This is a genomic window from uncultured Lamprocystis sp. (assembly GCF_903933125.1).
In the GTDB taxonomy this organism is placed as follows: Bacteria; Pseudomonadota; Gammaproteobacteria; order Chromatiales; family Chromatiaceae; genus Thiodictyon.
Map to the genome: position 1 here is coordinate 1 of NZ_CAIZIZ010000444.1, position 41,406 is coordinate 41,406.

General features: G+C 65.2%; 36 protein-coding genes and 2 pseudogenes. 18 read left to right on the forward strand and 20 right to left on the reverse strand.

The genetic code is table 11. The features are described from left to right. Together QZY03_RS23745 and QZY03_RS23750 are read right to left on the reverse strand one after the other, a co-directional pair. On the reverse strand, positions 1-931 hold a 931-nt coding region (locus QZY03_RS23745; protein ID WP_295585226.1), incomplete at its 3' end, for an ABC transporter substrate-binding protein. Between the two features lie 393 nt (positions 932-1,324). After that, a complete protein-coding gene (locus QZY03_RS23750; RefSeq protein ID WP_295585228.1) occupies positions 1,325-1,687 on the reverse strand; it encodes a hypothetical protein in 363 nt (120 codons plus the stop codon). Positions 1,688-2,121: 434 nt separating this feature from the next. Here QZY03_RS23750 and QZY03_RS23755 point away from each other — a divergent pair, with 434 nt between their 5' ends. The 4 genes and pseudogenes from QZY03_RS23755 to QZY03_RS23770 all read left to right on the forward strand — a co-directional run. Next, positions 2,122-2,298 carry a CsbD family protein gene (locus tag QZY03_RS23755; RefSeq protein WP_295585230.1) on the forward strand — a complete coding sequence of 59 codons (177 nt, stop codon included), beginning with the start codon at positions 2,122-2,124 and terminating at the stop codon, positions 2,296-2,298. 379 nt (positions 2,299-2,677) lie between these two features. Continuing rightward, positions 2,678-2,821 carry an entericidin A/B family lipoprotein gene (locus QZY03_RS23760; protein ID WP_295585232.1) on the forward strand — a complete coding sequence of 48 codons (144 nt, stop codon included), beginning with the start codon at positions 2,678-2,680 and terminating at the stop codon, positions 2,819-2,821. Between the two features lie 77 nt (positions 2,822-2,898). Beyond that, entirely contained in the window at positions 2,899-3,384 is a 486-nt protein-coding gene (locus QZY03_RS23765) for a DUF599 domain-containing protein (RefSeq protein ID WP_295585287.1), read from the forward strand. Next, positions 3,323-4,085 (forward strand): annotated as a pseudogene (locus QZY03_RS23770) (HAD-IC family P-type ATPase); the annotation flags it as partial. The gene QZY03_RS23765 and the pseudogene QZY03_RS23770, both read left to right, overlap by 62 nt. Here QZY03_RS23770 and pta read toward each other — a convergent pair. Both pta and QZY03_RS23780 read right to left on the reverse strand, forming a co-directional pair. Beyond that, positions 4,036-6,299 (reverse strand): annotated as a pseudogene (gene pta / locus QZY03_RS23775) (phosphate acetyltransferase). The pseudogenes QZY03_RS23770 and pta sit on opposite strands and share 50 nt — an antisense overlap. A 197-nt stretch (positions 6,300-6,496) precedes the next feature. After that, positions 6,497-6,922, reverse strand: a complete 426-nt coding sequence (locus tag QZY03_RS23780; RefSeq protein ID WP_295585234.1) for a MarR family winged helix-turn-helix transcriptional regulator — start codon at positions 6,920-6,922, stop codon at positions 6,497-6,499. Positions 6,923-7,247: 325 nt separating this feature from the next. Between QZY03_RS23780 and QZY03_RS23785 the strand changes: the two genes are divergently transcribed. After that, the gene (locus QZY03_RS23785; protein WP_295585236.1) at positions 7,248-7,547 is read left to right on the forward strand and encodes a hypothetical protein; all 300 of its coding nucleotides are present in this window, start codon (positions 7,248-7,250) and stop codon (positions 7,545-7,547) included. Positions 7,548-7,867: 320 nt separating this feature from the next. Here QZY03_RS23785 and QZY03_RS23790 read toward each other — a convergent pair whose 3' ends face one another. The 10 genes from QZY03_RS23790 to QZY03_RS23835 all read right to left on the reverse strand — a co-directional run bounded on the left by QZY03_RS23790 (position 7,868) and on the right by QZY03_RS23835 (position 19,964). Then, positions 7,868-9,010 (reverse strand): glycosyltransferase, encoded by a 1,143-nt coding sequence (locus tag QZY03_RS23790; protein ID WP_295585237.1) that lies wholly within the window; start codon positions 9,008-9,010, stop codon positions 7,868-7,870. Further along, positions 9,000-10,139 (reverse strand): glycosyltransferase, encoded by a 1,140-nt coding sequence (locus QZY03_RS23795; RefSeq protein WP_295585239.1) that lies wholly within the window; start codon positions 10,137-10,139, stop codon positions 9,000-9,002. The genes QZY03_RS23790 and QZY03_RS23795 overlap by 11 nt, the downstream gene beginning before the upstream one ends. Further along, positions 10,132-11,469 carry an O-antigen ligase gene (locus tag QZY03_RS23800; protein ID WP_295585241.1) on the reverse strand — a complete coding sequence of 446 codons (1,338 nt, stop codon included), beginning with the start codon at positions 11,467-11,469 and terminating at the stop codon, positions 10,132-10,134. The genes QZY03_RS23795 and QZY03_RS23800 overlap by 8 nt, the downstream gene beginning before the upstream one ends. Further along, positions 11,456-12,418, reverse strand: coding sequence for a glycosyltransferase (locus QZY03_RS23805; RefSeq protein WP_295585242.1), 963 nt, complete (start codon positions 12,416-12,418; stop codon positions 11,456-11,458). Before QZY03_RS23805 ends, QZY03_RS23800 begins: the two co-directional genes overlap by 14 nt. Then, positions 12,406-13,527, reverse strand: coding sequence for a glycosyltransferase (locus tag QZY03_RS23810; protein ID WP_295585244.1), 1,122 nt, complete (start codon positions 13,525-13,527; stop codon positions 12,406-12,408). The genes QZY03_RS23805 and QZY03_RS23810 overlap by 13 nt, the downstream gene beginning before the upstream one ends. A gap of 57 nt (positions 13,528-13,584) precedes the next feature. Further along, positions 13,585-14,556, reverse strand: coding sequence for a site-specific DNA-methyltransferase (locus QZY03_RS23815; RefSeq protein ID WP_295585246.1), 972 nt, complete (start codon positions 14,554-14,556; stop codon positions 13,585-13,587). A gap of 170 nt (positions 14,557-14,726) precedes the next feature. Further along, a complete protein-coding gene (gene asnB / locus QZY03_RS23820) occupies positions 14,727-16,544 on the reverse strand; it encodes an asparagine synthase (glutamine-hydrolyzing) (RefSeq protein WP_295585247.1) in 1,818 nt (605 codons plus the stop codon). A gap of 22 nt (positions 16,545-16,566) precedes the next feature. Then, positions 16,567-17,802 (reverse strand): phosphatase PAP2 family protein, encoded by a 1,236-nt coding sequence (locus QZY03_RS23825; RefSeq protein WP_295585249.1) that lies wholly within the window; start codon positions 17,800-17,802, stop codon positions 16,567-16,569. A gap of 339 nt (positions 17,803-18,141) precedes the next feature. After that, positions 18,142-18,888, reverse strand: coding sequence for a LytTR family DNA-binding domain-containing protein (locus QZY03_RS23830; protein WP_295585251.1), 747 nt, complete (start codon positions 18,886-18,888; stop codon positions 18,142-18,144). After that, positions 18,885-19,964, reverse strand: coding sequence for a histidine kinase (locus QZY03_RS23835; RefSeq protein ID WP_295585253.1), 1,080 nt, complete (start codon positions 19,962-19,964; stop codon positions 18,885-18,887). Before QZY03_RS23835 ends, QZY03_RS23830 begins: the two co-directional genes overlap by 4 nt. Positions 19,965-20,031: 67 nt before the next feature. Between QZY03_RS23835 and argH the strand changes: the two genes are divergently transcribed. The 10 genes from argH to QZY03_RS23885 all read left to right on the forward strand — a co-directional run bounded on the left by argH (position 20,032) and on the right by QZY03_RS23885 (position 29,141). Beyond that, a complete protein-coding gene (gene argH, locus QZY03_RS23840; protein ID WP_295585255.1) occupies positions 20,032-21,444 on the forward strand; it encodes an argininosuccinate lyase in 1,413 nt (470 codons plus the stop codon). A gap of 5 nt (positions 21,445-21,449) precedes the next feature. Further along, positions 21,450-21,803 carry a nucleotide pyrophosphohydrolase gene (locus tag QZY03_RS23845; protein ID WP_295585257.1) on the forward strand — a complete coding sequence of 118 codons (354 nt, stop codon included), beginning with the start codon at positions 21,450-21,452 and terminating at the stop codon, positions 21,801-21,803. A 29-nt stretch (positions 21,804-21,832) separates the two neighbouring features. Next, entirely contained in the window at positions 21,833-22,558 is a 726-nt protein-coding gene (gene creB, locus QZY03_RS23850) for a two-component system response regulator CreB (protein ID WP_295585258.1), read from the forward strand. Next, on the forward strand, positions 22,555-24,021 hold the full coding sequence (gene creC / locus QZY03_RS23855; RefSeq protein WP_295585260.1) for a two-component system sensor histidine kinase CreC: 1,467 nt from the start codon (positions 22,555-22,557) through the stop codon (positions 24,019-24,021). The genes creB and creC overlap by 4 nt, the downstream gene beginning before the upstream one ends. A 123-nt stretch (positions 24,022-24,144) precedes the next feature. Further along, positions 24,145-25,539: a cell envelope integrity protein CreD gene (gene creD / locus QZY03_RS23860; protein WP_295585261.1), complete on the forward strand. Its 1,395-nt coding sequence runs from the start codon at positions 24,145-24,147 to the stop codon at positions 25,537-25,539. Positions 25,540-25,651: 112 nt separating this feature from the next. Then, a complete protein-coding gene (locus tag QZY03_RS23865) occupies positions 25,652-26,017 on the forward strand; it encodes a hypothetical protein (RefSeq protein WP_295585262.1) in 366 nt (121 codons plus the stop codon). Between the two features lie 266 nt (positions 26,018-26,283). Continuing rightward, positions 26,284-27,816: a TonB-dependent receptor gene (locus tag QZY03_RS23870; protein ID WP_295585264.1), complete on the forward strand. Its 1,533-nt coding sequence runs from the start codon at positions 26,284-26,286 to the stop codon at positions 27,814-27,816. Further along, positions 27,816-28,418 carry a hypothetical protein gene (locus QZY03_RS23875; protein ID WP_295585266.1) on the forward strand — a complete coding sequence of 201 codons (603 nt, stop codon included), beginning with the start codon at positions 27,816-27,818 and terminating at the stop codon, positions 28,416-28,418. Before QZY03_RS23870 ends, QZY03_RS23875 begins: the two co-directional genes overlap by 1 nt. After that, entirely contained in the window at positions 28,411-28,767 is a 357-nt protein-coding gene (locus QZY03_RS23880; RefSeq protein ID WP_295585268.1) for a hypothetical protein, read from the forward strand. The genes QZY03_RS23875 and QZY03_RS23880 overlap by 8 nt, the downstream gene beginning before the upstream one ends. Positions 28,768-28,790: 23 nt before the next feature. Further along, complete coding sequence (locus QZY03_RS23885; protein WP_295585289.1) at positions 28,791-29,141, forward strand: GGDEF domain-containing protein; 351 nt, start codon at positions 28,791-28,793, stop codon at positions 29,139-29,141. On the opposite strand, the gene mpl is transcribed toward QZY03_RS23885, so the two are convergent. From mpl to QZY03_RS23910, 5 genes are all read right to left on the reverse strand, one after another. Continuing rightward, positions 29,126-30,502 carry a UDP-N-acetylmuramate:L-alanyl-gamma-D-glutamyl-meso-diaminopimelate ligase gene (gene mpl / locus QZY03_RS23890; protein ID WP_295585270.1) on the reverse strand — a complete coding sequence of 459 codons (1,377 nt, stop codon included), beginning with the start codon at positions 30,500-30,502 and terminating at the stop codon, positions 29,126-29,128. The two genes, QZY03_RS23885 and mpl, sit on opposite strands and share 16 nt — an antisense overlap. Before the next feature lie 272 nt (positions 30,503-30,774). Continuing rightward, a complete protein-coding gene (locus QZY03_RS23895; RefSeq protein ID WP_295585272.1) occupies positions 30,775-31,290 on the reverse strand; it encodes a hypothetical protein in 516 nt (171 codons plus the stop codon). Positions 31,291-31,348: 58 nt separating this feature from the next. Then, a complete protein-coding gene (lnt, locus tag QZY03_RS23900) occupies positions 31,349-32,866 on the reverse strand; it encodes an apolipoprotein N-acyltransferase (RefSeq protein ID WP_295585274.1) in 1,518 nt (505 codons plus the stop codon). A 299-nt stretch (positions 32,867-33,165) separates the two neighbouring features. Next, entirely contained in the window at positions 33,166-34,107 is a 942-nt protein-coding gene (locus QZY03_RS23905) for a bile acid:sodium symporter (RefSeq protein WP_295585276.1), read from the reverse strand. A gap of 38 nt (positions 34,108-34,145) precedes the next feature. Continuing rightward, positions 34,146-35,795, reverse strand: a complete 1,650-nt coding sequence (locus QZY03_RS23910; RefSeq protein WP_295585278.1) for a sigma 54-interacting transcriptional regulator — start codon at positions 35,793-35,795, stop codon at positions 34,146-34,148. A 272-nt stretch (positions 35,796-36,067) separates the two neighbouring features. Between QZY03_RS23910 and QZY03_RS23915 the strand changes: the two genes are divergently transcribed. The 3 genes from QZY03_RS23915 to QZY03_RS23925 all read left to right on the forward strand — a co-directional run bounded on the left by QZY03_RS23915 (position 36,068) and on the right by QZY03_RS23925 (position 38,430). Further along, positions 36,068-37,216 (forward strand): AAA family ATPase, encoded by a 1,149-nt coding sequence (locus tag QZY03_RS23915; protein WP_295585279.1) that lies wholly within the window; start codon positions 36,068-36,070, stop codon positions 37,214-37,216. Continuing rightward, positions 37,213-37,833, forward strand: a complete 621-nt coding sequence (locus tag QZY03_RS23920; RefSeq protein ID WP_295585281.1) for a DUF4276 family protein — start codon at positions 37,213-37,215, stop codon at positions 37,831-37,833. Before QZY03_RS23915 ends, QZY03_RS23920 begins: the two co-directional genes overlap by 4 nt. Positions 37,834-38,097: 264 nt before the next feature. After that, complete coding sequence (locus QZY03_RS23925; protein ID WP_295585283.1) at positions 38,098-38,430, forward strand: transcriptional regulator; 333 nt, start codon at positions 38,098-38,100, stop codon at positions 38,428-38,430. A 174-nt stretch (positions 38,431-38,604) separates the two neighbouring features. On the opposite strand, the gene QZY03_RS23930 is transcribed toward QZY03_RS23925, so the two are convergent. Next, on the reverse strand, positions 38,605-41,145 hold the full coding sequence (locus QZY03_RS23930) for a DEAD/DEAH box helicase (RefSeq protein WP_295585285.1): 2,541 nt from the start codon (positions 41,143-41,145) through the stop codon (positions 38,605-38,607). Positions 41,146-41,406 lie beyond the last annotated feature (261 nt).

The window sequence follows — 41,406 nt, forward strand, 5'->3', positions numbered from 1 at the left end:
CCCGCCGCAGCATGCCCATTTCGGCATAAACTTCGGCGATATTGCGCCACCGGCCCGGATTCATGTGGCCGACTTCGATCAGCGCCGGCTGGAGCAGCGACTCCATCTGCCGGGCCTCGAACCGGAGGTGCTCCAGGCTGTGTCGCCGGCTGTAACGGTCGTAGATAAGCCGTGCCACCTCTTCCTGGTGCTGCATCGCGTAGTCCCACCCCTTGAGACTCGCCTCCCGGAACTTCCTGACCAACTCGGGCCGCCGCCGGAGCAGATCCCCGGTGGTAAAGAGGTTATCGCCGTAGAAATCGATCCCCACCGCCCGGGGGGAATAGAGCAGGTACTCCCGCCCTGCCTCTTTCAGCGCAAAGGGTTCATCGGTGACGTAGACGGAAATGGCGTCTACCGCTCCCGAGAGCAGCGCCTGGACGTCGAAGGTGTGGGGCACCAGCGTGAACTTGTCGGCCGAAATCCCCTCTCTGCGCAGGTAGGCGTGGAGCTCGGCCGACCCCGGCTCGATCATGACCTTGCGGCCAGCCAGGTCATGAATGGTCTGAATACCATCATCCTTCAGGGTCATGAGCGCCAGAGGGGGATGCTGGAAGATGACCGCCAGGACCACGATCGGTATGCCCTGTTCCCGCAGCAGAAGCAGTTCCGTGGAGCCGACGCCGAACTCGGCCTTGCCCTCGATCACCTGCCGTACCGGGTCTTCTCCCGGTCCGGCGGGTAGAATGTCGACCTTCAGCCCCGCGTTCCGGTAGTAGCCCATGGCCTGGGCCGCGTAATATCCGGCGAACTGGAACTGGTGCTGCCACTTCAGTTGCAGCCGCACCGTGTCGTCGCCCGCAGCGGCAAAGGGCGCCAACAGCAGCGCCAGCAGCGCCAGACTGCGACCGATCAGATGCATGGTGGCGTCAGTTTCACGATGATGGCTCATGGATCCCTTACTTGGTCCACGTCGGTAGCGCAGCCGGCGGAGTGAGCACGCGCCCCGGCACCGACTCCCATCGATCCACGGATTGCCGCCGGGAGCCTCAGAATCGCTGGAAACAGCCCGCGGCGCGCGCGTCCGATGGGATCGAAGCATTCATGGTACAGCACACCACGCAACGCTTGCGTGACTTCAGTTCCACACGGGTCGATGAGTGCCCATCGCTTACACTACCGTGAAAGTCGCGCGGCGACGCTGTGGGAGCGGCGTCCCGCCGCGACGGGGCCGGGCGCGCAGCCGCAACTTTCGTCACCGCGGCCCCACACGGGGGACTTTCATCTTCCGGGGTGGCTTGATGTTCCGTTCATGGTCGTCAGCCGGACCAAGGCCGCGCAGCCGTCAGATTGACCGGCTAAAGATTTCCTCATCATTGCCGGATCGGTCATCGCACTTCTCTTTGGCGACGGCGTAATCGGCCTTTGCCTTGGCGACCAACACGTCGTAGCGGTGCTTGACGGTGGGTTCGTAGCTCGCTTCGAGCGTGGCGTCGGCGACCTTTGCTTTCCCTTTGGCCTCGGCGTAGCAGATATCCTTGGCGTTGCCGGACAGCAGGTCGCACTTCGCCTTGTCAGCGGTGTATTCAGCCTCGATACGGGCCTCACCGGCCTTATACGCATCTTTGGTTACCGTTTCAGCCATCACCCCGACGCTGAAGACGAGGCCGATGGCAATCGAAAGGGCGGTCACTTGAATGTTCTTCATAGGGTATTCCAGTTGGTTATGGGTTCGGAGGTGAAAGGGAGCGCGAAGACGTTGGGCCTAACACGCCCAGGCAGCGTCTTGACGATCAGCGGGCTCAGGGCGAATGCGCGTTATCGCGCCGGATCGTAACCTTAGTCAGCAGTCTAATGACGCAGGACGGGGTCGTCGGTACGCTGGCACACAGATGACGAGCGGTGTCCATAAGCGATCAAGGCTAGCCTGCCCAACGTTCGCCGTTAAAGGCAATAACCGGACGTAGGGGCGGGTTTCAAACCCGCCCCTACGCTAAGGCTATGTGTGGAGTCAGTGTGCGGTACCGTACTGAGCCGGCTCAGTCTGTTGTGTAGAGTGTCGCTGTAGCGATGGAATCACACACTCCACGCTCGGGTCATGACCAGCCTGGTCACGGCTCAATACACCAGCAGGAGATTCCCATGAACAAAGAGCAAGTCAAAGGCCGCGTCGAACAGGCAAAAGGCAAGGCTAAGGAAGTCACCGGCCACGCGGTCGGCAATAAGGATCTGGAACGCAAAGGAAAGAACCAAAAGAACTCCGGCAAGGTTGGGGCCGCCCTTGGCGACCTGAAAGAAGATCTTAAGGATACAGCATGAGGTATCAACTACTGTCAGTCGCGGTATTGGCGACGCTCGGGCTGATCGCTTGCACTGGACCGCAAGGACCGTCAGGGGTTCAAGGCCCAACCGGGCGGACCGGTGTTGATCAGGTGATCGTAAGCCCGGCTCATTCGGGAACCAAGACCACTGAAACCGTGATCGTCGCGCCGCTACGGCCGACCAGAACGACCACCGTGACTCAAGACGCCACCTACTACTCCCGTTAATGGGGGGAAGGGTTGGAGGAATCATCGTCAACCGGCAGCGCGTGCCGGCCGAAAGCGGAGTGATGTCGCGTCGTCCGGCGCTTTCCTGAAGATGGCGGACGGCGTGCTCGCGCCAGATGTGAAACTGACTGATAGAATGGGTAAGGGTTATGAGAAAGCTACTCGCTTTGATTTGTCTGATCACGACCGTCGGGTTGCTCGGCTGCAATACCATGGCGGGTGCCGGCAAGGATATCCAACGGGGCGGCCAGGCCGTCAGCAGTTCGGCTGAACACGTCAAGAGCAAGATGTGATACCGCTTTCCGAGTTCGCGAGGTTGCCTTGGATTTGGGGCCTCGACGCCTTGTGCTTGGCGCTTTTGGTCGGCTACATGCTCTATGCGAGCGGTGCCTCCCGCCGCCACCCCGAGTGCACGCATCAGGGCCGATCCAATCGGCTGCGTCGGGCCTGGGTCGAGAGTGTGCGTGCCGGCAGCAAGGACGCGCTGGCGATCGAGACCCTGCGCAATTGGGTGATGTCTACAACGCTGTTTGCGTCGACCTGTATCCTGATCGGCTTGGGGATCATCAGCGTGACGTTCGCGGGGTACGATCTGGCGGATCCGGCGCAGGCGCTGAGCTGGGTGCCGAGCACTGTGGACATCGTGCGGGTCAAGCTGTTGCTGCTCGCGGCACTCTTTTTCGCCGGTTTCATGCAGTTCTTGTTGGCGTTGCGCTATTACAACCAAGCCGGTTTCGTCATCAATTTGCCGGACGGATTCTTTAACGGTCCGCCGGCTCAACCCATTGCCGATCGGCGAGCCGACCGAGGGCGCGCTCTGCACCCTCGCGCGCAAGGCCGGTTTCGCGCCCGGTAAAGCCAGGCGTCTGGCGGTCATTCCCTTCGATTCGACGTCCAAACTCATGGCCACGCTCCATCAGGTGCCGCGGACGGGGTTGCGGATTCTGGTGAAAGGCGCGCCCGGCCCGCTGTTGGAGCGCTGCACCAGCCAGCGTGCCGCCGATGGCGGCGGCGAGCCGCTGGACAGCGACTGCTGGACACCCGAAGCACAAGCTGCGTCTGGTGCAGGCGCTGCAGGCCAACGGCGAGGTCGTGGCCATGACCGGCGACGGGGTGAACGATGCGCCCGCCATCAAGCGTGCCGACGTGGGCGTGGCCATGGGCATCAAGGGCACCGAGGCGACCAAGGAGGCGGCCGCGATCGTGCTGGCCGACGACAACTTCGCCTCGATCGAGCACGCGGTGGAACAGGGTCGCAGCCTGCGGCCGCGTCTGTGGTTTACCAATCCGGCGGTCTGGATTGCGGTCGGGGTGCTCATCCTGCTGCAAGGCCTGTTCGTCTATGTGCCGGTCATGAACCTCTGGTTCCACACCGCTGCGCTGGCCGCGCGTGACTGGCTGCTGCCGATTGGCGTCGGTGTCAGCATCTTCCTGTTGATCGAGAGTGAGAAGGCGGTGGTCCGGTGGCTCAGGCCCAAGCCGAGTCCGCGTCCGAATGGTCGCCCGATCAGTCGTCTGCCCGGTAGCGTGCCTGAATCGCCGTCAAAGCAATCGTGAAGACGATGTCATCCACGAGGGCGCCGCGCGAGAGATCATTGACGGGCTTGCGCAATCCTTGCAGCATCGGGCCGACCGACACGACGTTGGCACTGCGCTGCACCGCTTTATAGGTGGTGTTGCCGGTGTTCAGGTCGGGAAAGATAAAGACGGTCGCCTGCCCGGCCACCGGGCTGTTCGGCGCTTTCTGCCTTCCCACATCGGCCACTGAGGCCGCGTCGTACTGCAACGGGCCATCGAGCACCAGATCCGGGTACTTCGCATGGGCGATTTAGTGGCCATCCGCACCTTGTTCACATCATCGCCGGCTCCCGACAGACCGGTGCTGTAGCTGATCATCGCCACCTTGGGCGTGATGCCGAACGCGGCGGCACTGTCCGCGCTCTGCTTGGCGATCTCGGCCAACTGATCCGCCGTGGGGTCCGGATTGATGGCGCAGTCGCCATACACCAGCACCTGGTCCGGCATGAGCATGAAAAAGACCGATGAGACAATCGACGCACCGGGCGCGGTCTTGATCAACTGCATGGCCGGGCGCACCGTGTTGGCCGTGGTGTGGACGGCGCCTGAAACCAGGCCATCCACCTCGCCGACCGCGAGCATCATCGTGCCCACCACGACGACATCTTCAAGCTGTTCGAGCGCTTGGGTCGGTGTCAGGCCCTTGGCCTTGCGCAACGTCACCATGGCATCGACATAGTTGCCGCGAATGGCGTCGGGGTCCAGGATTTCCAGGCCGGCCGGCAGGGTGATGCCTTGGGCGGCGGCGACCATTTCAATGGCTTCACGCTTGCCCAGGAGCACGCAGTGGGCAATGCCTTTCTCTTCGCAGATCGCGGCGGCGCGCAAGGTGCGGGGCTCTTCCCCCTCCGGCAGGACGACACGTTGTTGCGCGGCACGCGCCTTCTGGATGAGTTGATAACGAAAGGCCGGCGGGGAGAGTTTGGTGTTTTCCCGCAGGTGAAAGGCGGCTGAAATCGTCTCGGCATCCAGATGCTCGGCCACGCAATCGAGCACGGTGTTCATGCGCGCGATGTCATCCTTGGGGACCGTTCGTGGGATATGGCTGACCTGGCGCGCCGTTCCGTAACTGTCGTCATCGGAGCGCAGGATCGGCAGCCCGGATGTCAGCGCGGGGCCGGCGAATTCCATGACCCGCGGGGCAATCGCGCTGGCGTGGGTGAGCAAGATTCCGGCGAGTTCGATGCCGCGGCTGGCCGCCAGCGCGCAGGCCAGAATCACGTCGTCCCGGTCACCGGAGGTGATCACCAGCACGCCCGGACGCAGTCGCGGGATCACTTCGGCGACGGAACGCGCGGCGGTCACGAATTCGGTGACACGGCGGGTGTCGAGTTCGCCCCGCAAGACCACGGCGGCATTCAGGTGCTGCGCGATGTCCAGGGTCCGCGGCGCGCGCAGCGCGGGGTTTTCCGGAATGACGCCCCAGATGCGGGTTTGGCCCAGCTTGCTCTGGGCCGACGTCTGGTCGAAATGCGCGGGCGCTTTGTTGAAGATCACCCCGGCCACGCGGCAATCTTCGTTCGCGAACTGACTGGCAGCCAGGCGTGATTCGGTGACGGCATGCGGCAGTGAGGCGTCGGCGACCAGTACCACCTCGGCCTTGAGGCTGCGCGCCAGATCGACATTCAGTTGAGACGCGAACGGGTGCTCCGCGTCAGTGTGCAATCCCTCCACGATGAGGACGCCGGCACCGGTGCTCGCGTTCATGCACAGGGCCACCACGTCCTCGAGCAGTTGGCTGGTTTGGTTGGCGGCGATCCGTTCGGCCGAGTCCGCCAGCGCAAGCGCCGCGGGCACCGGAATCTGAAAGATCTCCCTGGCGAAGTGATCCGAGTTGTCTTCTTGTTCCTGGGCGATCGGTTTGACGAATCCGACCTCCACGCCGAGTCGCTGCAGGGCGCGCACGATGCCCAGCGCCGCTGACGTCAGCCCCACGCCCTGCCGAACCGGTGTCACAAGGAACGTCTGCGTGAAGCTCGAATTCATAGGATCGAGTCTCGATTGCGGCCAGTGTTGCGGATGCCCTTCTTGCCAGCCTTGAGTGTAGCGAGTCTGCTGCCGTGTGCGACGGTGTTTATCGCCTTCGTACTTGATATCCGGACACGGCCTTGGCGTAAGGTGGGTTTGAAATCCGCCCCTACATCCGTTTAGGCGATTTCCGGGAAAGATTCTACCAACAGGTAGGGGTGACATGTAGGTGCGACTTCAGTCGCACCGATTCGTACTCAGGTGCGACTAAAGTCGCACCTACACAGACCGGTATCCAAATTGTCGGAAATCACCTTATCGCGCTGGACATCCATATCACCCGACCTGGCGTGTTGGTCAGGTTCGGTTGATCGGCACGCTGCCGGCCCAAGGCCCGCGCAGGGTCATTGCGGTCCCCCAGGTCATTGCAGACCAGCGATGACCTTGCGGATCAGTCCGAGGAAGATCACGCGCTCGTCCGCCGCAAGCCCCGCCAGCGCCTGGCTGTTCACCGACTCGGCCGCCGCCGTCGCCACGCCTTCGAGTGCGCGCGCCGGCTCCGTCAGCCAGATGCGCTGCGCGCGCCCGTCTGTGGGGTCCTGGCGACGCTGGATCAGCCCGTCGCGCTCCATGCGCGTCAGGGTGTTGGCCATGGTGGGCTGCTCGATGTCCAGGCGCTCGATCAGCTCGCGCTGGGTCAGGCCGTCGCCTTCCCACAGCACCAAGAGCGCCGGAAAGGTCCCGATGCTCAAACCGAGCGGCTTGATGCGTGCCTGCAGTTCGCGGGCGAACAGCCGTGCCAGATGGTTGACGAGATAGCCCGCCGAGTCGTCTTTGCTGAAGCTCAACTGATCGCCGGTGCCGTCAATATCGCGCTGCTTGGTCTGAATCTGCGCGATGGTCTGCGGGCGTGCTCGCGCGCTTACCAGACCCCCTGAAGAACGCGCCGCCGGAGGCGGGCGACTTGGAGCATCTCCTGCCCGCCGCTTGCTTCATCCTCTGTCGTTTTGACCGGGATCAATGAGGCTATCTGAGTTGTTGTTTTCGCGTCGAACACGATCACCGGATGTAGGGGCGGGTTTCAAACCCGCCCCTACACCAATGGTCTGTCTGGATATCCGGTACGAAGGCTATATATTTGTCACACTGATCTCATTCCTGGAAAAACTGCAAGTGTCAATGAAGCATGTCATCATCACCGTCGCCGCGGCCATGACGCTCTCCCTGTCCAGCGTACTCTGCGCCCAGACCGCCACGGACGATGCGGCCGCCGCCCAAGCATACAAACGCATGAAGATGGACGAAGCCACTGCCGCGGACGATAAATTTCATGCGAATCGCACCCAAGCCAACATGCTTGCCCGCGATAAGGCTGAGGCGGAGGCCGCGGATGCCGTCAAGAAGGCGCACGAAGCCGAGGATCGGGCGAGGGCTGAGAGGGACAGCGCAGTGAAGCCAGCCAGTCCGCAGTAGCCATGATCTCGGTCTGCGGCCGGACCTTGGTCGTGGTTCCGGCCAGCCGAGGCGTCGGCCGGCTGACGGTCATGAAAGGGATATCAAGCCGCCCCGGAAGATGAAAGTCCCCCGGCCGCGATGCGGTGCCGCTGGCGCTGCGCCGTCAGCGTTCCGCTTCAAGCTGGTTCCGGCGCGTCGAGATTGGGCAAGTATTCCTTGTAGGTTGGGCTGAGGAACGAAGCCCAACGAGGAGCCAAACGTAAGGCGCGGAAATGTTGGGGTTCGTTCCTCACCCAACCTACGGCATTGGGCTGTTTTCGGGTTCCGAGCGAATACGTTCACAATCTCGTCGCCAGGGAACGAAAAAACGCCAGATAGGCCCTCGCGGCAGGCACCAGCCCGAAGGGCTCTGCGGCTCGCTGCAATGCAGCGCGATCCAAATCCCCGGCGGCGAGCCGGGTGAGTTCGGCGTCGATTGCGGCGGCCAGTGCCGCGGGGTTGCCGATCGGGACCAGGGGGCCGAGTTGCCCGTTCTGGAGCAGGCCTCGCACGCCCCCGGTGCAGTCGGTGGCGACTACTGGGGTGCCCAGGGCCATGGCCTCGACCAAGGCGTTGGGCAGACCTTCCCGCCGTGAAGATAGCACCAGCAGGTCGGCGCGAGCGAGATAGGGAAATGGATGGGCGATGAATCCAGGCAGATCCAGTCGCGTGTCGATCGCCAGTTGGCGGGCGAGCGCGGTGAGGCGCATGCGTTCCTTGCCCTCGCCAATGATCAGCAGCCGCGCCGACCGCTGCTCCAGGCGCGCGAAGGCGCGCAGCAGGGTCGCAAAGTCCTTGACCTTGCGCAGTCCGCCCAGCGCGATGATGACGGGCGGGCGTCCGGCGCCCCGTGGTGCGGTCAGCCAGGGGTGGGTGCAGGGGGCGGCGGCCAGGGCTTCGAAGTCGTCCGGGCAGATGGGATTGTTCAGCACCGCGATCGGCACGTCCGTCACCCCGAAGGTCCGCCGCAGATCGTCGGCGACTGCCTGCGAGACCGCGGTGAGGCCGTCCAGGCGCCGGTAATAGGTGCGGATGCGGCGGGTCTCGCTCAGGGTCTTGAAGGGGTTCCAGCGGTGTGCGGAGAAGCGCCCGGACATCAGGGTCCCCACCGCGGCCACCAGTCGGGGGCCGCCCCCGGCGGCGGGCGGCAGCGCATCACGGGCGGCCAGGGCCGCCAGGTCGTCCTTGAGCTTGCCGGTGACCAGACAATCGGGGCGCTCACGGGCCATGAAGTCGCGCAGGAACTCAACGCGCGGTCCGGTGACGGGCAGGATGCGGATGGCCGGGTCCAGGCCCTTCAGGTAGGCATGATTCGGATCCCCGACCAGGAACCAGATCTCGACCTCGAGCCGGGCGAGTCCGCGGGCGAGATTGGTGAAGTTGCGCTCGACCCCGCCGTCCTCGAAGTCGCTCGCCACCAGCGCGATGCGATCAATCCCCATGATGGTCGATCACATCGGGGCCGAGCATCAGTCGCAGGTAGAGGTCGGCATTGCGCTGGGCCTCATAGCGCTCACCGCCCTGGCGCAGGGTCGCGGCCGGGAGCGGGTCGGCGAGGGTGGCGGCCAGCGCGGCGGCCAGGGCCTGCGGATCGCCGGGCGGGACCAGGGGGCCGAGGCGGCCGTTTTGGAGGATCTCGCGCGGACCGGCGCCGCATTCGGTGCTGACCACGGGTGTGCCGAGCGCCAGGGCCTCGATCAACACCGTGGGCAGGGCGTCCCAGAACGAGGAAAGGACCACCAGGTCCGCGCGCTGCAGGAAGGGGTAGGGGTTCGACGCCCAGCCGGGCAGGTCGACCGCCGCGGTGAGCCCCAGCGCGGCGCGTGCGGATTCGATCTCGGGGCGCAGTCGACCATCGCCGATGATCAGCAGCCGACAGTCACGCTCTTGGCGTAACCGGGCGAAGGCGTCCAGCAGGGTGGGCACGTCCTTCTCATACTCCAGCCGGCCGGCGAAAACCAGGACCGGGATGTCCCGCTGCGCGCGCTCGTCGCGGAACCAGGGGTGGTCGATCGGTGCCTGCGCCAGTGCCAGCATTTCGGGTGTCACGATCGGGTTGGGGATGGTGGTCACGGGTGCCGCCGCGCCCAGGAGGGTGCGCAGGTCTTGCGCGGTGTCCTCCGAAATGGCGACGATGCCCTGATTGCGGCGGTAGTAGCGCTGGAACTCGGCGCGGCGGCGGTGGCCCTTGATGCCCTTGAGGTGGTCCAGCTTGACACTCATGCGGCCATGCACGGTGACAAAGACCGGAGTGCGGGTGCCGGCCAGGCGGGCGGCTTTGAGCGTGAACACATCCTCGCGGATGCGGTGGGTGAGGATGGCCGCCGGTCGGCGGCTGCGCAGATAGAGGGCCATGGCCGGCACCCGGCTCCAGGGCGTCATGCGCCCCATCGGGACCAGCCGCACTCCGGGGTCGGTGGCCTCGGGGATGGGGTCGGGGGCGGCGGTGATCAACAGGTCCGTCGGGAAGCCGCGCGCGACAAAGCCGTTGGCCAGTCGGGCGGCGATCTTGGCGGTGCTGCCGCCGTCGAAGGGGCCGCAGTAGACGGCGAGCCGGGGGTGCTCAGTCATGCGCCGGCTCCGCGCCGTCAGGCTGCCGCGTCCGTCCCAGTTGGAAGCTGTAGAGCACTCCCAGGAACAGAATGCAGAAGAACCGCAAGTCCAGATTCACGACGCGGAAGTCGTACAGACAATAGAGCAGCAGCATGATCCCGCCCAAGGTCAGGAAGGTGCGCAGATCCGGGGCCGCGCGCGGGTCCGACCAGAGGCCGCGGTAGGCGCGCAACAGCACCCACAGCAGCGATGTCGCGATCAGGACGCCGACCAGACCGAAGCGCGTCAGGATTTCCACCGCGACGCTGTGCAGGTGCGAGGCCGCCGGTGCGTTGGCCCGTTGGTAAGCGTCGACAGCGACCACTCGCTCCGGGACCAGGAACTCGGTGGTACTGGTGCCGGGGCCGAAACCCAGCAGCGGCTGCTGGGCGAAGGTCTGGAGCCCCACCTTGATCAGGTTGAGGCGGATCGTCACGGACCCGGTGTAGCTCAGTTCTTCCTGGCTGCCGATCGTGATGGCCTGCCAGTCCTCGATCTGACGGTGCTTGGTGACCCACAGCAGCGCCCCCGCCAGCGCGATGGCGAGCGCCGCGGCGGCAAGCGCGACACGCAACTGGCGCGGTGATTGTTGGCCGAGGCGCCGCCATTCACGGCGCCGAATGATGACATAAAGCACCCCGGCCATCGCCAGGCTCACCGCCGCACCGCGTGACTGGGTGACCACCAGTACGAATAGCGACAGGGCGATGCCCAGCGACCAGAGAACCCAGCCGACGCCGGGACGTGCCTGCCCGCGGATGCGCAGCCCCGTGATGCGCGCGCGAAACAGCACGAGCCCCAGCAGCACGACCGAGGTAAGAAAGGCCAGCCCCAGCGCGGCAAAGCCGAAGTCGTAGCGCATCCCACCCAGGATTTCGGGCAGCAGTGACCAGTCGCTCTTGCGCAGCACGCCGCAGGCCAGCCCCAGAGCGGCGGCGCCCAGGACCAGCCAGATTTGGTTGGGGTCGCGGCGCAGCCACCAGGCGATGACGAAGAACAACAAGGGTGCGCTCCAGGCCGAGATCGCCCGCCATTGATCGGTCGCGATGGCGGGAAAAATCCAGGCGGCGCGCACGGCCAGCAGGCTGGTCACCAGCACGACGGCGAGCAGCAGCAGGAAGGCCGGGTCCCGGCGCAGGTGGCGCCACTGGCCGGGGATTTCCGTCAGGAATAAGGCGACCAGCAAGGCCAGTGCCACATTCGCCGGTCCGGTGATCGACCAGGCGGTGAAAGCAAAGATCAGGAGCAGACCCCGTGCGATCGAGGGTTTACTCAGGATGGGTTTCAAGGAGCGTTCAGTGGCGTTCATGGGTGGACGACTGCTCTGTTCCGATCGGCGCGGGCCCTGGTTTGCGCGGCACCAGCGCGCGCACCCAGCGGGACCAGGCGCGCGGGGTCCAGGGGCGCAAGGCCAGCGCGCGGGTGTGCCATGATAAGGCGTCACGGCGGCGGCCCTCGCGGGCGAGCAAGAGACCCAGCTCCGAGCAACGGGCGGCAAGTTTCTTGCCGGCGGCCGGCAGGTAGCGGGCCAGGCCGGGATCAGCGGACCAGCGTGGATGGCGGGCGATGCGCGCGAGTGCGGCCTCCTGGACCGCGATGCTCTCCTGCAACAGGGCGATGCGTCCGTGGGAGAGATTAGCCCCATGCCAGCAATAATCGATCAGAACCTCCGGTATCGCCGCGACCGGGAAGGCCTCCACGAGCCGCAGCCACAGATCCCAGTCGCCCGCCAGGTGATAGGCCGGATCGAAGACTCCGATCTGCTCCAGCGCGCAGCGGCGCACGAGCACGGTGGACGCGGCCATCATGTTGACCCGCAGCAGCCGCCCCAGGGCATCGGTGTGGTCGCTGGGGACCTGGAGCGGATTGTGCCGCTCCGCAAGCTCGCGCCCCTGCGCGTCGACCCCGCGGGTGTCGGTGTAACAGAGCCCGAGCCGCGGATCGGCGGCGAAGCAGGCGAGCTGGCGCTCCAGCTTGCCTGGCCGCCAGGCGTCGTCCTGATCCAGCAGGCCGATGAATTCGCTGTCGCAGGCCGCGATGGCCGCATTGCGGGTCGCCTGGGTATTGCCGTTGGCGACCCGGATCAGGCGCACCGGCGGACCGAACGATTCGATGATGGCGGCTGAGGCGTCGCGGCTGCCGTCATCCGCCACCACGATCTCCAGATCGCGTTCGGCTTGGGCAAGCACGCTGTTGATCGCCGTGTGGATGAAGGCTTCACCGTTGTGACAGGGGATGATGGCAGCTACGCGGGGCATCGGGGCAGCCTCATGGCATCCAGATAGGCGTCGGTGGCGGCCTCGATCGCATAGGGCCGGGCGGCCGCGTGCAATTGGGCGGCCGGGAGGGGGGCGTCCAGGGTGCCGAGCATGGCTTGCGCCAGCGCGGCGACATCGTCCACCGGCACCAGCGGGCCGTAACGGCCATCCTGGAGCACTTCCCGCGGGCCGCTCGGGCAATCGGTCGCGACCGCCGGGGTGCCTACGGCCAGCGCCTCGATCAGCACGAAGCCCAGCCCCTCCCACCGCGAGGTGAAGGCAAACAGATCGGCATGCGCCATGAAGGCATAGGGTTCCGGCACGTAGCCCGGCAGCGCGAAGTCCGGGGCGACCCCCAGCTCGGCCGCCAGCGCGAGCAGCGCGGCGCGCTCCCCGCCGCGCCCCAGGATCATCAGCCGGCACGGACGCTGGGACCGGATGCGGGCAAAGGCGCGCAGGAGGGTGTCGAAGCCCTTGCGCCGGCACAGTTCCCCGGCACTCAGGATCAAGGGCATCGCCGGGTCACCGAGCCAGGGATGGTCCGGGCGCGGCAGGTCGGCGGTGAACAGCGAATCCGGCACCACGGGCGAGGGTACGACCCGGATCAGGTCGCGGGCGAGCCCGGTATAGGCCGCCATATCATCGGCGACCCCGGCGCTGGTGACGATCACCTGATCGGCGAATGGATAGAGCCGGCCCATGGAATTGCGCTGCACCCAGCGCTCCAGGCGGCCGCGAGTGGCCAAATCGATGGAGATCGTCGTGCCCGAACTGAAGACCAGCCGGGTCGGCAGCGACGTCCCGATCCGTGCCAGGGTGCGGGCGAACAGGGCGGTCCGATTCACTCGATCCTTATCCGAGAGCAGCACCGCCGGGCGTTCGCGCCGCAGGTAACCGGCAATCGCCGGCAGGCAGGCATAGGTATGACGGGAGCCCAGGTCGATCACCCGCACGCCCGGCGGAATCGCCGAAAGGAGCGGCCCGTGGCGGCGCACTTTGAGCAGATCGACCTGATAACCACGCCGGGCCAGCGCCGGAATCAGGTGCTGCGCCGCCCGATCGACGCCGCTGTGACCGGAGGTGGAGAAGAAGCAGGCGATGCGGGTCATGGTCGCATCCGTGCGTGTGCCATCCGAAAGGCGGTTACTATAATCCATGGCCTGGACCTATGATGTTTCAATTTTAATCGATGCGCTTGAGAACAGCGATTGAGTCGCCCCGCGAATGCGCTGCTCGGCCATTTCAAAATAGTGAGGATCGATCTCGACTCCGATCGAATTTCTGCCCCATTTTGCGGCGGCGACTGCGGTGGTGCCTGTTCCCATGAAGGGGTCCAATACGGTATCTCCGACAAACGAGAACATTCGAATCAAGCGTTCCGCCAGGCCCTCCGGGTAGGGGGCCGGATGGTTCCGGGTCGAAGCTCCGGTTAGCCCGGACCAGATGGATTGAAACCATTGTTTATGGTTGTCGCCGGAAATCACCGACAGGACACGTGTCGCAACAGTTGGCTTGCGGTATCCGCCGGGCTTTCGCTCCATCAGAATAAACTCGATATCGTTCTTGATGACCGCATTCGGCTCGAATGGTTTTCCCAGGAATCCACCGCCGTTGCCGGTTGCTTCAAATGCGGCGTTCGCAATCTTGTGCCAGATGATCGGCGACAGATTGTCGTATCCAATCACACGGCAATGCTCCTGGATCGAGGCATGGAGTGGAACGACGGTGTGTCTGCCGTCATTCTTGCGCCGCGAGAGGCAGACATCGCCGACGACACATACGAGTCGACCGCCAGGGACCAGTGCGCGAAAGCAATGGCTCCATACTTTATCGAGCTCCCGTAGAAATGTCTCGTAGTCTTCAATTTCCCCGAGCTGATGCTCATGGTCCCGGTATTTCTTTAAATTCCAATAGGGTGGAGACGTCACAATCAGATGGACCGATTGGTCTGGGAGAAACGAGAGGGTTCGGGAGTCGCCTCGCACCAACCGATGCGTGGTTGGCAGTTCTTGAATAGCCGATTCGATCTGCCGGAGTAAGTCCGCATCCTTCGCAATGCGCGGAATGTCGGTCTGTGGATTCTCCAGATTGGCAACGGCAGGCGGCAAGAACTGCTGGTGATCGATGACGGCGGTCATGATGCGACAGGAATGCCTATACTGTCTTCATCTTTATTCATTTGTGGGTAGGTCTCCCGGCTCGTGAAATAAGTCATTGAAGGATCGGTTCAGCAAAGAAGAAATCTTGGCGGTGGTCATCATTCCGATCAGCGTGGTGACCGCGATGACGTTGGTCCGCACAGCGGACCCTACATCCATTCCAGCGGATCTTCCTCAGGCCCCGGCTTGAGCCCCGGTTCTTCGATGAACAGCCGGTGCCAGATGGCGAACTGCATGAGCCCGAAGAGTTCCCGGGCGCCGCCCCGACCGGCCTGACGTGCGGCGACCAGGGCGGGGATGGCGGCGGGTTCGAACCACTCGCGGATGCCGCGGTTGGTGATCAGCCGTTCACCCAGGCGGCGCGCCAGATCGCCGGTCAGCCAATCGCCCACCGGGACATGGAAGCCGCGCTTCGGCCGCGCCAGATGACCGGGCGGCAGCAGCGGTTCGGCCCACTGTTTCAGCAGCCACTTGCCCTGGTGTCGACGCACTTTGAGCCGGTCCGGCAGGGACAGGCCGAATTCGACGACGCGGTGGTCGAGGAAGGGCACGCGCCCCTCCAGCCCAAAGGCCATCAGCATCCGGTCGGTCTTAACCAGCAGGTTGTCGGGCAGGGCGGTGACCAGGTCGGTGTACTGGCGGCGCTGCATGTCGGACCAGGTCGGCGGGGTCTCCTGCCAAGCCGCGACGAAGGGCGCGCGATCCGCGCCCGGTGCGCCGCGTAGCGCCGGACCCAATACGTGCCGCGCCCAGCGGCCCGACCACTGCCCGCGGGTGCGGAAGCCGCCGCTGCCGGGGTGCAGCAGTGACTTGAACCAGCGTTCCAGGGGGCGCGGGTGGTAACGGCGGTAGCCGGCGAAGGCCTCGTCGCCGCCCTCACCGGAGAACACCACTTTGAGTTCGGCGGCAGCGGTCTGGGCGAGGATGGCGGTGGGCAGGCTGGCGTAATCGCGCATCAGTTCATCCGCTGCCCACACGGTCAGCGGGATGCGGGCGAAGACCTGCTCCAGGGTCAGTTCCAGCGGGCTGTGGTCGAAGCCGAAGTGTGCCGCCACCCGCGCCGCCTCGGTGAGTTCATGCGCCATGGCGGTGCCGCGGTAGCCGATGGAAAAGGAACGAATGCGTCCGGCCCCATGCTGATGGAGCAGTGCCGCCAGCACCGCCGAGTCCACCCCGCCGGACAGAAAGAGCCCGAAGGGCACATCGGAGCGCATGTGTTCGCGCATGGCCGCGTGCATCAGCCCATCGAGTGTTTCGCGCGCCGTGTCGGCGTCGATGGTCCGCGGGGTGACGTCCAGGGCTGACCAGTAACGGTGCCGCTCGATGCGCAGGTCCGGGTGGATGATCACGGCTTCGCCGGGCAGGACCCGGTGGATGCCGTGCAGCAGGGTGTTCTCCCCGCCGGCGAACTGGTTCTGCAGGAAACGGCGCAGCGCCCCCGGGTCGATCTCGGGCCGCCCCGGCAGGACCGGCAGCAGCGCCTTGATCTCGGACGCGAAGGCGACCCGATCCGGCAGCCGCGTATAGAACAGCGGCTTGATGCCGAGCCGGTCGCGTCCGAGGATCAGGCAGCCGGTGCGCACGTCGTGCAGGGCGAAGGCGTACATGCCGCGCAGTTGGGTCAGGAAGTCGAGCCCATGGATCGCATAGGCGTGCAGAATGGTCTCGGAGTCGGAGTCGGTGAGGAGGTGCCGCCCCTGCCGGCGCAGATCGTCGTTCAATTCAAGGTAGTTGTAGACCTCCCCGTTGGCCGCCAGGGCCAGGGTCCCATCGGCCGCGACCATCGGCTGATGCCCGGTCGCGAGCCCGATGATCGAGAGCCGGGTCTGGGCCAGTCCGACCGGCCCGGCACAGTGGATGCCATGATCGTCCGGACCGCGGTGAGCCAGCATGGCGGCCATGGTGCGCAACTGGTCCGGGTCCGGGGCCAGTCCGGCGCGCATCAACAAACCGGTTATGCCGCACATGGGCGCGTCCTCGTCGGTCCGTTCACGGCGCCGTCCCGCGGGGACCGCTCTCGTCGAGTACGACGCCGTTCCTGGTCTCCAGAACCAACTGCGGCACGGTGGCGCCCAAGGGGTGGATACGGATGTCACCGAGCGCGGTCCGGACCTCAATGCGTTCCCAGTCCGTTGGGTCGATGCCGACGGTGAGCGTAGTGTCTTTTTCGGTGAAGAGGCCGGTGTGGGTGACGGTGTAGGCGATGGCGTCGTCCGTGCGCTCGAGCGCGCCCAGGACGCGACTGGTCGGCAGACCAAAGCCCCGGCCCTTGAGTCGGATGGAGGCCGCCGCGGTGGTGTCGCCGAGGGGGAACAGGGTCAGGTTCGCGGCGTCCGCCGTCAGGCGCAGGGTGCGCGGTCCGGATGCGGCGGCGAGGGTCTGGACTTCCAGATTCCGTGTTTCCTGAACCGGGGTGGAGAGCAGCACGCCGAACAGCATGGCCGCCGCGGCGAGCCCATAGGCGCCCGCCGTGAGCGCCGGATAGCGCAGCGGGCGGGGCGTCGCCGGCGGGTGTCCGACTGCCGCGGCCTCCCGTTGCGGAATGCGCAGCACCACATAATAGAGCACGAAGGCGATGCCATAGGCGAGCACCGCGGACCAGATGACGTCCGACAGGAAATGATCCCCGGCGCTCATCCGACCGATCCCCAGCAGGGTCCCCAAGACGATCGAAGCCAGCAGTGCGGTCAGGGCGAGCCGCGGTCGGCGACGTTGCCAGATCATGCAGAAGACCCCGAGCAGGTAGCCTACCGAGCTGTGTCCGCAGGGGAATGACTTGCCCTGGCCTTCGGCGGTGCGCGCCAACGGTGGAACATACGCCTGGGTGCCGCCCAGGGCGACTGTCTGATGCGGGCGGGGGCGGCCCCAGTGGTCTTTGAAGACGCCATTGATGATCAGACCCGGACCGAGCAGGGTCGCGACCATGATCAGGATTGCGTAGATCTGCAGCCGCCGCAACCGCGGCCAGATCCGGGCGGCCCCGATGGTCAGCAGACTGCCGATCAACAAGAGTCCGGCGAGCAGGGGGGAGGCCTGGTAGAGCAACGCCCAGAACCAGCGGCCGGACTCCCACCAGGGGTCTTCGGCGGCGGGATGGTAGAACAGCGCGGCGGCCCGGGTGTCCAGGTCGGTCCACCAAAAGGGCAGGGTACCGACCAGGGCCAGCAGTACCAGGACGATGAGTTGAGCGGGCCAGGAGCGGCGCCGGGTCGCGAATGTTTGCACGGAATCGTTGCTCGGGGGCGGGCGGGATGGCGGACGACAGGCGCGAGGGTAGCCGTCCGGCACCGGAATCTCAATCGGCAGATGATTGCCGCGTCAGTGGCGCTGCGGACAACCGGGTGATTTCGCCGAGTCATCCTTGGTACGCATTGCCGGAGGAATGCTCCCGATCGTCCCGGCCGGCGAGCGGTCAGGGAAGGCGGGCGGGCCTTGATCGTAATCTCGGCCGGCGGCCTGCGTAGTCAGGGCTTCCAGCCCTGACGGTGTCAGGCCAGGATGGCCTGACTACGCACCAGTCGAGCCCAAGTGACCGGAATCTTGATCGATGCCGTTGGGTGGGGTTCAGGACGCGCCGCCGCGCAGCCAGCGACGGATTTCCGGCAGATGGCGACGGCTCACCGGGAGGCGCTCCGGGCAGTCGCGCAGGTGGACCTCGAGGTTGCCTTCGGCATCCTTGTCAAGCGCGCTCAGCCGGGAGCGCGCGACCAGGGCGTTGCGGTGGATGCGCACGAACAGATCCTGGAATTCGTCCTCCAGTGACTTCAGGGACTCATCCAGCAGGAGTTCGCCGCCGATGTGGTGAACCGTGACGTATTTGTGTTCGGCCTGCAAATAGAGGATGTCCCCGAGCGGGACTGTTTGCAGTCCGCCCCGGTAGTGAGCGCTGAGCGAGTGTCGACGCCCCAGGTGCGTCTCGTCGCGGGTGGTCAGCGCGGCCTGTTGGGGGCGATTGGGGATGCGCGCCCGCTCCAATGCCTCCTGCAGTCTTTCACGCCGTACCGGTTTGACCAGGTAGTCGTCGACCCGATGCTCGAAGGCCGCCAGGGCGTACTGTTCATACGCGGTGACCAGGATGATCGCCGGCGGCGGTTCGAGCCGGGCGATCTGCTTGGCTGCATCCAGGCCATTGAGGCCAGGCATCTGCACGTCCAGGAGCACCACATCCACGGGTTTGGTGCAGCACAACTCCACCGCCTCGATCCCATCGCTGGCCTCGCCCACCAGTGCGTAATCGCCGGGCAGCTCCGCAAGCATTCGCGCCAATCGCTCCCGTGCCGGAGCCTCATCATCGACGACCAGGATGTTCATTTTCGTTGCCATGGATAGGGGAATACCAACCGAACCTGATAATCGCCTTCGACTCGCGAGACGATCACCCGTGCCTCACCCTCGAACATCGCGGCCATACGTTGCTTGACGTTATCCAGCGCGATATGGTTCCCGCCCGTGTGGCCTTCGCCCTGCTCGTCCTCTTCCGGCAGGCTGTTGCGGACGCTGACATTCACCTGCGCGCGGCGATAGCGCCCGCTGATCCGGATCAGCCCAGGCCGGCGCGATGCGGCGATTCCGTGATAAACCGCATTCTCCACCAAGGGTTGAAGGATCAAGGGCGGCAGTATCGCGTCGCCCGGCAGGTCTTCGACGTCCCACAGGACCTGGAGTCGGTCGCCGAGTCGCTGCTTTTCGATGTTGAGGTATCGATAGGACAATTCGAGTTCCTTGGCCAGGGTCGAGGCCGAGTTTGCGTTTGCGAGGGTGGCGCGGAACAGATCAGCCAAATCCTGTACGACCTCCTCGGCCACCCGCGGGTTGGTCTGCGTCAGGTTGGCGATGGTGTTCATGCTGTTGAACAGAAAATGGGGTCGGATCCGCGCCTGAAGCTTTTGAAAGCGGGCTTCCGCCTCCGCCTCGACCTGCAGCCGCCACAGGTGATGAAGATAGAGATAGCGCAGTAACATCCCTCCGAGGATTGCGCTGATACCCAGGCTGCGGCCGAGGATCACGGCGAGTCCCTCGTCCGGGAAGACGTGAACTCGCAGTGTCTCTTGCGGAAAAGCATACGCGCCCCAGGTCACCAGGGCGGCAACGGCCATCAGGATCAGCCAGGCCAGCAGTGCCGCCGTGCGATCCCCGACCCGCCGTAGCAGCGGGCGAAAGGCACAGAGAACCCCGCAGGCGAGTAAGGAGAAGATCAGCATGAACAGTGACATGGGGCCCAGGCGTCCCCAGACCTCGGCGACCCTGCAGTGGGATGCCAGGATCAGGCTGATGCCGAGCAATTGGGTGGCCAGGACCACACCGACGGTCATCCGCAGCCCACAGAAATCGGGCGAAAACCCGCGGTGCGGCGGGGGTGGGGCGACATCATCAAAGGGGTTTTGCACGCCTTAAGGTCCAGCCCCGACGGGGGCGCATGTAGAATGCTTTATTTAACACCGGTCGGACTTCTCAATGCACGAGCCAAGCCACAATTCCAGCGCCGGGGCCGCAAAGCCCTGGGCCGGGCGTTTCAACGCCCCCACCGATGCCTTTGTCGAAGCTTTCACCGCCTCGGTCGACTTCGATCGCCGTCTCTATCGTTACGACATCCAGGGCTCCATTGCCCACGCCACCATGCTGGCCCGGCAAGGTATCCTGAGTCAGGCCGAGTGCGACCAGATCGTGACCGGTCTCGAGGCCGTCCGGGCGCGTATCGATGCCGGCGCGTTCACTTGGTCGATTCCGCTGGAAGACGTCCACATGAATGTGGAAACCGCACTGACCGAGGCGATCGGCGACGCCGGCAAACGCCTGCATACCGGCCGCTCGCGCAATGATCAAGTCGCGACCGACGTACGGCTGTGGTTGCGCGACGAGATCGACTTGATCCGGACCGCCATCACCCGCCTGCAAACGGCGCTGCTCACGCTGGCCGAGCGTGAGGCGGACACCGTCATGCCCGGCTTCACCCATCTCCAGGTGGCCCAGCCAATCACCTTCGGACATCACATGATGGCCTGGTTCGAGATGCTGGAGCGTGACCGTGCCCGGTTGGCCGACTGCCGCGGTCGGGTCAACGTGATGCCGCTCGGGGCGGCCGCCCTGGCCGGTACCACGTACCCCATCGACCGTCACCTGACCGCGCAACTGCTGGGGTTCGATCGTCCTGCCGAGAACTCACTGGACGCCGTGTCGGATCGCGACTTTGCCATTGAGTTTACCGCCGCCGCAGCCATCCTGATGATGCACCTGTCGCGTTTTTCGGAAGAACTGATCCTCTGGGCCTCCGCGCAGTTCGCCTTCGTCGACCTGTCCGACAGTTTTTGCACCGGCTCCTCGATCATGCCTCAGAAAAAGAACCCGGACGTGCCGGAGCTGGTGCGCGGCAAGAGCGGACGGATCTTCGGCCACCTGATGGGCCTCCTGACGCTGATGAAGGGTCAGCCGCTGGCCTATAACAAGGACAATCAGGAAGACAAGGAGCCGCTGTTCGACACGGTCGACAACCTCAAGGGTTGTCTCAAGGTGTATGCCGAGATGATGGGGCAGGTCACCTGCCGGCGCGAGCGGATGCGCACGGCCGCGGCCCAGGGTTTCAGCACCGCCACCGACCTCGCGGACTATCTGGTGCGCAAGGGCATCCCCTTTCGCGACGCCCACGAGATCGTCGGCAAGGCGGTGGCATTGGGGGTGCGTGAGGGGCGTGATCTGGCCGAGTTGACCATCGATGAATTGCGGGGATTCTCCGAGCGCATCGAACCCGATGTCTATGCGGTGCTGACCCTCGAAGGGTCGGTCGCCGCCCGCGATCATCTGGGCGGCACGGCGCCCGCCCAGGTGCGCGCCGCGATTGGCCGGGCGCGGTTACGGCTGGCCGAGGGCTGAGGGTCATGGATTGCCTGGACGATCTGAACGCCCGCCTGGTCCGCTTCGCCCAGGAACGCGACTGGGAGCAATTCCATTCCCCCAAGAATCTGTCGATGGCGCTGGCGGGGGAGGTTGGTGAGTTGCTGGAACATTTCCAATGGCTCACCCAGGAGCAAAGCCGGACGCTCAGCCCGGAGAAGAAAGCGCAGGTGGCGCTGGAACTGGCCGACTGCCTGATCTACATCCTGCGTCTTTGCGAGCGTCTGGACATCGACCCCATCGCCGCCGCCTACCGTAAGATCGCCATCAACGAGCAGCGCTATCCGGCCGACCGAGTGCGCGGGGATGCGCGGCGGGCGGGGGAGTATGATGACTGAACCGATCCTCGCGCCATTGATACGCCGCCATGCCCGAGCCAATCCAGCGTTGCATCCTGATCGTCGAGGATGAGCAGGCGATCGCCGATACCCTGATCTATGCCTTGAGGACCGAGGGCTTTGTCACCGAGCATTGCCTGCTCGGGCGGGACGGCTTGGCGGCACTGGGCCGCGGCGGGTTCGCTCTGCTGATCCTGGATGTGGGTCTGCCGGACATGAACGGCTTCGATCTGTGCCGGGAGATCCGCCGCGAGAGTGAGATTCCGGTCATTTTTCTCACCGCCCGCTCGGCTGAGATCGACCGGATTGTCGGTCTGGAAATCGGCGCCGATGACTATGTGGTGAAGCCGTTCAGCCCGCGGGAAGTCGCGGCGCGGGTGCGCACCATCTTGCGACGGGTGCATGTGCCATCGGTCGCCCTGTCCGACGCCAAGTCGGATCAGGCGCCGGCCCCGACATCCGACCCAGGCTTCCGAATCGACGACGACGCCCAGTGCATCTATTTCCAGGGCCAGGTGCTGGCACTGACACGTTACGAATACCTGCTGCTCAAGACCCTGATCGAGGCGCCCCGCCGGATCTTCTCCCGTGAGCAACTGATGCAGCGGGTCTGGGTCGCCCCGGACCACAGCCTGGAGCGGACCGTCGATACCCACATCAAGACGCTCCGGGCCAAGCTCAAGGCCGTCGACCCGGCGTCGGATCCCATCGTCACGCATCGCGGGATCGGCTATGGACTGCGGGGGCGCCGATGAGGGTTTCGCTCCAGGTTGCCCTGGGCTATTTCCTGATCGTCGGCCTGGCGGGCTGGTTCGTCCTCACGGTCTTTGTCGCCGAGATCAAACCCGGGGTGCGCGAGGCGACCGAGGATACCCTGGTGGACACGGCCAACCTGATCGCCGAATTGATAGCCCCCGATTTGGCCGCGGCCCAGGTTCTGATCGATGACGGGCCTGCGCCAGCCGATATGGAGGATCCGGGCAACCGCATCGCCGCGGCCCTGGGCGCTTACACCAGACGCACGGTCACGGCCGGGATCTGGAACATTGAGAAGCGCAGCCTGGATCATCGGGTCACCATCACCGACGCCGCCGGGCGCGTGCGTTATGCCACCGACCCCGCCCTGGTCGGCCAGGATTTCTCTCAGTGGAACGACATTCACCGCACCCTGCGCGGGGGCTATGGAGCCAGATCGACCCGGGACCGACCGGATGACGACGGGACCTCGGTGATGTATGTTGCCGCGCCCGTGCGCTGGGGCGGGCACATCATCGGGGCGGTCTCCGTGGGTAAGCCGAGCGCGACCGTCGCCCCCTTCATCGCCCGTAGCGAGGCCAAGATCCGCGACCGCGGAGTGCTCCTGTTACTGGTTTCCGGTCTGATCGGGGCACTTTTCACCTGGCATCTGACCCATGCCATCGGGCGGATGCGCCGCTACGCCCTGGACGTGGCGGAGGGTCGGCGCAGCCCGCCGCCGCGGTTCAGTGCCCGTGAACTGGCCGATTTGTCGGCGGCGCTGACCGCCATGCGCGAGCGTCTGGAGGGGCGCCGTTACGTGGAGCGTTATGTTCATACCTTGACGCACGAGCTGAAGAGCCCGCTGGCGGCGATTCGCGGGGCCGCCGAACTGCTGGCGGAGGAGGACATGCCGGCGGCACAGCGGCGGCGCTTCCTGGCGAACATCCGTGATCAGGAGGAGCGCCTGCGCAACCTGGCGGAGCGGATGCTGAGCCTGGCCCGGGTGGAGCAGCAGGAGTCCCTTCAGGAGTCGGTTCCGGTGGATTTGGTCCGCCTGGCCGGGGATGTGGCAGAGGCCGTTGCCGGCACCGCGCGCGGGGTCGGGATCGCCATCACCGGCCCCGCAACCCTGATCGTGATCGGTGAGCCCTTTCTGCTGCGTCAGGCGCTGGTCAATCTGCTGGAGAACGCCATCGCCTTCTCGCCGCCGGGCGGCCGTATCGACCTGGTGATGGAGGCCGCACCCGGGTCCGCGATGATCAGCGTCCGCGACCACGGCGCCGGCGTGCCGGATTATGCTCTGGAGCGGGTGTTCGAACCCTTCTTCTCGCTGCCGCGACCAAACGGGTCCGATAAGAGCACCGGGCTGGGATTGAGCTTCGTGCGGGAGGTAGCCGCGCTCCACGGCGGGACCGTGTGTCTGCGCAATCATCCGGCGGGCGGGGCGCTCGCCGTGCTGGAACTGCCCCGGTTGACTTAGTGCCGTTGGCGGGGATTGCTCATCCTGACTTCACGGGACTTCACCCGAATTCACCCGGCCTCGATCAGGTCTTCACCCGGACCTTCCAGACTGTACCTGTCCATCAATCCACAGGAGACAGTCATGCAAAAAACACTCTTACTCAAGGCACTGATCACCGCGGCCCTGGCCTTGCTGCTGCTTGTACCATTGGAACTGATCCATTCCACCGTCGCGGAGCGGCAGGAGCGACAGGCGTCGGTGGTGCAGGAGGTCGCGGCGAGCACCGCCGGCGCCCAGACGCTGGCCGGTCCGGCCTTGATCTTCCCCTACACCATCGAATGGACCGAGGTGGTCCTGGAGGACGTCGCCGGTGCGCCGGCCGGGACCAGCCGCGTGCGTCGCGAGTATCCGCGCCGCACCGAGGGCCGCTGGGTGATCCTGCCGAGCGTTGCCGATTGGGATAGCCAGGCGGCGACCGACTACAAGCGCCGCGGTCTGTTCAAGGCACTGGTCTACGATCTGGCGACCACGGTGACGGGGCGCTTCGAGGTGCCGACGGCACCGACGTTGCCCGGCGTTCGTGAGGGGGCCAAGGTCACCTGGGGGACCGCATTCGTCAGTCTCCTCATCAGCGACACCCGCGGTTTGTCCAGCGCGCCCCGCCTGACCCTGGATGGGCAGGACCTCGACTTCCGCAACGGCAGCGGGCTGGGCGCAATGTCCAACGGGATCCGCGCTGAGTGCGCGGGCATCACGCCGGGATCGGCCCGCGCGCTGCCTTTCACCCTGACCTTCTCGGTGCGCGGCACCGAGAGTCTGAGCTTCATCCCCTTGGCCGAGACCACGCGGGTCGCGCTCGCCTCGGCGTGGCCCCACCCGAGCTTCAGCGGCGCTTTTCTGCCCAGTGCCCGCGACCAGCGGATCGACGCCGACGGCTTCCGCGCCAGTTGGGAGGTCACGGCGCTGGCGACCCAGGCGCCGGCCGCCTTCGTTGCGGCAGCGGCTGAGCGCACGGCGTGTCAGGATGCCTGCCTGGAGTCATTCGGGGTGCGTTTCGTCGAACCGGTCAATGTCTATTCGATGGCGGACCGGGCGCTGAAGTACGGTTTTCTGTTCGTCGCCTTGAGCTTCGCCGCCTTTTTCCTGTTCGAACTGCTGCGGTCACTACGCATTCACCCGGCCCAGTACCTGCTGGTCGGGTTGGCCCTGGCGCTGTTCTTCCTGTTGCTGCTGAGTCTGGCGGAACACCTTCCCTTCGGTTTGGCCTATGCGATCGCTGCCGGTGCCGGGATCGGGCTCCAGGGGTTCTACCTCAGTTATGTCCTGGGCAGCAAGGCGCGCGGACTGGGTTTTGCCGGGCTGTTGGCCGCCCTGTTCGGTGCACTCTACGGGTTGCTGGTGAGTGAAGACCTGGCCCTGCTGATGGGATCACTGCTCCTGTTCGGGCTGCTCGCCCTGGTCATGGTCATCACCCGCCGGTTCGATTGGTACGCGGTTGAACGTGGCGGCTTCGGTCGCGATGCCGGAGTCGTGTAATCCGCTTGTTGAGTTCGCCGACCGCAGGTACGATCGTCCCCACGGCGGCGGGCCCCGGCGCCCGTCGCTGTTCGTTTCGGTCTACAGTCTGGTCTTATTGGGTTAAACGGCGATGAAATATTATTTTGGGGCGGTTTGTGTGCTCTTCGGCGCCTGGTTGGTTTATCGGGCGCTGGCCCATCGCAAGGCGGTGCTGGGCGCGCGCGAACGCGTGGGGGGCGTCCCGCGCGAGCGACCGGTCTCACGGCAATTGCAGGGGTTGCAGTCGATGCGCGCGGGTTTGGCGCCGCTCTTTGTGCTGGGTGTCCTGCTGGCTGGTATCGCCTTGTCCATCCTGTGGTTCGTGGTCGATCAGCAGGGGCTTTTCTCGGTTGTCGATATCCTGGGCTTCCTGGTGGCGATCTGCGCCTATGCCTACTCGATGTTCGTGCGCCTGCGGTACAGCAATCTGGGTCTGGATCTGAGTCCGGCGGATTGAGGCCGGACAGCAGACCAGACTTGGGACCGGGTGACGGCACAACGCGGCCGTCCGGAGTGCGGCGCGCCTTGCTTTCCGGCCCCTGCAGCGCCGTGCTGATGCCCTCATGACCGCATCGGCGCCAGGACCCGCGGGTTCACGCGGCTGCGCCCTGCGCCGACACGCCGGGCGGCGGCCGATCCTCGCATTGGGTCTGGTGCTCGTCGTCGGCGCAGCCCCTGCAGGCGACCGCGGGGCCGACGACGAGCGGGATCTCCAGTGCCGGGGTGATCAATGTCATCACCCGGCGGCAGGAGCGCACCCTGCATGTCCAGGCCGATCAGGGGGCGACGGCCGGCGGCGGCGGCATCTGGTATTGGCAGGACCCGGCGCGGGACCTGACCTTGTCACTCAACGCGACCGGCCTCACCGGGGATGGCGGAGAGGTCCGGGTGGCGCAGGACGCCTTGTATGCCGTCGGCCGATCGACGTTGTCCCAGGCCCCTGGTCCGGCCAACGATGCGCATCGCTATGGCGGGCTGTTTGCCGAGTTGCGCTGGCAGGGCGCCTTCGCTACGCTCAAGCTGCTGGATGACGCCTACGGGGATCAGTTCGGGATCAACCACTTCCTGCCACCGGCAGACCAGGATTTGGTCACTCATCAGCGCGATCTGGCCGTCGAGGTCGGACGAGATCTGCGCTTTTCAGACACGTTGAGTGCCCGCGTCCGCCTGGAGGGCCTCCAATACGAGCGGGAACGCGACGGGCTCTATGTCTTTCCCGCGGGCTACCTCGCCGAGCAGCCGATCTATATGAATCAGCGGTACCGCGAGACGCGCTACCTGGGCGCGGCGGAACTGCACTGGCGGCCGGAGCCCCGCCATGACCTGCTGTTCGGTCTGGAGGCCAGCCGGATAGATATCCATGACGCGTCCTGGGACTGGCCCGCGTTGCCCTTCCCGATCGCCGCCACCTGGTTGGACGCGACGCGGGAGCGGCGGATCCTGAGCGGGATTATTCAGGATGTGTTCCGCGCCGGCGAGCAGGTCACGCTCACCGGCAGCCTGCGCTACGATGACTACAGCGATCTGGATGCCTACCTGAGCCCCCGGTTGGCCGCGGTCTGGCGCCTCGATTCCAGGAATATCCTCAAGTTTCAATACGCGCAGGCGTTCCGCCCCCCGACGTTCTACGAACTGGAATACCCCAGCCGGGAGCCGCTGGTAGCGAGCGAGATCGCCACCTATGAGTTGGGCTATATCCGGAAACAGCCGACTTGGGAGACGCGCCTGATTCTTTTTCATTCCGACCTGACCGGGCCTATCAGCTTCGACTATGTCGGATTGAACGGCTACGTCAATAACCCCGATGCCCATCTGTCCGGAGTCGAACTGGAGTACCAGCAGCGGCTGAGCGCCCGCGTGAAGATCGATGCCAATCTCTCCTACGTGGATGCGGCCTGGACCGGTACCGGTACGGCGCTCCCCGGGGGCACCGATCTGCTTGGAAACTTTGCACTGCTGTGGCGGGTGGCGGACGACTGGACGGCGGCCCTGCAACTGCGTTATGTCGGCGAGCGCAGCCGGGTGGAGCCCGACCCGCGCGAATCGCTGGCGGGCTATGGCTCACTGGATCTGACGCTCAATTACCGTCGGGCGGGCGCCGGGCCATTTCTCTCGGTCGGTGTTAAGAATCTGACCGACGCGGACCAGCGTTTCCCGGACATTCCGACCCGGGTCGCGGATGTGGATCTGGTCTATCCCCAGGACTATCCGCAGCCCGGACGCCGTTGGTGGCTTTCGGCAGGCTACACTTTCTGATGCCTGGGGCGTGCCTGAAATCGTCGCTATTTGCCCATGCTCGTGTCTGGTCGCTGGTCTGTTGCGGACTCTGCATCCTGGCCTGGGCACAGGCGGGTTGGGCGGCGGATCCCACCCTGTTGCAGGAGGATGAACAGCGCCTGCGGGTCGGATTGAAGATCTTTCCCGCGGTCCTCGGCGCCATCGAGTCACTTGATTCCCGAGCTGCCGCGGATGGAACCCTCCAAGTGCTGGTGGTCTACCAGGGGTCCGCCGCGGATGCCCGTGAGGCCGTTCGCGGACTGGAAGCGGTCGGCGAGGTGCGGGGGCGCAGATTACGCGTCAAGGCACTGTCCGCCGGCGCGCTCGACCAGTATCCCGCGACTGGGGTGGGCGGGATTTTCGTCACCAGTGTCGCGGTCGGTGGTGCCCGTCTGCGGGCCTGGTCGGAGCGTCTGCAGACCCTGGTGTTCTCACCCTTCGCCGGGGACCTGGAGGCCGGCGCGGTGGCTGGGCTTTATGTGGCCGATCGGGTGTTGCCCCACATCAATGTGCCGCAGGCGCGGCGGGCGGGGGTCCGGTTCAAACCCTTCTTCCTGAAGGTGGCCCGAACCTATGAGTAACATGGGCTCTACCGGCAGCGGGACGCTCCGCTTCGAGGGACACCTGGCGCTGATCTTCGCCTTGCTCGGGGTGTTGCTCACCGGGGTGATCACCGCGCATTGGCTGCTGGTCATCGAGCCCCTGCTGCGGGCGGACGCCGCCAGTCGCTCTCATGCGCTGGCGCAGGCCGAGAGTCGGAATCTGGAGCGCTTGTTCATCAACGAGCCCGCTGACCAGGCGGGCCTGGAGACCGAACTGCGGGCCACGTTGGGCTCCATCCTGCTGATCAAAGACCCCGCGACCGGGACGCCCTTTATCCGCCGGATCGACCTGCTCCTTACCCTGACCAGCCATGCTCCATCATCCTGATCGATCTGGATCACTTCAAGGGGATCAACGACAGCTTTGGACATGCGATGGGCGATGAGGTCCTGATCAAGGTTGCCGCGACCTTGCTGCGCGTCGTCCGCAAGGCCGATCTGGTCGGCCGCTACGGGGGCGAAGAGTTTTTGGTGATCCTTCCCCAAACCGGCAACCACGAGGCCATGAACCTGGCCGAGCTGGTGCGGATCGCGGTCAAGGCCCTGACTTGGGCTGACTCCCGTGTGCGTTTGACCGTGAGCGGGGGCATCTGTGAAGCTCAAGGGGAAACGGTGGATGCGTTGATCGAGGCCGCGGACCGCAAACTCTACTTGGCTAAGGCGGCGGGGCGTGATCGAATGGAGGGCTATCCGTCAGAATGAGCCCCCAGCGCATCCAGCAACTTCTGATGAATCCCCCCGAACCCGCCATTGCTCATGACCAGGACCTGATCGCCGTCGGCCGCCTGCGCGGCCACCCGCGCCACGATGGCGTCCACGCGGTCGAAGACGGCCGCCCGCTCGCCCAGCCCGGCGAAGACGCTCGCCGCATCCCACCCCAGATCCTGCGGCGCGTGGACATAGACGAGGTCCGCATCCGCCAGTGAGGCGGCCAGTTCCGCGTTGTGCACGCCGAGCCGCATGGTGTTGGAGCGCGGTTCCAGCACGGCAAGAATGCGCGCCGTGCTGACCTGGCGGCGCAGCCCCTGGAGGGTGGTGGCGATGGCGGTCGGGTGGTGGGCAAAGTCGTCGAAGACGCGCACGCCGCGCGCTTCCCCGCGCAGTTCCATGCGGCGTTTGACCCCTTTGAAGCGCCCGAGCGCGTCGATACCGACCCCGACCGGGACGCCGGTATGGCGGGCCGCGGCCAGCACCGCCAGGGCGTTACTGACGTTGTGCAGCCCGGTCTGGCCCCATTGGACGACACCCTGAGGGACACCGTCCAGCAGGACCTCGAAGCGGGATCCATCGGCAGCAATGAGACGGGCGTTCCAACCCTGGCTGTCGGCGGCTGAGATCGCGAAGGTCTCGCGCGGCGTCCAGCAGCCCATCGCCAGCATCTGGTCCATGGCCGGTTCGTCACTGGGGTGGATAATCAGTCCGATGCCGGGGACGGTGCGCACCAGATGGTGGAATTGGCGCTGAATCTGCGCCAGATCGTCGAAGATGTCGGCGTGATCGAACTCCAGGTTGTTCAGAATCGCGGTGCGCGGCCGGTAGTGGACGAACTTGGAGCGCTTATCGAAAAAGGCGGTGTCATATTCGTCCGCCTCGACTACGAAGAAGGGCGTGGAGCCCAGGCGGGCCGAGACCCCGAAGTCCAGGGGGACACCGCCGATCAGGAACCCGGGAGCGAGACCCGCGTCCTCCAGCACCCAGGCCAGCATACTCGCCGTCGTGGTCTTGCCGTGGGTACCGGCCACCGCGAGCACCCAGCGTCCGGTGAGCAGGTTGTCGCGCAGCCAGTCGGGGCCGGAGCAATAAGGCAGGCCCCGATCCAGCATGGATTCGACCGCGGGGATGCTGCGGCGCATGGCGTTGCCGACCACCACCACGTCCGGAGCGGGGTCCAGGTGCGCGGCGGCATAGCCTTCCATCAGGGTGATGCCGGCCGCCTCGAGCTGCGTGCTCATGGGCGGATAGACCTGGGCATCGGAGCCGGTGACCCGATGACCCTGGGCGCGGGCGAGCAGCGCGATCCCGCCCATAAAGGTGCCGCAGATCCCGAGGATGTGCAGGTGCATAGCGATCGATCCTCTTTCGTAGCGAGTCAGAAATGAGTAAAACAACGAATACAATCGTTGTCGTTGTCGTTGTCGTTGTCGCAGTCGGATAAGCGATTCGGCCTTGATCGTAATCCCGGCCAGCGGTGTGCGTAGTCAGGGCTTCCAGCCCTGACGGTGTCAGGCCAGGATGGCCTGACGACGCACCCGGCGAGCCGGAACACGCATGGGACCAACGCATACCCGCGGGGATCATCAACCGAACTCGATTACGACAACGACCGAGACGTCACTCAGGCGCCGCCCAGGAACTTCCCGATCAGCAGGACGGCCGACACCTTGAAGATGATGGCCAGGGCCACGCCCTGGCCCAGGCTGATCCCGAAGGTATGCCGGATGATGTGACCGGTCACCACCATGCTCCAGGCGACCAGCGTCAGTAGCAGGAAGGCACCCAGTGCCGCGACATTGGACGGATCGCCGCCCTGCGGATTCATGGACAACGGCAGCACGGCGAGGAAGCCGATCAGGGCGCCGCTGCCGAGCAGCGCCGTGGCGGATTGGATGAAACGCCCGAGATGACCGGTGAAGTAAAGGCCGGCGTAGAGCAGTCCGAGGGTCAATGCGAGTTCGGCGATCCCCTGCACCAGGCCGAGACCCAGGCTCAGACCCGAGACCAGGCCCATCAGCAGTCCGGCACCCAGATCGGTGACCAGGGTGACCCAGAACAGGACCGGTGCGGCAGGCAGATCCTGGGGGCCCCGGCGCAGCAGGCACAGCTCAACAAAAAAAGTAATCAGGGCCTGCACGGCGGCGTCCTTCGGCGAAACGATGCCGCCATCATAACCCGGCCGGGCCGTCTCTGGCTCACACCGCACCGCGGCGGCCGATCAGGAGGCCCGCGCCGACCAGCCCCAAGGCAAGCAAGAGCGCCGGCCAGTTGCCAAACCGGACAAAGGGTGTGGCGCCGGTACGCGGCTGGACCTGGGCACTGGCCGTGCCGCGTACGAAGATCGGGACCTGATTAAGCACACGCCCGCGCCAGTCGATGATGGCCGAGACCCCGGTGTTGGTCGCGCGCACCATGGGGCGGCCGCCCTCCAGAGTGCGCATGCGGGCCATTTCCAGGTGTTGATGAGGTGCCAGCGAGTCGCCGAACCAGGCATCGTTGCTGACGTTGATCAGGAACTGGGCTTCCGGCAGGGCCTGTGCGACCTCGGCCGGAAAGACGTCCTCGTAACAGATCGAGGCCCCGGCGGTCCGCTGGCCGACGCGCAGCAGGGGGCGGGGGGCCGTGCCCGCGCTGAAGTCCGACATCGGGATCTCGAACAGTTTGATCAGCGGGCCGAGCCAGGCGCCGAACGGCAGGAATTCACCGAAGGGCACCAGATGGCGCTTGGTATAGAGATCCTCAACGCTGCCGATGCTGACCAGCCCGTTGTAGTAACGCTCGGCCTCCAGGTCCAGCACCGGAATGCCGAGCACGATCTCGGTCCCGGTCTCGCGCGCCCGCTGAGCCAGCGGGTCGAGCAGCGGGTCCCGGACCTCATGCAGGAAATTCGGGATGGCCGTCTCCGGCCACAGGATCAGACCTGAGTCCAGGTGCGGCAGGGTCAGATCGACATAGGCCTCCATGATGCCGATCCGCGCTTCCGGTTCCCACTTGATCGCCTGGGGGATATTCGCCTGGATCACGGTCGCCTGGAAGGGCGCGCCCACCGGCTGAGTCCAGTCGACCTGCTGCACGGCAAGCCCACCCAGCCAGAGCGCCGCCAGACCCGCTCCGGCCGCCGCCCGCGCGCGCCAGCCCCAGCGGATCAGGCCCCACAGGAGTCCGCCCGAGAGGGCCGTGAGCAGGCTCAGGCCGTAGACGCCGAGGATGGGCGCATAGCCGGAAAGCGGCCCATCGATCTGGGTATAGCCCAGATTGAGCCAGGGAAACCCGGTGAAGAGCCAGCCGCGCAGCCATTCGAAGAGGACATACAGACCCGGCAGCAGGAGCACCGGGCCGGTCCAGGCGGGACCGCGGTGCAGGGCGCGGGCGAGCCAGCCGACCAGTCCGTAGTAAGTGGCCATCAGCGCGATGAAGAGAATCATCAGCAGATTGGCGGCCCAGGCGTCCATGTTGCCGAATTCGTTCAGGCTGATGCGGATCCAGAAGACGCCGAAGCCCAGCAGGCCAAGGCCGAAGGCATAACCGCGCAGGAACCCGGCGCGAGCCGATCCCTGCGCCAGCGCTGCGTTGAGCTGGGCGAGCGCGATGACCGCGACCGGAAAGAACGCGAAAGGCGCAAAGCCCAGGACCGCGATGGCCCCGGCGGTGAGGGCAAGGAGTAGGGGCAGTGACGCGGCGAGGCGCCCTGGTCGCGCGAGGTTTGGGTACATCGTGAGAGGCCGTCCTGGTGCTGGGTGAAGACCGGCGCCGTTCTAACAGCCGCGGGCGGTCTGGTCAAATCAACAAGCGCCGCATGCCGGGTTTGCCGCGGCCCCGATCGGATACGGGTCGATGGCGGATCGCCTGCCCTCCCGCTGCATCATCACCCCTATGTAAGTCTGAGCGGAGTACCCCGCGGATGTCCCATCCCTAGGATTCTCGGTTCGTCGGCTGGTGCCGGCCGCTTTCTCCTGGCTGCCCCCTAAAATGGACAGATTACGGGGCAGTCGCAGACACAACAGACCCTACATTAGCGAACCGGGGCGTTCGTCTCCCGGTCGTGCGCACCTGAACCAGGTTCCTGGCCCGCCGGTTCGGCGGTGTCTGTTGGCCCGGCGCGGCGTCCATGCAAGCCCGCCAACAGCAGGACGATAGGCATCTCCACCACCAGGAAGAGCGTGGCGAACAGCACCATCTCGACCCGTCCGAAGACCGTGATCCCGATCAGCGCGACCAGGGCCAGGTTGCGCACGCCGAATTCCAACAGGAGGGTGAAGCGGTCCTGCCGATTCAGCCCGACCAGCCAGCCCAGCACCCAGCCGGTCAGCATCGCGGTCACGGAGAAGGCCAGCGCCGCCGTGACCATCGGCCCCAGACCGCTCGCCAGGTCTGCCCGCTCCGCATAGAGGATGGCGCCGACCAGGACCGCCAGTCCCAGTAGACTGAGCCGCCGCAACCACCGCCTGCCGTGGTGCACCAACGCCGACCACCCATGCCGCAGCCCCATCCCCAGGCCCAGCGGCAGGAGCAGCAGCAGCGCCAATTGACCGACCATGCGCCCGACCGGGGCCGGGATCGCGTCGTGTCGATCCAGAAACAGGGCGATACCGGCGGCAGTCAGCAGCGGCATGCTGACCAGGGCCAGGAGCGTGGAGAGTGCAGTCAGGGTCACCGACAGGGCGAGATTGGCCCGCGCCAGGTAGGTATAGACATTGGAGAGTGCACCGCCGGGGCTTGCCGCCAGCAGGATCATCCCGGCCGCGACCGTCGGCTCCGGGCGCAGCGCCCAGATCAGCGCGGCGGCGATGGCGGGCAGCAGCAGGAGCTGGCCCAGGGTCGCCACCAGGACCGCCTTAGGGTACACGACAACGCGCCGCAAGTCCCCGGGCGTCAGCTCCAGCCCCACCGTCAACATCAACAGCCAGACCAGTGCCGGGACGGCCAGGTTGGCAAGCGGATCGAGATTGGTCATCGGTGTTTTCCTTTGTGCCGGCGTGCCTCGTACGTTCCCTAAGGCCGCCGGGGCCGAGACCCAACCGGCCGCACGATCCCCAGTTTCAGCATCCGCGAGCGCAGGGTGTTGGGATTGATCCCAAGGCGTTCCGCGGCGTTCCCTGTCCCGTTGATCCGCCAGCCGCAGACGGCGCAGATGGCCAGGATGTGGTCACGCTCCACCTCGGCGAGGGTGCGCTGGTCGGCCCCGGCGGACGGATCGCGCGCCGTTGCCCGGGCGCCCGCCGTGGTTCGCGGGAGCACGTCCACCGCCATGGTCGCGCCCGGCGACAGGATCATGGAGCGCTCCACGATGTTCTCCAACTCCCGCACATTGCCCGGCCAGTCATAGGCCACGAGCGCCGCGACCGCCCGGTCCGGGACGCGCATCGCCGGCCGGTCAAGCTTGGCCCGCAGCTTTTCGACGAAATAGGCGGTCAGAAGCGCGATGTCCTCCTTGCGCTCGCGCAGGGGCGGCACCGTGATCGGAAAGACGCTCAAGCGATAGAAGAGGTCCGAGCGGAAACTGCCGTCCCGGGTCATGGCCTCCAGATCCCGGTTGGTGCTGGCGATCACCCGGGTATCGCTACGCCGGGTCGCCGTCGCGCCCAGTCGCTCGAACTCGCCGCTCTGCAAGACCCGCAGCAGCTTGGCCTGCAACTCCAACGGCAGCTCGCCGATCTCGTCCAGGACCAGGGTCCCGCCGTGCGCCACCTCGAAGCGCCCGATCTTGCGCGCGATGGCCCCGGTAAAGGCGCCTTTCTCGTGACCGAACAGTTCGCTCTCGATCAGGGTCGCGGGCAGGGCGGCGCAATTCACCCGGATCAGCGGGCGTTCCGCCCGGCGGCTGCGCCGATGGATCGCGGTCGCGATCAGGTCCTTGCCGGTGCCGGTCTCGCCCAACACCAGCACCGTGCTGTCCGTTGGTGCGACTTGCTCGACTTGCAGCAGGACCCGGCGCAGCGCCGGGCTCTCGCCGACCAGCTCGTCGAAGCTGTCGCGCAGGAGCACCTCCTCCCGCCACACGGCGTTTTCCGCCTCCAGCCGCTCCCGCAGGGCCACGTTCTCCGCCAAGGCCTCCTTGAGCGCCGTCTCCTTGCGTCGCCGCATCAGGGCATTGGCGAAGATACCGGCGACGAGTCGCAACCGCCGCACCAGGTCATCGGGCCAGGCGTGCTCCCGTCGCACCGCCCCGAAGGAGGCCCAGCCGAGCACCTGGGCGTCGGCAGACAGCGGAAAGACCGCCAATGACTTCTGCCCGAGACGCGCCAGTGATTGGCGGTCCACCGATGCCTCCGGCGGCAGGTCCGCGAGCCGCTCTGCGAGCGTCGGCAGCCCGGCGCGCACCTGCCCCACCAGATAGGGAAAGTGGGCCTCCGCGAGCGGCGAGGGGATCGGCGCGATGCCGTCCTGTGCCCAGGAATGGGTGACGGTCCACTCCGCCCGCACGTCGTCGAAGCGGCCGATGGTGCAGCGGTCGAGCCCCAGGAACAGCACGATCCGACGCAGTGCCGCCTGGATGTGCGCGTCCAGCGCGCTGGCCTCCACGTTGATGAAGGAGGCCGCGAGATCCGTCAGCAGGTCCTCGAAGCTGGTCTCGGTGTGGGCCGCACACTCGGGCGGCGTGGTTCCCCCAGGGCAGCGGGCGAGCGGCGTTGGGTCGATCATGGCGTCCTCCGGCGGGTCCCCTGGGCAATCGGCGCGCATCACGATATTTCGCGATAGAGATTACCGGAGTTTGCTCAGGCCGTCATCAACCGGGGATGCCGTTCCGCCAGCGGAGTCCGTTGTCGAGCGAGGCCGACAGACGGGCGGGGTCGGCGCGGAGGGTAAGCGAAAGCACCGGACCGATCGCACTGTACGCAATGAATAAGCGTGTTCCGTCCTCGGTGACGCTGTAAACTTGCGGACATCCACCGCAGACGACCCGGGCAAAGCCGATGCACCAACGCCTTGAGCAACCCCCACTGCGGCTGAGATCCGTTCAGGTTCAAAATTTCAAGGCGATCGCAAACAGCGGTTACGTCCGGCTTGGCCCAGTCACCGTCTTCGTGGGCCACAACGGGAGTGGAAAATCCAGTCTAATCGAGGCATTGGAGACCTACCAATCGATCGTGCTGGACGGTTTGGACACGGCCATGCAGCGCTGGCTGGGTATCGAGCACGTTCGCCACTTCGCAGCATCTCAGGGCGAGCCGAAAGGGCAGTCGCGAGCGCTGATGTCGTTCGATCTCGATCTCGGGCCTGACGTGTTTGCGCCGAAGACGGGTACCTCTCTGCATATGGAGATCGAAAGCGACCCGGATGCGAGCCAGATCCGGATCACCAAGGAGACCGCGAGACACGCCAACGGCAAGCTTTTCGACCGCTCCGGCGTGCGGGATCCCGGACGGTCGATTCTGACGTTCCCTGGAACCCAGGGACTCGAGAAGATCGCCAACCACATCCGCGACTGGCAGTTTCTCAGCCTTCAACCGGAAAGGATGGGGCTTCCCGTGCCTCAGCGGCGCACGCCAGGGCGGGTCCGGCTAGCGAGGGACGGCAGCAATATCGCGGATTTTCTGCTCGATATTCAGCGTCGCGACCCGAGTGCGCTGGAGGGAATCGTTCAGGCGATCGGCTACGTCCTGCCCTACGCCTCGGATCTGCAGCCGCTGTTGACCTCGGAGATCGAGCGCAAGGCATACATCCAGCTATCCGAAGCCGGACACCCGGTTCCGGGCTGGATGCTCTCCACCGGCACATTGCGAGTCCTTGCGCTGCTCGCCCTCCTTCGCCATCCCGAGCCACCCCCGCTGATTCTCATCGAGGAGATCGAGAACGGACTGGATCCGCGCAGTATCCATATGCTGGTGGAAGAGATCCGGTCTGCGACCTTGGATGGCGCGACCCAGGTCGTGCTCACCACCCATTCGCCTTACCTTCTGGACTTGTTCGAGCTCCGGCATCTGGTACTGGTCGCTCGCGACTCCAAGGGCGAACCGAGGTTCCACCGTCCCTCGGATGACGCGTCCCTGCGCGAGTGGTCGCAGGAGTTTGCGCCGGGGCGCCTCTACACGATGGGGTCGCTGCACGAGGCGGTGAAGTGACAGCCCCCTCGCTTGGCCTGATCCTGGAATGCGGTCCCCAAGGCGCCGACAAACAGGTCTGCGAATACGTGATCGAGCGTATCAGGCCCGGGATGCGAGTGCGCAGCGAAACACTGGATAACAAAGCGAACCTCTTGCGAGACTCCGGAAAGGTCGCGGCCAGGTTGCTCAAAGACGGCTGCGCGTGCGTACTGATCGTCTGGGACCTGCGCCCAGCCTGGCCGGACCGCACCGACAAACCTTGTCGGCATGCCGAGCGCCGCGAGCTCCTGAGCCGGCTGATGGAGGCTGGCGTACCCGAGGATGCGCCGGTGTATCTGGTCTGTGTCGAGCAGGAGTTGGAAAGCTGGCTAATTGCCAACGAAAGATCGCTGAGCGCGTTCTTGTCTACCCCCGCTCATCCGTTCCCGGTACCGCGAGTCAGGAGCCCGGATCGACATCCGCAACCGAAGGCCGAGGTCATCGGACTATTCAAACAGGCCAGAGGTTGGCGCTATAACGACACTGTTCACGCCGTCCGGGTCCTGAAGGCAGTCCAGTTGGATTTTGGGCGCTTGCGGTGCTCCGAGAGCTTTTGCCGGTTTGAGAAGATGGTGTTGGCCTGTCGCGGTCGCTGATCCGGTGGCGATGGAGTAGACCCAAAAAAACAGGAAAAAAGGCCAAGCTTAATCTATTAAATTCTCATCCGCCCGACGGATTTAATTGAGCCTGACCCCTTAGTCCTCCCTACGGCTCTTGACCGTCATCGAGAAGAAGGGGATTCAAGCCATCGCTTGAAAAACGGGCCACGACAAGAAGCGGCACAAAGGGCTCTGACCCGATGAGAAGTATGCCTTGAAGCCGGCAATTCAAACCAAACAGGCACAGAGGAGACCGCAACGATGACGCCTAAACGCAATCTGTTCGCCGAGATCATGGATGGTGTGGGGGCGATGCGGGCGCAACGGGAGGGCAAGATCACCCTGCGCACGCGCGAGGCGGAAGACCTGCCGACGCTGCGGGTCGATGCGGCGCTGATTCGGGAGACCCGGGAGCACCTGAGCGTGTCGCGGGCGGTCTTCGCCCGCCGACTGCGCGTGGCGACGCGCACCCTGGAGAATTGGGAGCAGGGGCGGGCAACTCCCAACGCACAAGCCGCGGCGCTGATCCTGATGGTGCGCCAATACCCGGATACCTTCGATAAGCTTCGGTCGCTGGCCAGCGCGGCGGCATGATGCCAAGGCCTTGACATAATAGGGTGCAGATCATGTTTGATTCTCCACCCGTCGATATCACCATTCTTGGTGAATAAACGTGTGGTCTATCTCTCATTACGCTCATTACGCTCTCATTACGCTTCTGGACGGCCGCCGACTCCCCCGGACACTCGCAACCGCCATCGTCCTGAATCAGCCCGAAATATAGAACTTCGAGCAAAAATCGAACGGCTGTCGGTTTCCGAACCGCCCCAGATTATCCAATACGGTGATGATCCGGCAGCGCGCCGTCCCGCCATTTAATGGTCCACGCAGCCCGCGCCCCACCATCTGCATGTAGCGGACCGGGCTCTTCACCTGGCGGGCGATCAGCACCAGGTCCGTCTTGGGCGCATCGAAGCCGGTGGTCAGCACGCTGTGATTGCACAGTACCCGAATCTCCCCGGACTGGAAGCGGTCGAGGAACCAGCGGCGTGCGGTCCGCGGGGTCTCGCCGCTGACCGCTGCGGCCGGGATACTGCGCAGACAGAGCCGAGCCGCCATCTCCTCGGCGTGGCCGACCGAGTTGGTAAAGAACAGGATGCTGTGAGCGTCGCTTGCGTCGATGGTCTGGAGCAACAACTCGTTTCTGGTCGCGTTACCGGCCAAGTCCTGGTTGACCCTCTCGAACAACCCGTCGAGCCGGATATCTTCCGTCGTTCCGTCCCAATCTTCGAGTTCAGTGAACAGGTCCGTGGACACTGTTGTGTTCGACTCCAGGGGCTCGTGATCGGCGTGGGCCAGGACGCCCTGACTGCGCAGTCGCGCATAGAGGTCCTGCTGATTCGTCGGCAGCCAGCGTTGGTCGAAACGCCGCGCGAGCCGGTCGCTCCCCTCCTCGTCGATCCCGCGGAAGGGCGTCGCGCTGAGCCCGATGAACGGCGGCTCCTCCTTCGCGGACGCGCCGGGGCGCGGGGCCTCCGCATCCAGCCAGCGCAAGACGTTGGTATAGCTCTTGGTGATGGCGTGGTGACATTCATCCACCACCACCAGCCCAGGGGTCTTGAGCCAGCGCAGTGCCTCCAGATCGATACGGCTGTTGAGGGTCTGGATCGAGGCGACAACCACGGTCGGCTCGCCCGCAGCGGGTGCCGACGGATTCCCCGCGCCGCCCCAGAACCGAACCACCCGCAAGTCGGTCGCCTGCGCCCCGCGATTCAGCCAGACTTGGCGGAATGACTGCACCGCCTGCTCGCATAGCTCGTCGGTCTGGGCGATCCACAGGACCGTGCGCCGCGGGCCGGGCGGAGCCAGCACCCGGTCCACTGCCGCCTGCACCGTAACGCGGGTCTTACCGCCGCCGGTCGGCAGGCTCACGACGGCGCGGCGTCGACCGGTGCCGCCCTCGATCAAGGCCCGGAGCCCATCGGCGACTTCCTCCTGAAAATCGTGCAACGGCGGTAGTGGGATCGGCCCCGAGACCCAAAACTCCGCATCCCGGCGCGCGGTCTGGGCGACCGCGAAGGCCTCAGGAAACCTCAACTCCAACACAAAGGCCCGCGCCTCCTCCGTGCCCCACCGATTGGGCGGGCGCAGGTCGGCCGCTTCCAGCGCCCCACGCAACGCTTGCAGCACGGTCGGACCCAACAAGGCCAACGCGAGCTCGGCCACCTGCAATGGCTCGGCATCCGGCGGCAAGGCGGAACAGGCCCGCTCGCCCAGGGCAGCCATGAGGGCCTCCACATCCCCGCCGACCGCCTGCAATAGACGCTCGGCAAGTCCCGCTGCCGCCGCAACCTCCGCCCGACGGGCTTCCAGGGTCGCATCGGCGATACGGCGAATGGCCTCATCGGGACCACAGTTGAGCCAACCGGCCGTCGATGCCTCCCGCAGGACGCGAAGCAAGCGATCTTGGCGTGGCAGGGCGTCCAATTGCCCGGGATCGAGATACAGCACGCCCTGCCAGTGAATACAGAACACCGGGTCGGGATGATCCTCAATACTCAGATGAAGTCCCTGGACCGATTGGCTATAAGTTTGATCCGCTTGGTCCTTGGCCAAGACCACGGCGATGTCAGGGATAGCGTCCTGGAGCAGACAGACTGGCGCCAGTGCCTCGGTCCAACCAACCTTGAAGGCATCGTCAAGACTCTGCGCCCCCTGTCCCAGCCACAGCTTGCGGGCGACCTCATCCAGTTCGAACACCAGTCGACCGCGGTCCCGGGCGCGTCGGGCAAGGTCCTGAGAACCTGTGACGTAGGCCTCAGTGAGGGGCACATTGCCGTTCGGGCTGGGCAAGGATTTCCAGAACTGGCTGTCTGCCGCCGCTCCATTCCAAAGATCTTTCAAGTCGCCGTTGCGGATTCGCTCGGGGGTGGCGAGGTTCTCGCGCAATCCCCGCCAGAATAGGCCCAACTCTTCGCTGCTTGGCTTGGGCAATGATTGGGTCGCCAGTGCTATCAGCCTGGGTATCGAGTCTTGAAGCTCCTTGACTTGCTGCAGAGCGGGCGAGCCGATGCGCGCGAGGACGGTGTTGACCTGTACAATCTGTTTGCCGATCTGGATGGACCCATACTCACGGAGCAGCCAGCGCAAGGGGTGCTCGACGGGGACCTTCTCAAATTGGTTCCGCCGCTCATGGTGCTCGAATGTCAAGGTCTTAGGAAAGTTGCCCAGGTTACGCAGGAGTTCCTGGGTCAGACGCGCTCTCGCGACGCCCGCGAGCCGGGGAAGCAGGACAAACCCTGCTGGCATGGCGATGGAAGACGGAAAGTAACTATCTTCAGATACGAAGGGATGATGGCGTTTGTAAGCAGAAATCTTCGATTGCGTCCACTGCTGAAGGGTTGTGCAAACGTCCGTAGGCGCTCGTTTATAAGTACTTCAACTAAAATATTTGTACGCACATCTTACTCTCAGGAAAACCATAAAATCAGTGTTTTATTGCAACTTTTTTCGATACTGATTATCTAAAGCAGTATAGGAAGAAACCACAGTGGAGGTATCGTCTGTCGC

What these genes read in the sequence shown, in the direction of transcription:
- QZY03_RS23910 (WP_295585278.1), bottom strand. Translation starts at nt 35,795, where the DNA reads ATGATCGACCCAACGCCGCTCGCCCGCTGCCCTGGGGGAACCACGCCG.
- QZY03_RS23865 (WP_295585262.1), top strand. Translation starts at nt 25,652, where the DNA reads ATGAAATATTATTTTGGGGCGGTTTGTGTGCTCTTCGGCGCCTGGTTG.
- QZY03_RS23760 (WP_295585232.1), top strand. Translation starts at nt 2,678, where the DNA reads ATGAGAAAGCTACTCGCTTTGATTTGTCTGATCACGACCGTCGGGTTG.
- QZY03_RS23905 (WP_295585276.1), bottom strand. Translation starts at nt 34,107, where the DNA reads ATGACCAATCTCGATCCGCTTGCCAACCTGGCCGTCCCGGCACTGGTC.
- QZY03_RS23810 (WP_295585244.1), bottom strand. Translation starts at nt 13,527, where the DNA reads ATGACCCGCATCGCCTGCTTCTTCTCCACCTCCGGTCACAGCGGCGTC.
- QZY03_RS23930 (WP_295585285.1), bottom strand. Translation starts at nt 41,145, where the DNA reads ATGCCAGCAGGGTTTGTCCTGCTTCCCCGGCTCGCGGGCGTCGCGAGA.
- argH (WP_295585255.1), top strand. Translation starts at nt 20,032, where the DNA reads ATGCACGAGCCAAGCCACAATTCCAGCGCCGGGGCCGCAAAGCCCTGG.
- QZY03_RS23750 (WP_295585228.1), bottom strand. Translation starts at nt 1,687, where the DNA reads ATGAAGAACATTCAAGTGACCGCCCTTTCGATTGCCATCGGCCTCGTC.
- creB (WP_295585258.1), top strand. Translation starts at nt 21,833, where the DNA reads ATGCCCGAGCCAATCCAGCGTTGCATCCTGATCGTCGAGGATGAGCAG.
- QZY03_RS23755 (WP_295585230.1), top strand. Translation starts at nt 2,122, where the DNA reads ATGAACAAAGAGCAAGTCAAAGGCCGCGTCGAACAGGCAAAAGGCAAG.
- QZY03_RS23805 (WP_295585242.1), bottom strand. Translation starts at nt 12,418, where the DNA reads ATGCCCCGCGTAGCTGCCATCATCCCCTGTCACAACGGTGAAGCCTTC.
- lnt (WP_295585274.1), bottom strand. Translation starts at nt 32,866, where the DNA reads ATGTACCCAAACCTCGCGCGACCAGGGCGCCTCGCCGCGTCACTGCCC.
- QZY03_RS23875 (WP_295585266.1), top strand. Translation starts at nt 27,816, where the DNA reads ATGCCTGGGGCGTGCCTGAAATCGTCGCTATTTGCCCATGCTCGTGTC.
- QZY03_RS23915 (WP_295585279.1), top strand. Translation starts at nt 36,068, where the DNA reads ATGCACCAACGCCTTGAGCAACCCCCACTGCGGCTGAGATCCGTTCAG.
- QZY03_RS23830 (WP_295585251.1), bottom strand. Translation starts at nt 18,888, where the DNA reads ATGAACATCCTGGTCGTCGATGATGAGGCTCCGGCACGGGAGCGATTG.
- QZY03_RS23800 (WP_295585241.1), bottom strand. Translation starts at nt 11,469, where the DNA reads ATGAACGCCACTGAACGCTCCTTGAAACCCATCCTGAGTAAACCCTCG.
- creD (WP_295585261.1), top strand. Translation starts at nt 24,145, where the DNA reads ATGCAAAAAACACTCTTACTCAAGGCACTGATCACCGCGGCCCTGGCC.
- QZY03_RS23795 (WP_295585239.1), bottom strand. Translation starts at nt 10,139, where the DNA reads ATGACTGAGCACCCCCGGCTCGCCGTCTACTGCGGCCCCTTCGACGGC.
- QZY03_RS23765 (WP_295585287.1), top strand. Translation starts at nt 2,899, where the DNA reads ATGCTCTATGCGAGCGGTGCCTCCCGCCGCCACCCCGAGTGCACGCAT.
- QZY03_RS23790 (WP_295585237.1), bottom strand. Translation starts at nt 9,010, where the DNA reads ATGGGGATTGATCGCATCGCGCTGGTGGCGAGCGACTTCGAGGACGGC.
- QZY03_RS23815 (WP_295585246.1), bottom strand. Translation starts at nt 14,556, where the DNA reads ATGACCGCCGTCATCGATCACCAGCAGTTCTTGCCGCCTGCCGTTGCC.
- QZY03_RS23925 (WP_295585283.1), top strand. Translation starts at nt 38,098, where the DNA reads ATGACGCCTAAACGCAATCTGTTCGCCGAGATCATGGATGGTGTGGGG.
- asnB (WP_295585247.1), bottom strand. Translation starts at nt 16,544, where the DNA reads ATGTGCGGCATAACCGGTTTGTTGATGCGCGCCGGACTGGCCCCGGAC.
- QZY03_RS23845 (WP_295585257.1), top strand. Translation starts at nt 21,450, where the DNA reads ATGGATTGCCTGGACGATCTGAACGCCCGCCTGGTCCGCTTCGCCCAG.
- mpl (WP_295585270.1), bottom strand. Translation starts at nt 30,502, where the DNA reads ATGCACCTGCACATCCTCGGGATCTGCGGCACCTTTATGGGCGGGATC.
- creC (WP_295585260.1), top strand. Translation starts at nt 22,555, where the DNA reads ATGAGGGTTTCGCTCCAGGTTGCCCTGGGCTATTTCCTGATCGTCGGC.
- QZY03_RS23880 (WP_295585268.1), top strand. Translation starts at nt 28,411, where the DNA reads ATGAGTAACATGGGCTCTACCGGCAGCGGGACGCTCCGCTTCGAGGGA.